At 30.6% G+C, this 57,671-nt stretch carries 50 protein-coding genes and 1 riboswitch (2 of these 51 only partly in view); of the genes, 11 read left to right on the forward strand and 39 right to left on the reverse strand.

Annotated elements, in window-relative coordinates; translation table 11 throughout:
- On the forward strand, nt 1-311 hold the end of the coding sequence (locus tag G9F71_RS15010; protein WP_164949883.1) for a radical SAM protein. 1,030 nt of this gene lie to the left of the window's left edge; the window shows 311 of its 1,341 coding nt (coding positions 1,031-1,341); the start codon falls outside the window, past its left edge; the stop codon is at nt 309-311.
- A 118-nt stretch (nt 312-429) separates the two neighbouring features.
- Here the strand turns inward: G9F71_RS15010 and G9F71_RS15015 are convergent, their stop codons facing one another.
- Together G9F71_RS15015 and G9F71_RS15020 are read right to left on the reverse strand one after the other, a co-directional pair.
- A complete protein-coding gene (locus G9F71_RS15015) occupies nt 430-699 on the reverse strand; it encodes a hypothetical protein (RefSeq protein ID WP_164949884.1) in 270 nt (89 codons plus the stop codon).
- Between the two features lie 494 nt (nt 700-1,193).
- Nucleotides 1,194-1,919 (reverse strand): VCBS repeat-containing protein, encoded by a 726-nt coding sequence (locus G9F71_RS15020; RefSeq protein WP_164949885.1) that lies wholly within the window; start codon nt 1,917-1,919, stop codon nt 1,194-1,196.
- A gap of 170 nt (nt 1,920-2,089) precedes the next feature.
- Between G9F71_RS15020 and G9F71_RS15025 the strand changes: the two genes are divergently transcribed.
- Nucleotides 2,090-2,461 carry a hypothetical protein gene (locus G9F71_RS15025; protein WP_164943834.1) on the forward strand — a complete coding sequence of 124 codons (372 nt, stop codon included), beginning with the start codon at nt 2,090-2,092 and terminating at the stop codon, nt 2,459-2,461.
- Between the two features lie 129 nt (nt 2,462-2,590).
- Here the strand turns inward: G9F71_RS15025 and bcp are convergent, their stop codons facing one another.
- Nucleotides 2,591-3,052: a thioredoxin-dependent thiol peroxidase gene (gene bcp / locus G9F71_RS15030; protein WP_164949886.1), complete on the reverse strand. Its 462-nt coding sequence runs from the start codon at nt 3,050-3,052 to the stop codon at nt 2,591-2,593.
- Between the two features lie 287 nt (nt 3,053-3,339).
- Here bcp and ric point away from each other — a divergent pair, with 287 nt between their 5' ends.
- Together ric and rd are read left to right on the forward strand one after the other, a co-directional pair.
- Nucleotides 3,340-4,035 carry an iron-sulfur cluster repair di-iron protein gene (ric, locus tag G9F71_RS15035; protein ID WP_125004658.1) on the forward strand — a complete coding sequence of 232 codons (696 nt, stop codon included), beginning with the start codon at nt 3,340-3,342 and terminating at the stop codon, nt 4,033-4,035.
- Between the two features lie 15 nt (nt 4,036-4,050).
- Nucleotides 4,051-4,212: a rubredoxin gene (gene rd, locus G9F71_RS15040; protein WP_125004656.1), complete on the forward strand. Its 162-nt coding sequence runs from the start codon at nt 4,051-4,053 to the stop codon at nt 4,210-4,212.
- A 73-nt stretch (nt 4,213-4,285) separates the two neighbouring features.
- Here the strand turns inward: rd and G9F71_RS15045 are convergent, their stop codons facing one another.
- On the reverse strand, nt 4,286-5,575 hold the full coding sequence (locus G9F71_RS15045; RefSeq protein WP_187353476.1) for an Nramp family divalent metal transporter: 1,290 nt from the start codon (nt 5,573-5,575) through the stop codon (nt 4,286-4,288).
- A gap of 11 nt (nt 5,576-5,586) precedes the next feature.
- Nucleotides 5,587-6,555 (reverse strand): CBS domain-containing protein, encoded by a 969-nt coding sequence (locus G9F71_RS15050; RefSeq protein WP_164949887.1) that lies wholly within the window; start codon nt 6,553-6,555, stop codon nt 5,587-5,589.
- Nucleotides 6,556-6,760: 205 nt separating this feature from the next.
- A riboswitch (M-box (ykoK) riboswitch) is annotated at nt 6,761-6,929 on the reverse strand.
- 142 nt (nt 6,930-7,071) lie between these two features.
- Here G9F71_RS15050 and G9F71_RS15055 point away from each other — a divergent pair.
- Nucleotides 7,072-7,716, forward strand: a complete 645-nt coding sequence (locus G9F71_RS15055) for a superoxide dismutase (protein WP_164949888.1) — start codon at nt 7,072-7,074, stop codon at nt 7,714-7,716.
- A 153-nt stretch (nt 7,717-7,869) separates the two neighbouring features.
- Here G9F71_RS15055 and G9F71_RS15060 read toward each other — a convergent pair whose 3' ends face one another.
- From G9F71_RS15060 to sstT, 3 genes are all read right to left on the reverse strand, one after another.
- A complete protein-coding gene (locus G9F71_RS15060) occupies nt 7,870-8,313 on the reverse strand; it encodes a hypothetical protein (protein WP_164949889.1) in 444 nt (147 codons plus the stop codon).
- Nucleotides 8,314-8,526: 213 nt separating this feature from the next.
- Nucleotides 8,527-10,440: a trypsin-like peptidase domain-containing protein gene (locus G9F71_RS15065; protein WP_164949890.1), complete on the reverse strand. Its 1,914-nt coding sequence runs from the start codon at nt 10,438-10,440 to the stop codon at nt 8,527-8,529.
- A gap of 282 nt (nt 10,441-10,722) precedes the next feature.
- Nucleotides 10,723-11,958, reverse strand: coding sequence for a serine/threonine transporter SstT (gene sstT, locus G9F71_RS15070; RefSeq protein WP_164949891.1), 1,236 nt, complete (start codon nt 11,956-11,958; stop codon nt 10,723-10,725).
- Nucleotides 11,959-12,508: 550 nt separating this feature from the next.
- Here sstT and G9F71_RS15075 point away from each other — a divergent pair.
- Nucleotides 12,509-12,712, forward strand: a complete 204-nt coding sequence (locus G9F71_RS15075; RefSeq protein ID WP_164949892.1) for a DUF6440 family protein — start codon at nt 12,509-12,511, stop codon at nt 12,710-12,712.
- A 132-nt stretch (nt 12,713-12,844) separates the two neighbouring features.
- On the opposite strand, the gene G9F71_RS15080 is transcribed toward G9F71_RS15075, so the two are convergent.
- From G9F71_RS15080 to G9F71_RS15095, 4 genes are all read right to left on the reverse strand, one after another.
- Nucleotides 12,845-13,186, reverse strand: a complete 342-nt coding sequence (locus G9F71_RS15080; protein ID WP_164949893.1) for a zinc ribbon domain-containing protein YjdM — start codon at nt 13,184-13,186, stop codon at nt 12,845-12,847.
- Between the two features lie 479 nt (nt 13,187-13,665).
- Nucleotides 13,666-13,944: a hypothetical protein gene (locus G9F71_RS15085; RefSeq protein WP_164949894.1), complete on the reverse strand. Its 279-nt coding sequence runs from the start codon at nt 13,942-13,944 to the stop codon at nt 13,666-13,668.
- 71 nt (nt 13,945-14,015) lie between these two features.
- The gene (locus G9F71_RS15090; protein WP_164949895.1) at nt 14,016-15,101 is read right to left on the reverse strand and encodes a tetratricopeptide repeat protein; all 1,086 of its coding nucleotides are present in this window, start codon (nt 15,099-15,101) and stop codon (nt 14,016-14,018) included.
- 171 nt (nt 15,102-15,272) lie between these two features.
- A complete protein-coding gene (locus G9F71_RS15095; RefSeq protein WP_164949896.1) occupies nt 15,273-16,166 on the reverse strand; it encodes an MYG1 family protein in 894 nt (297 codons plus the stop codon).
- A gap of 326 nt (nt 16,167-16,492) precedes the next feature.
- On the opposite strand from G9F71_RS15095, the gene G9F71_RS15100 reads away from it, so the two are divergent.
- On the forward strand, nt 16,493-17,395 hold the full coding sequence (locus G9F71_RS15100; RefSeq protein ID WP_164949897.1) for a 3'-5' exoribonuclease YhaM family protein: 903 nt from the start codon (nt 16,493-16,495) through the stop codon (nt 17,393-17,395).
- 313 nt (nt 17,396-17,708) lie between these two features.
- On the forward strand, nt 17,709-20,528 hold the full coding sequence (locus G9F71_RS15105; RefSeq protein WP_164949898.1) for an EAL domain-containing protein: 2,820 nt from the start codon (nt 17,709-17,711) through the stop codon (nt 20,526-20,528).
- A gap of 80 nt (nt 20,529-20,608) precedes the next feature.
- Here G9F71_RS15105 and yaaA read toward each other — a convergent pair whose 3' ends face one another.
- The 10 genes from yaaA to hcp form a co-directional block, all read right to left on the reverse strand.
- The gene (yaaA, locus tag G9F71_RS15110; RefSeq protein WP_164949899.1) at nt 20,609-20,920 is read right to left on the reverse strand and encodes a peroxide stress protein YaaA; all 312 of its coding nucleotides are present in this window, start codon (nt 20,918-20,920) and stop codon (nt 20,609-20,611) included.
- Between the two features lie 164 nt (nt 20,921-21,084).
- Complete coding sequence (locus G9F71_RS15115) at nt 21,085-22,545, reverse strand: transposase (RefSeq protein ID WP_224626424.1); 1,461 nt, start codon at nt 22,543-22,545, stop codon at nt 21,085-21,087.
- Between the two features lie 68 nt (nt 22,546-22,613).
- A complete protein-coding gene (locus G9F71_RS15120) occupies nt 22,614-23,459 on the reverse strand; it encodes a MurR/RpiR family transcriptional regulator (protein ID WP_164950275.1) in 846 nt (281 codons plus the stop codon).
- 32 nt (nt 23,460-23,491) lie between these two features.
- Nucleotides 23,492-24,571, reverse strand: a complete 1,080-nt coding sequence (locus G9F71_RS15125) for a DUF871 domain-containing protein (RefSeq protein ID WP_164950274.1) — start codon at nt 24,569-24,571, stop codon at nt 23,492-23,494.
- 98 nt (nt 24,572-24,669) lie between these two features.
- Nucleotides 24,670-26,031, reverse strand: coding sequence for a PTS transporter subunit EIIC (locus tag G9F71_RS15130; protein WP_164950273.1), 1,362 nt, complete (start codon nt 26,029-26,031; stop codon nt 24,670-24,672).
- A 16-nt stretch (nt 26,032-26,047) separates the two neighbouring features.
- Nucleotides 26,048-26,953: an N-acetylmuramic acid 6-phosphate etherase gene (gene murQ, locus G9F71_RS15135; RefSeq protein WP_164950272.1), complete on the reverse strand. Its 906-nt coding sequence runs from the start codon at nt 26,951-26,953 to the stop codon at nt 26,048-26,050.
- Between the two features lie 518 nt (nt 26,954-27,471).
- A complete protein-coding gene (locus tag G9F71_RS15140) occupies nt 27,472-28,674 on the reverse strand; it encodes an anaerobic nitric oxide reductase flavorubredoxin (RefSeq protein WP_164950271.1) in 1,203 nt (400 codons plus the stop codon).
- Between the two features lie 79 nt (nt 28,675-28,753).
- The gene (locus tag G9F71_RS15145) at nt 28,754-28,972 is read right to left on the reverse strand and encodes a DUF1450 domain-containing protein (protein WP_164950270.1); all 219 of its coding nucleotides are present in this window, start codon (nt 28,970-28,972) and stop codon (nt 28,754-28,756) included.
- Nucleotides 28,973-28,988: 16 nt separating this feature from the next.
- The gene (locus G9F71_RS15150; RefSeq protein ID WP_164950269.1) at nt 28,989-30,197 is read right to left on the reverse strand and encodes an NAD(P)/FAD-dependent oxidoreductase; all 1,209 of its coding nucleotides are present in this window, start codon (nt 30,195-30,197) and stop codon (nt 28,989-28,991) included.
- A 211-nt stretch (nt 30,198-30,408) separates the two neighbouring features.
- Nucleotides 30,409-32,055: a hydroxylamine reductase gene (hcp, locus tag G9F71_RS15155; protein ID WP_164950268.1), complete on the reverse strand. Its 1,647-nt coding sequence runs from the start codon at nt 32,053-32,055 to the stop codon at nt 30,409-30,411.
- Between the two features lie 180 nt (nt 32,056-32,235).
- Here hcp and G9F71_RS15160 point away from each other — a divergent pair, with 180 nt between their 5' ends.
- Nucleotides 32,236-32,991, forward strand: a complete 756-nt coding sequence (locus tag G9F71_RS15160; protein WP_164950267.1) for a DUF438 domain-containing protein — start codon at nt 32,236-32,238, stop codon at nt 32,989-32,991.
- Between the two features lie 336 nt (nt 32,992-33,327).
- Here G9F71_RS15160 and G9F71_RS15165 read toward each other — a convergent pair whose 3' ends face one another.
- Entirely contained in the window at nt 33,328-34,518 is a 1,191-nt protein-coding gene (locus tag G9F71_RS15165; RefSeq protein WP_164950266.1) for a metallophosphoesterase family protein, read from the reverse strand.
- A 313-nt stretch (nt 34,519-34,831) separates the two neighbouring features.
- On the opposite strand from G9F71_RS15165, the gene G9F71_RS15170 reads away from it, so the two are divergent.
- Nucleotides 34,832-35,707 (forward strand): hypothetical protein, encoded by an 876-nt coding sequence (locus G9F71_RS15170; protein ID WP_164950265.1) that lies wholly within the window; start codon nt 34,832-34,834, stop codon nt 35,705-35,707.
- A gap of 100 nt (nt 35,708-35,807) precedes the next feature.
- Here the strand turns inward: G9F71_RS15170 and G9F71_RS15175 are convergent, their stop codons facing one another.
- The 4 genes from G9F71_RS15175 to G9F71_RS15190 form a co-directional block, all read right to left on the reverse strand.
- Complete coding sequence (locus G9F71_RS15175) at nt 35,808-36,476, reverse strand: YczE/YyaS/YitT family protein (protein ID WP_164950264.1); 669 nt, start codon at nt 36,474-36,476, stop codon at nt 35,808-35,810.
- A gap of 282 nt (nt 36,477-36,758) precedes the next feature.
- On the reverse strand, nt 36,759-38,336 hold the full coding sequence (locus G9F71_RS15180) for a diguanylate cyclase (RefSeq protein ID WP_164950263.1): 1,578 nt from the start codon (nt 38,334-38,336) through the stop codon (nt 36,759-36,761).
- A 638-nt stretch (nt 38,337-38,974) separates the two neighbouring features.
- Nucleotides 38,975-40,093 (reverse strand): NAD/NADP-dependent octopine/nopaline dehydrogenase family protein, encoded by a 1,119-nt coding sequence (locus G9F71_RS15185; RefSeq protein ID WP_164950262.1) that lies wholly within the window; start codon nt 40,091-40,093, stop codon nt 38,975-38,977.
- 920 nt (nt 40,094-41,013) lie between these two features.
- Complete coding sequence (locus G9F71_RS15190; RefSeq protein WP_164950261.1) at nt 41,014-42,456, reverse strand: serine hydrolase domain-containing protein; 1,443 nt, start codon at nt 42,454-42,456, stop codon at nt 41,014-41,016.
- Between the two features lie 351 nt (nt 42,457-42,807).
- On the opposite strand from G9F71_RS15190, the gene G9F71_RS15195 reads away from it, so the two are divergent.
- The gene (locus tag G9F71_RS15195; RefSeq protein WP_164950260.1) at nt 42,808-43,674 is read left to right on the forward strand and encodes a polysaccharide deacetylase family protein; all 867 of its coding nucleotides are present in this window, start codon (nt 42,808-42,810) and stop codon (nt 43,672-43,674) included.
- A 160-nt stretch (nt 43,675-43,834) separates the two neighbouring features.
- On the opposite strand, the gene ord (G9F71_RS15200) is transcribed toward G9F71_RS15195, so the two are convergent.
- The 12 genes from ord (G9F71_RS15200) to G9F71_RS15255 all read right to left on the reverse strand — a co-directional run.
- A complete protein-coding gene (gene ord, locus G9F71_RS15200; protein ID WP_164950259.1) occupies nt 43,835-44,881 on the reverse strand; it encodes a 2,4-diaminopentanoate dehydrogenase in 1,047 nt (348 codons plus the stop codon).
- 2 nt (nt 44,882-44,883) lie between these two features.
- On the reverse strand, nt 44,884-45,939 hold the full coding sequence (gene ord / locus G9F71_RS15205) for a 2,4-diaminopentanoate dehydrogenase (protein ID WP_164950258.1): 1,056 nt from the start codon (nt 45,937-45,939) through the stop codon (nt 44,884-44,886).
- 53 nt (nt 45,940-45,992) lie between these two features.
- Nucleotides 45,993-47,063: an ornithine racemase Orr gene (gene orr / locus G9F71_RS15210; RefSeq protein WP_164950257.1), complete on the reverse strand. Its 1,071-nt coding sequence runs from the start codon at nt 47,061-47,063 to the stop codon at nt 45,993-45,995.
- Complete coding sequence (locus G9F71_RS15215) at nt 47,060-48,466, reverse strand: GlmL-related ornithine degradation protein (protein WP_202017945.1); 1,407 nt, start codon at nt 48,464-48,466, stop codon at nt 47,060-47,062. Before G9F71_RS15215 ends, orr begins: the two co-directional genes overlap by 4 nt.
- A 16-nt stretch (nt 48,467-48,482) precedes the next feature.
- Nucleotides 48,483-50,699 (reverse strand): D-ornithine 4,5-aminomutase subunit OraE, encoded by a 2,217-nt coding sequence (gene oraE / locus G9F71_RS15220; RefSeq protein WP_164950256.1) that lies wholly within the window; start codon nt 50,697-50,699, stop codon nt 48,483-48,485.
- The gene (locus G9F71_RS15225) at nt 50,699-51,064 is read right to left on the reverse strand and encodes an ornithine aminomutase subunit alpha (protein ID WP_164950255.1); all 366 of its coding nucleotides are present in this window, start codon (nt 51,062-51,064) and stop codon (nt 50,699-50,701) included. Before G9F71_RS15225 ends, oraE begins: the two co-directional genes overlap by 1 nt.
- Before the next feature lie 30 nt (nt 51,065-51,094).
- Complete coding sequence (gene ortB / locus G9F71_RS15230) at nt 51,095-52,507, reverse strand: 2-amino-4-oxopentanoate thiolase subunit OrtB (protein WP_164943869.1); 1,413 nt, start codon at nt 52,505-52,507, stop codon at nt 51,095-51,097.
- Nucleotides 52,508-52,544: 37 nt separating this feature from the next.
- On the reverse strand, nt 52,545-52,835 hold the full coding sequence (gene ortA / locus G9F71_RS15235) for a 2-amino-4-oxopentanoate thiolase subunit OrtA (RefSeq protein ID WP_124999275.1): 291 nt from the start codon (nt 52,833-52,835) through the stop codon (nt 52,545-52,547).
- Nucleotides 52,836-53,074: 239 nt separating this feature from the next.
- A complete protein-coding gene (locus tag G9F71_RS15240; RefSeq protein ID WP_164943870.1) occupies nt 53,075-54,469 on the reverse strand; it encodes a sigma-54 interaction domain-containing protein in 1,395 nt (464 codons plus the stop codon).
- A 139-nt stretch (nt 54,470-54,608) separates the two neighbouring features.
- The gene (locus G9F71_RS15245; protein ID WP_164943871.1) at nt 54,609-56,117 is read right to left on the reverse strand and encodes an alanine/glycine:cation symporter family protein; all 1,509 of its coding nucleotides are present in this window, start codon (nt 56,115-56,117) and stop codon (nt 54,609-54,611) included.
- Nucleotides 56,118-56,325: 208 nt separating this feature from the next.
- Nucleotides 56,326-57,156 (reverse strand): DNA-binding domain-containing protein, encoded by an 831-nt coding sequence (locus tag G9F71_RS15250; RefSeq protein ID WP_124999269.1) that lies wholly within the window; start codon nt 57,154-57,156, stop codon nt 56,326-56,328.
- Nucleotides 57,153-57,671 carry the final stretch of an ATP-binding protein gene (locus G9F71_RS15255; RefSeq protein WP_164950254.1) on the reverse strand. The gene runs 750 nt beyond the window's last position, so 519 of the gene's 1,269 nt are visible here — the last part of the coding sequence; its start codon lies beyond the right edge, outside the window; its stop codon occupies nt 57,153-57,155. Before G9F71_RS15255 ends, G9F71_RS15250 begins: the two co-directional genes overlap by 4 nt.

Below are 57,671 nucleotides of genomic sequence, written 5' to 3' on the forward strand. Positions count from 1 at the left end.
GTGGTGATGTAGAGCCCTGTGCTTTCATTCACTATGCCAACGTTAATATAAATGATACAAGCCTTTTAGAGGCACTAAAATCTCCTATTTTCAAGCAATATAATAAAAATCAACCATTTAATGATAACCACTTAAGGCCATGTCCCCTCCTTGATAATCCTGAAAAATTAAGAGAAATGGTGCATGCTTCAAATGCACATTCAACCCAACCAGAAGATGAAGAGAACGTGGATGATTTAACCGCAAAATGCCAAGAAAAATCAGCTGAATGGACAATCATAGCAGATGAACTTTGGTCAAAATCACACTAACAAGCAGAAAGCCAGCACTTTTATTTTAACTGCTGGCTTTCTAAATTTTAAATATATTATCCAGTAAGTAAGATCTTATTTAAAAAAAACATGATTTTAAAATTTCTTTCAACCTTAGCTAACGATATAGTTTTGGGAATTGAGTTATAGTATACATCCAAACTTTCCATTGACCATTTTCTTTTAAAAGTTCTACAGCTCCTTTTGATACATCTGCTTGTTCGCTCTTCCCATCAGAAGAGATAAACTTCAATTTAACTTCATAATGATATCTTACTTTATCTTCATTCTCTCCATATACGTTTTTACCTAAAGTAAAGTCTGTAATCTGAGCGGTATAATTACCCCTAGCACAGATTTTCGCAGTTAAAATATTATATTTGTTCATAACAATACTTTCATACCCCCCTTTTGTCATTAGTGGTTCTATATTTTCATCAAGGGACTGAGTGATTTTGGTATATTCCTCATTAGGTCCTGTTTTACTTTCTTTTGGAACACCTTCACCAATTATATTTACTCCTGGTGGAATTTGTCCATCAAGTTTTTTAAATTCAGCAACTTTTATTGCATCTACTGTATAGATGTTTCTAACAAATTTTTCAGTAATTTTTTTTGCGTTATTTTTATCAGAGCCACTACAGCCAACTAAAATTACTGTAATTAAAAATAGGATACTATATAATTTTATTATTTTTTTTATGATTATTCCCCCTTTATTTTATATAGTTAATATAATATTACCGCTATGTCCTTATTCAATTATATTACATATTAATAGAATTATTCAAATATTTAACACAGCTATATATACCCCTCTTTTATGAGCTTCTCGTGGCATTATAAAAGTAGTGTTTTCCTTATGAATAATTGGAAGTATACCTATGCCTGTGCTCCAAAAATAGCTACCTGTTGGCTATCCAAAACAAACATACTATCTTTCCACTTTAGAGTATTCAAAACATATCCTAAGGAGTCTGCATTGTATCTTCCTGCTATTTTTTGATATGCCAATAGCTCGTATACTTTATTTGAATCAAAATCCACAGGATATAATCCGCTTAGAGGATTTACAAATCCGGTGATTGCATTCTTTAACTTTCCGTTGTCGTCGTATATTTCATTTAAATAATCAGCATCCTTATTAGATATATCTATAATGTATTTTTCATTGTTTTTCTTACTAACAACTTCCACCTTGTAGCTGTCTTTATAAGTAACATCGTATTGGTATTGCTCATTATACAAATTAAAATCAAACAATAATTGTGCTGTATTGTTAATAAAGGAATAGATGTAGTCGTAGGTTATTCCACCACTACCACCGGTGGTAATGCCTATTAAGATATCCTTCACACCATCTCCTGTAAAATCCCCTAAAAACAATGTAGGGTTGTATCCTGCATTTTCACTGAGTGGCACACTAGTAAGTCCACCTGTCATTATGTCTTGTATTACAAGGGTAATATTTCGAGTAAATTGACTATCTGACGTCTTTATACCAGTTAAATACACATTATCAGGTATTCCATCTCCATTTACATCTCCTCTTGCATAAGATACAATTTCGGGATGCATCATATTAGCTCTAAAATAACAATTATACATAGTATCTCCTTTTCAATATTAGCATTGTATAATAGCTTACTATAGATTCCAATAATATGTTACAGATATAAAAAAACTAAAATTTTACCAAGTATAATTTACAATAAATTAAGCAAAATAATATTTATAGTTAATATAAATTTACTTTCTCTGAATAGGAGGATTTTATTATGCAAAGAGGTGTATCAGGATTTTTAGGCGGTGTGCTAGGAGGGTTTATTATGTTAGTGATAAACTTTGGAGAAACAGGAACAAGCTCTGTTTCAAGTTGGATTATGCATATATTGATTACTGGTTTTGTTGGTTGGATAATATCGAAAATATTATCCAAAAAATCCACAATTAACTTTGTTTATTCAGGAACAATTACAGGTATAGTTTTATGCTTATTAATAAATGTTGTGTATATGCTTTCAGGAAGAATTGCTCCCACATGGTCAATGGGATTAAGTACATTTATAGTAAGCTTTTTTTCATACATTGTACTTGGAATAGTAATAACAGCCACTATTTCTAAATCACAAGTGAAAGTGACTAAATAGCCACTTTATTGAATTTTGCGGGTTTTTACATCATACTTCAAATATATATAGTCTTAAAAGTAGAAAAATCACGCTATTTTTAGCGTGATTCTTTACTATTTAATATTCTATTTTTTATGAGAATTCTACTTATTGATTTTTTAACACTTTCAGAACCTCTTCACCATGCTCCTCTGGTTTAACTTTCTGATAGGTCTTAATTATAGTTCCATTTTCATCAATAATAAATGTGGAACGTACAATTCCCATATATGTTTTACCAAACATTTTTTTCTCCTGCCATGCTCCATAAGATTCAATAACACTATGGTCAGCATCTGTTAACAAATAAAAAGGTAATGTATGTTTATCCTTAAATTTTTGATGTGAAGTAGAGTTATCTGCACTAATTCCTATGACAACCGATCCAGCATCCAGTATGTCATCATATAGGTCTCTAAAACTGCATGCTTCCTTTGTGCAACCAGGAGTATCATCCTTTGGATAAAAATAAATAACCACCTTTTTACCATTAAAATTGCTTAATATTATATCCTGATTTTCCTCGTTCTTTAACGTAAACCCAGGTGCTTTATCTCCCTCTTTTAACATAATTATGACTCCTTTCATGAATTCAATTTTTTATTTCGAAATTTACTAAGTAAATTAAGTTTTATGATATTAAACATTATAATTATATAAGATTATTGTTTTATTTTACAACGAGATACTCTTAAATGCAATAATAATTTTTAGTATCTAATAATAACTTTAAGTATCTAATGATAAAGTATTTAAATATTGATTTAAATCACATATTCATAAAAGTATAGGAGATATAATAATCCCATAGTAAAGATCGTAAACAATTCCCTAGAGGACGATAAGGAGGCCATTTTATGAGTAATAAATTTAAAACAGAAGATGCCATAGGACAAATAGTTGCAGCGTTTCCAGGTGCAAGTGAGATATTTTATAAATATAATATAGATTTTTGTTGTGGAGGAGATAGGCCATTAATTCTAGCAATACGTACACAAGGCCTTGAGGAAAAAACAATAATTGAGGAATTAAATACTAAATACCAGAGTTTTGAAGAAAACAATGAAAAGTTTACAGACTGGGCAAAGGAAAGCCCAAGCAAATTAATAGAATATGTGGTAAATAATCACCATGCATATCTAAACATAGAGTTACCAAAAATATCAAAGTTAATTCTAAAGATATTAGGCGTACATGGTAAAAAACATGAAGAATTATTTAAGGTACACAGACTATTTAATAATTTAAGAACAGAATTAGAGGAACATCTAGTTAAAGAGGAAGAATTTTTATTTCCACTTATAATTCAGTATGAAAAAGGGAAAGATGAAAAAGTAAGAAGTGCTACATTAAAACTTATTGATGAATTGGAACAAGAGCATACGGGGGCAGGAGATATTATAAAAGAACTAAGAGAAATTACAGACCACTATAATACACCTAAAGATGGATGTGGAACCTTTGAACTTACCTATAAAAAATTGCTGGAGCTTGAAGTAGATCTATTCCAGCATATACACTTGGAAAATAATATATTATTCAATAATTTTTAAGGAGGCGTAATAATTATGGATAAATATCTTTGTATAGTATGTCAATATATTTATGACCCAGAGCTTGGTGATCCTGATGGAGGAATTGCACCAGGAACTAAATTTGAGGATATACCTGAAGATTGGGTTTGCCCTTTATGTGGAGTTGGTAAATCAGATTTTGAAAAGGTAGAATAGTAATATTAAATCAGCACAAAGACAATAGTCTTCATGCTGATTTATTTTTTAATAGCTTGTAGTGTCAGTTTACTTAAAAACCTAATATTTTAATTATAGCCTGGAATAATAACACTGTAGTTAATGCTATTAAAATAACTATAGTAACCCAACCAACCCAGTTTTTGAATTTATTGTTTGTATATTCACCCATAAGGTCTTTTTTATTTACCATAAGCATCATACAAATTAAAACTACAGGTAGAAGCATTCCATTAATTACTTGAGAGCCAAGAGAAATCTGAAGTAATGGTGCACCTGGAATGAGAATAATTATGGCACCTATAATTATTATTGCTGTAAATAATCCGTAAAATTCAGGAGCTTCCTTCATTGTTTTACCTATACCAGCTTCAAAACCAAAGGCTTCACAGATGTAAAATGCAGTTGCCAGTGGAAGAATTGTAGCTGAAAATACGGACGCAACCAAGAGCCCAAAGGCAAATATACTTGATGCTAAATCTCCAGCTAAGGGCTTTAATGCCATTGCAGCATCCTTGGCCTCACATATAGCAATACCCTGTTTATTTAAAGTTGCTGCGCAAGCTACAATAATAAAGAAGGCTACTACAACTGTTACGCTGCATCCAAGGATAACATCCATAATCTCATATTTATACTCAGATATTTTAATTCCTTTTTCTATTACAGAGGACTGCATATAAAATTGCATCCACGGAGCAATCGTAGTACCAATTAAACCAATTACCGTACTAATCCAAGCTGCGTCTATACCTTCTCCATGAGCACCATTAAAGGAGGGTATAGGATTGATTAGTGAAGTTCCAATTTGGTGCCAATCGGGACGCGCAAGAAGCGCAGAAAAAACATAGGAAAGTAAAAATACACTAAATACTAAGAATATCTTCTCAACGGATTTATAGGTTCCTTTTACAACCAGTAGCCAGACTAAAATTACTGCAATTGGAACTGATACATATTTTGAAAGATTGAATACCTGCAAACTTCCTGCAATGCCTGCAAACTCAGTAGCAGTATTACCTATATCTGCTACTAATAGACCTAGAAATATAAAGAATGTTACCTTTACACCAAAATTTTCGCGAATTAAATCAGCTAAACCTTTTTGAGTGACAATACCCATTCTTGCATTCATTTCTTGTACTACAAGTAATGCAATGAAACAAGGAATCAATGTCCAAAGTAAAAGATATCCATAGTGAGCTCCGGCTACAGAGTAAGCTGAAATACCACCGGCATCATTATCTACACTTCCAGTTATTAAGCCAGGGCCAAGCACTGATAGAAACACCATAAAGCTTACAAGCCAAGGCTTTTTATTTGAATTCGTTTTTTCGCTCATAATATGCCTCCTTAACTAACCTTCCTCTTGTTTTTAAGCAATTCATAAATAATATCATTTATTATAACATTGCCGAGTAACTTCATTTCATGATTAGTAACAGGAATAGCTACAAGATTGTATTTTGAAACATTTTTTATCAAATCTTTAATACTATCTGTATCAAACATTGATTTGAATTTTTTGTTCATAATAGCACCTATTTTGCTAGTTGGCTCAGAAATAATTAAATCTCGAAGTGAAAGGGTTCCTATTAATTTATCATTTTCATCTACTACATAAAGGCTGAACAATTCATCTTCTTCAGGTTTTAATATCCTTAGATCTTCAATTGCTTCATTTATAGTTTCATTGTTATTAAAAGATACAAAATCCGTGCTCATAAGACTCCCAACTGTTTTAGCATCAAAGTCTTCAATAATATCAGCGAGGTCTGAGGGATGAAGAATGGATAGTGAATCATAGGTTTTTGATAGAACAATATTTTCATTAGAAGTTATAATAGCCTCTACATCATTCCATAGCATTAGCTTAGTCGAAACCTTAAGACCTAACATCTTAAGTGGTTTAGCAATTCCAATTCTTCTTAGAAGACCATCTATGCCTATGTCTACTGCAACTACATAAGCTCCTTTCTCTAAATATGATAGTGAAACATCATTTACACGAACTACTTTTCTCCCATTAACATCTATAATCTGTTGATCTAAAATATGCTTTCTTAAAAACAATGTATTGGGTGGGGTATATTCCTCTATTTTGTTACATATTAAAACATATTGTCCCTTTTGTTTTGTAATGGAAAAATTTTTAAAGTCGTAATCTTTAATTCCACTATTAGTTTTTACTTTTGCAGTGGTGACATGAGGGCTTTTTAATTCATTTACAACACCAAGATCACTTAATCTTCCAATAACTTTCATATCTGGTGTATATATTTTATTCCCTAAAATTCTGCTTAGATAGAAGTTGTTTTTCATATTACATCCTCCTTTTAGGAAGGGATGCAATCCCACCTATAAAATAGTTTAATAGAGTGATATCCCTTCCAATATATTAATTTTTTTTCGTGCTGGGGACCACTGTCCATTAAATAATCACACTCCTAAAATTAGAATAAAAAAAGTCTCTCCACAACGAAGTGAAGAGATTAAAATGCGTAAAAAATCAGAGCATAAAAAAATAGCTCATCTCCACTCGTTGAGTTTTAGCACTGTACAGCTTAGAGATTTGATACTCAGCTACATTAAGTAAAACCTTAATCCGGTAATACCTGCTGACCCATTGGCGTCTCTCGACATTTCTGGGCAGTAGCGTGTGTCTTATACAGTAACCTCACCTAACAAGAATATTAAATTGTAATTTTCAGTTAATATTATTCTTATAATATTATACTATGCGTCAAGCCTAATATTGTCAATGATTTTTATATTTTATTCACCTAAATAGCATGTTGGTACATATAATATAATATAATATTTTTTAGAGGGGATTTAATGTATAATTTGAAACCGGAAATTTTTGATTTTAAAAGTGTCAAAGGAATTTCTATGAAGCAGCTGGATGAGCATTACAAATTGTATTCAGGGTATGTAAGTAAATTAAATGAAATTTGGAACACTCCTTATGTACCTGATAATTATACTGATAGCAATGCCACTTATTCCAAAATGCGAAGTTTAAAACTAGGTGAAACATATTCACTAAACGGTGTAAAACTTCATAATCTTTATTTTGAAAACATAGTTGGAGGAAATAACCTTCCTTATGGACCCATTTTTAATGCTATAAAAAATCAATTTTCATCTTATGATGATTTTATATCTTACCTTACAAATGTAGGTTTATCCATGAGAGGTTGGGTAGTTCTTTCCTTTGATCTGCTTGATAACAGGCTACACATAATAGGAAGCGATTCACACGATACTGGTGCGGTATGGCTTTCTTGTCCAGTATTAATCATGGATGTTTATGAACATGCATATTTCATGGATTTTGGAACAGATAAAAGAAAATATATTTCTACATTTATTGAAAATATAAATTGGAAGGTTTTAAATGCTAGATTTCAAAAATACGTTTCAATGATACAGTTTATGGAGATGAACCAACATAGATATAGTCCATATATATTTTTTTAATGGACTATTTTCTAATTCTAAGTTAAATAAAGAGTGTAGAAAATCTACACTCTTTATCATTTGTATCAGCGCCTATTATATAATTATTATCAATGGCATATCATCAAGTAAAGAAGACCTAGTAAAAAAGAAAATTTCAATACACTTTAATCTTTATTCAATGGGTGAAAGGCTCATATCAATTGAACACTTGAATAACTCTCCACTATTTACATCAACACAGTATGCAACATCTTCTAATGTATATTCCTCTGTGTTTAGGGTATATAGATAGTAGATTTTTTCCTTAATATTCCTTTGTGAATCATAAAGAACTTTTAAATTGGGCTCAATTTTAACCTTCGATGTTACTATTTCCAAGCCCGTTTCTTTAGATACCTTATAATTGGATATTTCACCACTATTACTATTTACTTTATTAACATTGAATGCAGATACAGCCATAGGTATCGATACAACTGTAGCAAGTATAACTACTGATATAACAAATCCAATAGTAGGTATCCTCTTTTGATTTTTAGTAATTAATGCAATAATGACCCAAATCAAAAATATAAAAAATCCGAATAAGCCAAGTAAGGTAAAAAACATAACCATAGACCCATCCCCCTATTATTCCTAGCATTAGTTAAGTCTATGTTAGATAGAGCACAGGTTAGAACATATAACGAAATTTCATTGGATAATATAGTATTATTAAATATTTTAAAGAAAAGCAAAACACTATATACAATTGTACATAGTGTTTTAAAATTTAAGTTTCAAAGCTCATCTTATTCCTAAGATCTTCACAATGGTTATGAAGTTTTCTTAACGAATAGAGCCATATATAACAAAATCATTTTCAATAACTCCAATTGCAATTAATTTTTCTTCTTTTATTAAATATACTAATGGTTCTTTATTACTATCAGTATTCTTTTTATATAATACCCAACCATTATTTTTTAATAATGAATAATAGTCCTTAACGAAATTGTCTGGCAATAGTAATACTGAATAAAAATAAAATACATGTGTGCCATCAGGCGATAATGAAGTTTTGTAATAACTTGCATTTGTTGGCATCGGTATATCAGATAATAAGGGGAAATACTTATATTTATTTTCCGGAATAGATTGGGAAGTCATTTTATTTTTAATTTCCATTAATGTCTTTTCATTTCTACTATTTAATAATGGATTAACTTCATTAATAGGTATTACAAATCCTATATCCCCTGCTAAGTCGTATCCCGCATAAGTTATTCCTATTATATCACCATATACATTAAATAATGCTCCACCACTTGAACCATGAGAAATACTTGCAGTAGTTTGAAAATCATTTCCTCTATCACTTTTTCTATTAATTCCACTTATTATACCCGTACTTAAAGAATTTTCATATCCTTCTGGGCTACCTATTGCAACAACATTGTCTCCTATTTCCATAGTGTTACTGTCACCTAATTTAACTATATTTAGATTAGTTGAATTTGATAATTGTAAAATTGCTATATCTTGCTTTTCATTATAATTTAAAACACTTTTAACTTCATACTTTGTTCCATTTTGTAATGTTACATTTGCATAGGAACAATCTTTAATTACATGAAAATTAGTTACTACAACACCATTGGAATTCACTATAAATCCACTACCATTTGCAATTAATTTATGATTTTCATCACTTACTTCAACGGAGACAACTGCATCCCCATATTTTCCGAAAATTTGTTTAGCAGTTAATTCATTTGTTACCGTTACTTTACATGTTGCTGTTTTGTTTCCATCTGAACTTATAACAGTTATTATTGCAGTTCCTGCACTTATCGCTGTTATCTTTCCAGTATTGTCTACTTTTGCTATTTCAGGACTTGAAGATGTCCATCTTATATCTTTGCTAGGCTCATCCATTGCTATTACATTATCTGTTCCGCCTACTATTAGCGAACTTGCAATTTTGTTTAAATTCAAAGAGGCAACTTTAATTGTTGTATTATTAATAGTAATTATTTTTAATTTAAAGCCATCATATTTATTCTGTGACTCATTATTCTTAGCCCATAAGTCTGCTATATAAGTGCCCTCAGGAATATTTTTTAAATTATAATTTACATTCATATTATAATCAGTTAAATTAGTTAACCATTTGCTGTTTTTAACATCAAATAAGTGTAATTTATAATCCACTTCTAATGGCGTATTTTCTACACCATTTATAGTTAATATATCCTCTTGACTTAATTGTGTCTTGCCAATTTCCATACTGCCATTTAATTCAATTTTTGCATTTTTAACCACCTCAAAATGTAAGGGATAAGCATCATCATAATCACCATACTTATTTTGATTTAGGCCTTTTACACCCACACGTCTAACTCTAATAGAAAATCTATATTTATCTGCTTTTAAATTTAAATTTGTAATATCTACAATCATTGGAGCTTGTGCATCTATAGGGTTTGTCCAACCATTAACCATATCAACATTATTAATTAACTTCCAGTCTTTCATAACACTTTCTTGTATATAAAATAATTGATATTGGACCTGTCCAGTATAATTTTTAGCGGAAATATAGAACTCATTCTTATCCCCATTTATAAATGGGGAATGTTCCAATGATACTATAGATACTTTAGGTGTTATTTGTGCAAAAACCTGGATTTTAAATGTACTTAATAATACTACAGTTAGTAAAATCATAAAAAATCCACTTGTTAAATTTCTTCTCTTCATTTTAATCCCCCTCGAATATATTTGTAACAATACCATTTAATAATACATTTAATGACAAGATATAACAATAGTTTTATAAATATATTATCCTATAGTTTTATTGGAGTTAGTATATTGGGTCTGATTAATGACGAAGAAAACTCTGTAAAATTAATTCTTGATCGAAGTATTTTGGAAAATGATACCAATAATTATTTATTCAAATAAAAGCCCTCTATAGCAGATTATAAACTGCCATAGAGGGCTTTAATAATTGTAAAAAACAAAAACGTAATTTAGTTTCTATTTAGGGATAACGATTTTTTTCCCTTCTTTACGCCACTTAGCAAATTCAGCTGTTGCTGTGAAAAGTACGTCTGTAGAAGAGTTAAGAGCTGTTTCGCAAGAGTCTTGTAGCACACCTACGATAAAGCCTACACCAACTACCTTCATAGCAATGTCATTTGGAATGCCGAATAAGCTACATGCTAGAGGAATCAGTAATAGTGAACCTCCAGCTACGCCTGAAGCACCACAAGCAGCTACAGCAGAAAGTATGCTAAGGATTAATGCTGTAGGCATATCCACTTTAATACCAAGCGTCGCAACTGCTGCAAGGGTCATAACAGAAATGGTAACAGCTGCACCAGCCATATTGATTGTAGATCCTAATGGAATAGATACAGAATAGGTATCCTTATCTAAACCTAGTTTTTCACACAAGGTCATATTTACAGGAATGTTCGCAGCTGAGCTACGTGTAAAGAATGCTGTAATACCACTTTCCCTTAAGCACTTAAATACAAGTGGGTATGGGTTTTGACGAATATTTATAAACACAATGATTGGATTGACAACAAGTGCCACAAAGACCATGCAACCAAGCATAACTGCAAGTAAATGTCCATAGCTCCCTAAGGCTTTAAGTCCCTTTCCTGCAAAAGCCTCAAATACAAGACCCATGATACCTAGTGGTGCAAAGTTTATTACCCATTTAACCATTTGAGTTAATGCATCTGAAAAATTAGTAATCATGACTTTTGTAGTATCAGGTGCATTTTTTAAAGCAAAGCCAAGAACTACCGCCCAAGATAATATGCCTATATAATTGGCATTAAAAAGTGCTTTTACTGGATTATCAACAACATTTAGAAGTAATGCTTTAAGTACCTCTACGATACCACCAGGTGGTGTTACGTTTTGGGCTCCCGCTATTGAAAGTGTTAATACTACTGGGAATATAAAGCTTGCAATAACCGCTACAAGTCCGGCTAAGAATGTTCCTAAAAGATAAAGGCCGATAATAGACTTCATATTTGTTTGATGACCAGTCCTATGTTGAGATATAGCCGACATTACCAAGAAGAATACCAATATTGGTGCAATCGCTTTCAAAGCACCTACAAATAAAGAACCAAATATGATGACTGGTTTTGCTTGTTCTGGAATAAATGCAGCTAATAAAACACCAATAACTAATCCTATAATTATTCGTATTACTAAGCTCATTTTATTCCAATTGCTCATTAGTTTTTTCATAATATTTTCCTCCTATAGTTAAGATTGAAATCAAACTGTGTACAGGCACTTTAAATAAACTTTCATTCGACTTATTATTCTCACAACTCTGTGATAAAAATAAGTCTACCACAAATTTTAACTCATGGGAAGAAAAATTTTAGTGGCTAAATTCTTGCAAATTACCACTCTAAACCTAGTTATACTATAACTTTGGCTATAATGTAAAAATTTATAATTATACTTATAAGAACTTTGATATTAATTCCATATAAATCTAATGCTAAAAATACAAAAATGAAAATTAACAATAAAAATACATTAAATTGTATAATTTTTAATTATTGTATTTTTCTTTGTTCTTAAATAGCTATATTAAACAGCCCTAAATCTTACGGTACCAAACCATATCCTATAAGTGATGTTAGCTTTTATTGACGAATTGTTCTTGGTACATGAAGTATATAACTTTAATTTTGGGCTATATTAAAGAGAGTTGTTAAAGTTTATAGATATAATATTTAATAAAAATCCATATGATATTATCTAAGGAAAATAATAGGAGGAAAAAATGTTTAATAAAGAAGATAAAAGCCAAAATAATAGATTTAAAGCTATAGATGACTATTCTTATGCCTTAGCCGTAACTAGTAAAATAATTCTAGATAACGGAACAATAACAAACTATTTGATTAATATTGAAGATTACGCTGGAGGAATCACTGTATTATTAGATAAAGATGGAAATACTATGTTTTCACAAGTAAAGTTGTAGTATTTTTACATTAAAGTATAAAATAGTTTTCATTGGTAATTTATAAACCCTAAAATGGGTATGAAAAAAGCATCTGCATTGGCAGATACTTCATATTGTTAAATACCCATAATGGGTGAATTAAACCCACATTTATATCTTTTTAACAAATTCAGATTTTAGTTCCATAGCTCCAAAACCGTCAATTTTGCAATCAATATTATGATCTCCATCGACCAACCGTATATTTTTCACTTTTGTACCTATTTTTATAGCTGATGAACTTCCTTTTACTTTAAGATCTTTGATTATTGTTACAGAATCACCATCTTTTAAGACGTTTCCATTTGCATCTTTGATAATCTTTGTATCTTCACTATTTTCACTTTCTAATTCTAAATTCCACTCATGACCACATTCTGGACATACAAAAAGACTTCTATCTTCGTAAGTATATTCTGAATTACATTTTGGACAACTAGGCAAATCTAACATAATTTCATTTCCTCCATTCGTTATTGTTAATTCTATTATATAAGAATTACTTTAAGTTTCTTTTTTAAAGTTTGTGCGAAGAGTCTATTTATTTATATGTGTAATTTTTAGTACTTGTAAAATAACAATTGCTAACTTAAAATTCACAAAAAAAATATAGGGAGATCCTTATATGCTTATATATTATCATAGTCTTCTCATATTGACAAACCTTCCTCTACTCTTTATATTTTAAACTTTATGCCATATTAATTCTCATTATCTTTTTTTTGTAAATAATAATGTTTGCATAGTATACGTCTAAAAGAGATTGTAATCTTCTAATATATATATTACCACCCTGTCCATTAGCTATTAGCGTGTACATTTTATATTAAATATACAATAAACGCCCAATCTAATAATAATGTTATGTTTTTGAACTAAAAAGGCACCAATGACTACTACAGCCACTGATACTCACTCTAAATTCTAACTAATTAATTTACTATTTTTTCATTTTTCTTTCCAATTTTCCAATTATTTATATACAGCATAAAATCAATAGATGCCATGGTCATATTTGTGGCATAAAGATATATAACCTTGTCATAATTATAAAATATTTTATGCAATATTCCAGAAGCATATCCAATTATCACAACAATCAGAAATATTACACTTTTACCTTCTACCGATTTAGATTTATAGGATTTATATATCGAAAAAGGCCACGCTACACCAAAACATAATAACATAATAATCTCAAAAACACTCATCAAAACCCCTCCAACTACCTTTCTTAAATTTAAGTTGTATATCAACACCCATAATTACACTATTATTCATTTTAAGTCAATTCTGATTTCATGCCTATAGCATCATTTCTAAATTCTTCATCAGCCGTAGCCTTTATAATAAAATCTAAGCATTTAATTGCCTGCATGTCATCTTCTAACGCATTATATGCATAAACTTTATAATAATAAATACTACAAATTGATTCTACATCGCTTTTATCTACTAACTGTAACATTCTATCACAAATTTTAACTGCCTTTATAAATTGATCAGTATTCATATACAGACATTGTAAATAATATAATGAATCAGCTTTATCACCTTCCATATTTATAGCACCTTCAAAAGCTATAATAGCTCTACTAAACATATTCAAACCTATTAGTGATTCAGCTACTCCAAATAAAGCATCTGCAGTATCATTAATCTTCCTTGCAGTGTTGTAATAGAGAAGTGCATTATAAAAATCTTCCTTATTAATTAATTCCTCTCCTTTGTCTATAAGAGGTTGATATTCCAATGATATATTTAACGTCTTTTGAAGCACTTCTTCTGAATAGACTAAATTTATAAATCCTCCCTTGTATGACTGCATAAACTCTAAAACTTTTGGAATAAACATTGTTTTAGCATAACCAGATTCTGCATACCATATATTAGGTTTCTCCATACCCATATCTTTTTCAACAATTATAGATCTAGGCATTTCAAATGCTCTTTCTAATTCAGGTAGCAAAAAACACTCTTTACTCCTGGCTTCCATACTGAAATATAAATCTCTGCCTATTCCCCCATAAGGATAAAATTCTTGTGAGTATTTATATAAAGTGGCATTTTTATACCAACCAACAATGACATTTTTTCCTGTTTTCACCTGTTTCGCAACCCATATTACAAGCACATTATCTACACTATCATCGTTTACTGTTGCTTTTTCAAATCTTTCTAAATGCAGAGAGCCACCTCTATTGGATACGTATCCATAACATTTCCCGTTATAATCTTGAAAATTATATGATTCATAAGCCTCATTATTTCCATCTTTCTCCCCTCCAGAAATTTTGCTGAGTTTATTATCCTCACTTACTCCTATATAATTTTTTAACCATGTAACGTTACAAAATATAATTCTCATTTTAATAATCCCCTTACATCTCAGATTTACTTATATTATAAACTAAAATGGATTACATGTTTTTCTCTATTATACATAAATATATCCTATAGAGTAGACTTTTTTAAATTGTCTACTTTATAGGATGCATTTTAGAGTCACATTAACTTTTTTCTATTCTTTATATAAGTTTTAAATTGATAATTTTGCTATTTTTAAAACACTATCCATGCTTTTAGCTGATGCTATAAACCCAGCTTTGTGACAAAATATAGCATCATCTATTTTAATTATAGAATTTATTTCATCACTTGATCTTCCTCTAATAGATTCTAATATATCTCTTCTTGCTTCAAAAGTATCAGCAGATTTCTTCACTGTCTGAATCTTATACTCTGCATCATTATCACCTGGAGAAATAACGAACAATACCTCATTATTTATATCTATTTTAAGTAACTGTTGTAGCCAAGGGCAACCCCTTTTTAAAACCATTATCTCATTAATATCTCTATTTTGAAAGGCCTCATTTACTATAATCCTTGCTTTTATAACAGAAACTTGCCTGCTTATTATCCTTTTTATAACCTCAGTAGCATATAAAGTAGCTTCTTCAAATGCCTCATCTTTGGATGCGATAGAATCCCATGTAGGATTAAAACTTTGGATAATATCACTTATGGAAGTTACTTTAATTTCTGATTTTATATCTATGCCATTATCTGTAGCATCAATACCTTGCATTAAATTTTTATCAACATAATCGAAAATTGATATTATATCATTTTCATCAAACTCTGGATTAAACTTTTTTATTATTCGAGACCCAAACTCTCTCCAAACTAATCCACAAGCGGCATAAGGTATATTATTTTCTCTTATTTCTTTATTTAATTGGTGATGATCGAATTCTCCTAGGGATATATCATAAACAAAGTCTAGTTTCCTAAGTATATCTTCATTCCTTGTTCTTGTTACTTTAATATCCCCTAATAGTAGACTAAGTATGGCAGTAGCCATAACATCGTCTGCATGAAATTTACCGCTATGTGTTCCTAAAGTTTTAATATTCTTTTCATTAATCATCATTTACCTCTTTCATATTCATATTCTAAATATATTCTAAATATATTCAATATCATTAATTTATTATTATATCACAACATTAGTGTATTTTCCTGAATATCACGCTATATAATTTAAATCTACCAACGAGGCAGTGGCAAGTCCATAAAGTTTCCATTATCTTCTGTTGGTTCTTTAGAAATAAATTCCCGCACTCTACAGAACTGCATTACAAAAATTAGAAGCATATATGTATCTGGTAGAAATAAATATGGTATAGTAATAAATATAAATAGTTTTTTTACATATGCTATATTTTAAAAATAAATTTGTTCTGGAGGAAAGATATGAATAAAAAAGAGAATTTTTTATGCGATATAAAAAATGAAAGTAATATAAAAATTTCATTAATGGTAATGAAAATACTAGTCAAAGATTCTTCTAAGGTTGTATGCATATTAGTTGATAAAAGTGGAGAAATAAAAGCTAATATACCCAGTAAAAATGGAGATATTAAAGAAGGAAGCGTCCTAGCGATTCAAGGGGTTAAAGATAGAAATCTAGATGTTAAAAAATATGAACTTATTTCAGATTATAATCTCTCAGATTATCTTCCAACGGTAAAGAGACCTATTGAGGAAATAATGAAGGAAATAGAAGTATATACAAACAAATATATTATTTCAAGTGAAGGTAAGGCATTAAATGACTATTTCTTTAAGAATGAAATAGTTTTAGATAAGTTTAAAAGAGGAATAGGTGGAGTGTCAATGCATCATAATTATATAGGTGGTCTTGCGGAACATACCCTAAATGTTATGTATTTAACTGCTATGCTTTGTGAGAGATATGAATGTAGGAGAACAGAAATAGCGTTACTTGCAGCAAAACTTCATGATATTGGGAAGATTTATGAATTATATTATGATGGTCCTTTTAAATATACCCTTAGAGGAGAAATGGAAGGTCATATTGTTATTGGAGTAGCGTTAATAGATAAAGCTATTAGAGAAAATCCAACATTATATTCAGAAGATTTCATCACTAGGATAAAAGGTTGCATTGTTCAGCATCATGGAAAGCTTGAATTTGGTTCTCCAAGAGCAATGAAAATGGAAGAATCATTTATAGTTAATTACGCTGACTCCATAGATGCTACTATGAATAAGATTTCTCAAGTAAAGGATAAAACAGAATCTGGAAATTGGTCAGAATATGATAGAAGAATTGAAACTAAATTATATTTATAGTAGCTACCAGAAAGAAATATAAAAAGGCCTTTAATAATCCCCCCTTCAAACAGCGTATCCATTTTCGAAAAAAACTAGATATTTCTCAATAAATTGATGAAATAAAACTAGTTTTTTTTTTAGTTGATACCATTCTACATTTTTTGTTATATAGCCCTATTTTTAGCTCTTTTTATTTTTCACTTTAAATTTTTATATTAGTTTTAGCATATATAGAAAGAGGATTTTTATATTTTTTGTCGAATTACAAATATTACTAATAAATGAATCATATTTGATATGTTGAGATAAACAACAAGGGGGGACTCTTCTTATGAAATTCACAAACAAAAAAAATATAATTAAATATCTGAATATTGCAATTATTATTTTTATTTTTATTTTTTTATTTTTAGGTATATTTTTTAATATTAAAATGAGAAAAAATCTAGAGAGTAATGTTACTAAAAGTTTAAAAAAAGATTCACAGATAATCGCTAAAGAAATAACTGGTTATTTTATTCGCTATGGTGAGATAGCTAACCAAATGTTAACTAATGAAGATCTTACATACTATATAAAAGAAAATAAACCTAAGTCCACCAAAATGCAAAACCCTAATTACAAAAAAGTGGTGAATACTTTAAAAAGAATTAAAAGTACAGATAAGGATATATTTTGGTCATGGCTTGCTATATATTCTGGCAATGATTTAGTAAACAATGAATATAACTCAGAAATGCCTAATAATTATACAGTAAAGAATCGTCCGTGGTATACCCAAGTAGTTGAAAACAATGGCAAAATAACCTATACGAACCCTTATAAGGATACTCTTACAGGAGAGTGGGTCATATCTGCCATAGCACCAGTGCTAGACAAAAATAACATTATTGGATTTGCAGGAATCGACGTAAATATTAAACAAATAAAAACCTATTTAGATTCCTATCCTATTGGAAACAGTGGTAATATTGTTTTAATTTCAAATAACGGTACAATTATTTACGAAAAAGGTCAAGAACTATCCCCTACTACTAATCTTACTAAAGAAAAGGGTATACTAGGAGAAATTGGAAATAAAATGCTCATTGAAAAAACTGGTGTACAGCAGTTAACTTATAAAAACGAAGAAAAATATTTTGCTTATTCATCAATAGAAATCAATGGTTGGTCTGTTGGTACTATAATTTCTAAAGAAGATACTAAGTCCCAAGTAAATCTGTTTAATATGATGAGCATAATAATCTTTGGCGCATCCACTGTCATTTTAATTATTCTTGCTAGTATTATAAAACTAAATAATAATTACAACGAATTAGATGAACTCTATGGAAATTTAAGTGAGAAAGAAAAAGAACTAGAATCTTCTAACCAAGAAATATCGGCTACCTATCAACAACTACTCACCTCCGAGGAAGAATTGAGAGCTCAATATGATGAGATACAGAGCTATACAGAAATAATACAAGATTTAAAACAAAAATATGAAATTGCTATCGAGAGCACCAATAGTGCTATATGGGAAATTAACCTAGAAGATGAAATGATGTTTTTTTCTAATGAGATAGAAGGTATCTTAGGCATATCCTTTAATTCAAAAGAAAAAATAGATAAAGTTCTAGATCGGATTTTTTCTATAGAAGATAAAGAAAATTTCATGAGGGAATTTACGCAATATAAAAGAGGCGAAATCGAGGAAATTTATACACAAGCACAGGTCCTAGATAAAGAAGGTAATTTCAAGTGGTTATTATTTCATGGGAGAGGTATCAACACTAGTAGTAAAAAATCAAAGCTTATTAATGGTATTCTCTTGGATATCACAAAATTAAAAGAGCAGGAGAAACATATAAAATACCTTGCATATAATGATATTTTAACAGGCTTACCTAATCGAAGAAGTTTCATGGAACGGATTGCAGTTGAACTTACTAAACATAAATTTGGTGCTGTTATGATGCTTGATATTGATAATTTTAAGGGGATTAATGATACCTTAGGCCACACCGCCGGTGATATCTTATTGAAAAAAGTTACGAAAGAACTTATAAAGTTGAAAGATGAAAATTTATTTATATCCCGATTTGGTGGGGATGAATTCATTATTTTAGTATCAGGAGAAAATGATATTTTAAAAATTGAAAAGTATGCTAAAAAAATAGTGGATATATTTAAACACAATTTTGTAATTGATAACGATAAAGTATATGTAAGTTGCAGTATTGGAATTACGCTATACCCTACCCACAGCAATACTGTTAATCAACTTATAATGAATGCAGATATGGCTATGTATAAAGTAAAGGAATCTGGAAAAAACAATTATACATTCTTTAACGAAGAAATGACTAATAAATTAAAAGAAAAGACAAGAATACAAAATATTTTAAGAGACAGCTTAAAAAAGGATGGCTTCAAACTGGTTTATCAACCCCAAGTGGACACTTATACTGGCAAAATAGTAGGCTTCGAAGCTCTTTTAAGACTAAAAAAACACTCTTTATCACCAGCTATTTTCATACCACTAGCAGAGGAAATGGGTATCATTCCAGAAATAGGAAGATGGGTAACAAAGCAAGCAATACAACAAATAGCAATATGGAAAAAAAAGGGCTTAGATGTAAAACCCGTGGCTATTAATTTTTCTGCAATACAATTGAACGATAAAAATTACTTATTGTTTTTACAAAATGTATTAAAGGAAAACATGGTAGAACCTAGATATATTGATATAGAAATTACAGAAAGTATATTTTTAGAAAAAAAAGAAGAAACCATAGAATTTCTTAATCAGCTAAGGGCTCTAGGTATAAAAATTTCCTTAGATGATTTTGGTACTGGATATTCATCTCTAAGCTATTTAACATTTTTACCAGTTGATAAGATAAAATTAGATAAATCTTTAAGTGATAAATTTTTACAGAGAGATAATATTGCGGTTATGGATAGCATTGTTTCTCTCGCTCACAGTTTGAATTTAGAAGTAGTAGCAGAAGGAGTTGAGTATATAGAGCAATATAAACCACTCAAGGCAGCAGGATGTAACTATATTCAAGGATTTTTATTTAGTAAGCCCTTAGAAGTAGATGAGGCTGAGAAGATGTATTATCATAATTTTTTAGAAAAATATGCTGAATCTGAAGAACTATAAAATTTGAATGTTGGTAATTCAATCTTTCATGGGGTTTAGTTATAAGGTATTTTCCAATGAGGAGGGACTTAGTTTACTTTTTATCTGGTAAATACAAATTCTGTATCAGAAGATAGATATTCATTATAACTATATCTCTCTTCATTGAATTCTTTCAGGTCACTTGGCAAAATAATACTATTCTCAATTATAAATCGGCTCATAAGTCCTCTTGCCTTCTTTGTGTAAATAGTTATGACCTTGTGAGTTCCATTTTTATAATCCTTAAATACTGGTGTTATAACCTTTATATTTATTTTACTAAGATCTATTACACTGGAATATTCCTTTGATGCTAAATCTATTAGTATGTTATCGTTTTGCCCTTCTGATACTCCCACGCCTAAAGGCATGGGGTTCTTAAATACATTATCTTCTCCTATACTCTCATTTATATAAAAACTATAAATTACAACATATAAGAACTAAATGACTTCTCTAAGACTTTTACTACCAATTATCCCAATGGATAAATTAACGATAGTTTAAAGGCTCATATCAAAACCTTATTATTTTTTTATATTCCCATACTTGATATTTTCTTATTGTCACTACTTAATAATCTATTTATTTCTTTATCATGAAGCATTTTAAAATTACCGTATTCGCTGAAACACTTTTCTCTATCTATTTCTTCTAAATTTTCTTTTACATTCATTATTAAAAAACTAGAATATAAATCTCTTTGAATTCTAATTTCTTCATTATCTATATTAAATATGTTGAAACGTTCACTTAATTTTTTTTTATTATACTTCTCATCAAAATGGTTATACTGTGATGCTTTTATTTTATAAGTATTAACTTTATATAATTCAGTATTATTCCACTTTAATTTATTGTCTAATATAGTTAAAAGAATACTTGGTGCTTTATTTGCTAAAGACTTTCCAAATCTTTTTTTCTTATTAAATTTCCCTGTTTTTTCATTTACGGTAGTATTTTGGGAACGTTTTTGCAATCCTTTATAGTTCATTGTTTCTACTAATATCCTATCACCTAAACCCACTATTTTATTAGCTAAAATATTATGACTTTGCTTTCTTATATCAGCTTGTTTCCTTTGAATATCTCTTAATTCATTTTGAGTTTTAATATACTTATTGGATTTAACCCATATTAATTTTATACCATGTTTTATTGTACCATTTTCATTAAAATTATTAGGATTGTTAATTCTTCTTTGTCTATCTAGTTTTCTTAATAATCTTCTTTTAATTGTTTCAATATTATTAATTTCGGGTGCTAATTCTAATAATTTAACATCATATTTTGAAGCAATTCCTATAGTTTGAGTTCCAATATCTATTCCAACATTGCCCTTCCCTATACTATTTTTAACTTCCCCAGTTTCTTTATTATATTTAACAGGAGGAATACCATCTAAAACTAATTGAATATAATATTTATATTTTCCACGAATAAATTTTCTAACTATTCTACAATATTTAACTTTGTTTAATAGCGAAATTTCTGCATATTCATCATTTTTATTTATAATCACATCTGTTTCTAATCCATTCCAAATTAATTTATTATCCCTAAATCTAATTCCTGTTTTATTGGATTTTCCTTCTACACTGTTCATTTCTCCATATTTCTTAAAACAAACCCTATTTGCAGTATGAAACATTAATCCTTGAAATGCACTAAAGCACCGTGAAGCTATTTTTTGAGCGGTGAAGCTATCTATATTGCCTTTAAAATGTTTTTGAATAGGTTTTATAAAATCATGAAGTGAATACTCTGTCAAACCATATTTTTTATTTAATTCATTGAATTGTTTGTTACGGTATTTTCCTATAGTCATTTTAACAACTTTCCTATATTCTTTGGATTGTCTCATGCTATTATATCTTTTATATAATTCCCCTAAACAACTATTATATATATTCCTACCTATTTCTAATCTTTTATCTAAAACATTTTCTTGATATTTTTCCGTATCTAGCTTTACTGTTAAAATATAATTTGGCACAGTATTCACCTCGCTTTTTAAATTCTTATTTTAGTTAAGGGAGAAACTATTAAGATTATTTGCTACTCCTATTTATAAAGTTCTTTAACTGCTTTTCTTGTTTCAATTAATTTTCCTTCTACTTCTTTTATATTATTTCTAGCCATTCCTATAAATAACATGTCTATTATTGCTAGCTGCGATATTCTCGAGCTAATTGCACCTTCCCTTAAAGATTTTTCTACTGCTGGCACACGCAATACCACATCTGAGAGATCAGCTAGCTTATTATTTACACTAGCCTTTGTTATTGCTATTACTGGAATTTTCCTTTTTTTTGCGTTTTCTACACATTTAATAACTTCCCTTGTTTCACCTGAATAGGATATTGCTATTGCTACATCACCTGGTTCCATTAAAATAGATGAGGTTATTTGCAAATGGGTATCTGTATGTGATATACATCTCTTATTTATTCTGCTTAATTTATAATAAAAATCTTGGCCTACTAAAGCTGATACTCCTACACTAAAAATATATATGTTTTTAGCATTTATAAGTAACTCTATTGCATTACCTAGTTCTTCTTCCTTTAATATGCTAACAGTCTGTTCCATAATAGAATCTATTGAATTTTTTATTGCATGAATTATATTTTTTGTTCCTAAATCTTTATCTAAATATTGAAACTCTATAGCTTGATCCATTTTATCTAAACTAATAGATAAGGTAAGCTTCATTTCATTTAAGCTATTAAAACCTATTTTTTTAGCAAACCTAACAACTGTTGGAGCCGATGTTTTAGTAGCATCAGCTATATCCTTAGCTGACATTGATATAATACTTTCCTTAGTTTCTAATAAGTAATCTGCTATTAATTTTTCACTATCTGTAAAACTATCATAATTTTGCTTTATATATTGTAATACATTCATAATTCCACATCCTATTACATTTAATTTTAGCTCTAGTTATTGACTATCTTAAAGTAAAATTTTTTACCACCAGTTATATATTTCAATAGATAAATATGCTTTTGTAAGACTGAAGCTACAACATTTGTCCTATAATCACTCTTTTGACTCCCTTTTAATATTTGTAATTCTCCCATGTATCTCATATATTTCTCATTATCTATTATAATGTCTCCATAATTTTTATCAACTGTATTTAATGCCTTTATTTTCTCACCATTAAGAAGTAATCTACTTTCACTAGCTCTTATGGCATCTCTAGCCTCATCTTCTCTTTGGGTGTAAGTTTCAGTAAGTAATCGTAAGGTTACATTATCAAATTCTTTTAATTCTATAAAAAGCTCTACCGCATCTGGATTTAATCTAGATAAATCCTCTAGTTCTTTTTTACCAGGAAGTGAATCTCCTATAAATATAGATTTATTTCCCAGGGCAAACAAATGATTTGCAGCTTCGCGTACCTCTATACCTCTATGAGCTTCTAAGCTAGGCAATCCATCATATAATGGACCTCTTTTTCTATTATTTGATCCTACAAAAGCAGAAGCTTTAATTCCTCTTTTGCTTAAAATAGTATTCTTCTCTTTCATACATTCTTCTGAAATACCTGTACCCACTCTAGGATAAAAATTATGCAGCGCATCCATATTTTTATAGTTAGGCGAATATCTATCTAGATTTTCAAAAAACTCTTTAGTTATTGTTGATGCATTTAATTGAACTTTAATTCCATAAGGATTTTTACTCATTTTAGATATTTTTTCTTCTGTATATCCAAAATCTATTCTTATAGTCTTAACCCCTATATCACATAATCCCTTCAAATCCATATCATTTAAGTCTAAAAACTTAAACGTGTTAGGAGAAATATCACTTATTATATCCATATTATATTTTTTAGCTAAACTAAAAAATTCACGTGCTTCAGTCTTTAATATGCTATAATTTGCCTCTGGTATATGAAGTGAGGTGAATATTCTGGTAAAGCCTAGTTCATGAGCATCCTTTAGTAACTTTATATTTTCTTCCTTTGTATTGTCTAATCCAAAATAAATTGAAATACCATAACTCATAAAAATCTCCCCTTTAATCATCTCTTGCAGAGCTGCATTAATTAGTTTTGCTTATTAAAAAGACCCTTGCGGGTCTTTTTTTTAACTCTCTCAACTTGTTAATCCACTGGATCTTCGAATCCTAATATGCTAGTAAAGAAATATCCACCTATATATGACACCAATACTCCTATTAAGAACACTCCCATTTTCCCATTTGCAATTAATAATGCGAGTGGTAATCCTGATACGCCAATTGCAACGGCTCCTACCTTAAATAATGCCATCACCGCTCCACCTAATGCTGCTCCAAGACAAGCTCCAACAAATGGCTTTCCAAGTGGTAATGTTACTCCATATATTAATGGTTCTCCTATTCCTAAAAATCCTGGTACTAATCCATTTTTAGCTACTTTCTTTAATCTTTCATTTTTTGTTTTTCGGAGTACTGCTATAGTAGCTCCTACTTGTGCCATTCCAGCTGTTGCGAGTATCGGAAGTAATACTGTAAATCCAACATTAGCTATTAAATCTGCATGTATTGGAGTTAACGCTTGGTGCATCCCAGTCATAACAAGTGGTAAAAATAACCCTCCCGATATTGCTCCTGATATAACTGATATTATTATATGATCTGATGCTATTGTTTGTCCTACTACAAGTCCTATACTATCTGAAATAAATCCACCTATTGGTTGAAGTATAAATAATGCTACTAAAACTGAAATTGTAAGTGTAACGAGTGGTGTAACGAATAAATCTAATACATCTGGTACAAATTTTCTACAAGCCTTTTCAATAAAACAAGCTAAAAGTACTACGAGTATTACTGAAATAATCCCCCCACGTCCTGGGGTTAATGCTTTTCCAAAAAGAGTTATCTTTGCAAGTGCTGCTGATGAAAGAATTCCACCTAATACTCCACCCATCATTGGCATTTGTGAACCAAATTCTTTAGCTGCATTTACACCAACTAAAATTGATAGAATAGAGAATACACCATTACCTATAAGTCCTATTATTTGAGCTGCTGTTGTGGTTTTATATGCATCTCCAAAGTATACTCCTGCTATATTATTTACTGCCAGGACTAATCCACAAGCTACAAATAATGGTATTAATGGGATAAATATATTTCCTAATTTTTTAAGTATATTTTTAAACTTAGTATTATTTTTTTGTTTTAATTTAGTTTTAGTTTCTGCTACTGCATCTTCCCCTATAACTATATTTTTTCCAAGTATTTTACTTACTTCTTCAGTTATCTTATTTACCTTTCCTGGTCCATAAATAACTTGTAGCTGTCCCTCGTCTTCAACTACCCCAAGAGCTCCTTCAGATTTTTTTATTTCTTCTGTTTTTGCCTTTGAAAAATCTTTAAGCTCAAGTCTGCAACGCGTCATACAATTTGCTACAGACTTTATATTATCTTTCCCTCCAAGGAGCTCCACTAAATTTTTAGCAATATCTCTATTTATCATAATATTTTCCCCCTCTTTAAATATTTTCTAGTGCCTTTGCTATATACCCATTATTTCGATCCAATATAATCCTTGCTTCATCTTTATTAAGCTTTGATAATATTATGAATATTGCTAGCTTAACATCAAAATCTGTTTTATTTAATACTTCAGTTGCATCTTCAATACCTATACCTGTTGCGGCGCAAACTATTAACTTAGCTCTCTCAATTAATTTTTCATTTGTTGATTTTACATCTACCATGAGATTGCCATATACTTTACCTAGCTTTATCATAGCTCCTGTTGATAACATATTTAATACTAGTTTTTGAGCTGTTCCTGATTTGAGTCTTGTGGATCCTGTTACAACTTCTGCTCCAACTACTGGTGCTATTGATATTTTTGCGGTCTTTGAAACTTGTGAATTAGCATTACAAGTAATTGAAATGGTTAATGCGCCTACTTCATTTGCATACTCGAGTCCTCCTATAACATATGGCGTTCTACCTGATGCTGCAATTCCCACTATTGTATCATCTTCTGTTATATTTTTATTTTTTAAATCTTTTACTGCGAGTTCCATAGAATCCTCAGCGCCTTCCTTCGCTCTAAATATAGCTTCTTTACCTCCTGCCATAATCCCTTGTACCATTTCTTCTGAAATTCCAAATGTAGGTGGACATTCTGAGGCATCTAAAATTCCAAGTCTTCCTGAAGTACCTGCACCTAGATAAATTAATCGCCCTCCTTTATACATTCTTTCAACTATACAATCTATGGCTTCTGCTATTTTAGGAAGTTCCTTTTCCACAGCTTCTGCTACCTTTTTATCTTCATTATTAATTTTTTTTACCATCTCTAATGTTGAAATCCTATCTATGTCCATGGTATTTTCATTTCTACCTTCTGTTGTTAATTTTTTCAAATTTAATCTATCCATATTTTCTCCTTTATTGTTAAGTATTTTTCTTTTGAGTACGTTTTCATTTTATGACCTTATATTAACATATTTGAAATTACGTTTCAAGTATTTTAAAAAATAATTTTATTTTATTTCATTTATATTAATTAACTTGAATTTATAAAAGGAATAAACAAAATAGAAGATTTAATATAATGCTTTTTTTCTTTTTATTAGATTGATGATAATCTCCTTTTCAATAGATATGTTTATCCTCCTCTATCTTAAAAACATTCAGACAAATTCCCTCACTTTTTAAATGAAGAAAGTCAAGAATATCTAATCACTTTATGATTAAAAATCCTTGACTTTCAATATGATTTTCTTTTTGACAACACAAGTTTGCAGTTTATTATATCTTTAATCTATACTATTCTCCAAAAATTGCATTAACAGGGTATTCTTCTTATGCATGTATAAAGTTAATAGAAAATTTTTACTAACCAAACATATCTATCCATAAAAACTTTTCCTTTAGCTTTACTTAATATTATAAGCTACTTTATACTCTCTCCCACAATTTTTCCTATACTCTTACCAAAATCTTTACACCTGTCTAACGCTAATTCATCAGGGTTCCACATTTCTTTTATACCGCCATTTATTATCTCAAATCCTGCTTTTTTTAATTCTTCTGTTATTATCTCAACTGACTCTCCGCTCCATCCATAACTCCCAAATGCCGCTGCTTTTTTGCCCTTAAAACTAAGCCCTTCTATCATTTCTAGTATAGCTGCTGTAGACGACAAAACTCCCTTATTAATTGTTGAAGAACCAACAAGTACCATATTTGATTTAAATACCTCTGTTACAATATCGTTTTTATCATTTTTCGAAGAATTAAATATTTTAATTGTAATATCCTTATTAACTTCTTTTATTCCATAAGATATTGCCTCTGCCATTATTCTGGTAGCATTCCACATAGTATCATAGATAATTGTAATTTGATTTTCTTTATAATCTTTTGCCCATTCCATATATTTATTTGCAATTTGAAGAGGATTTTCTTTCCAAATGATACCATGACTTGGGCATATCATATCTAATGGTAGATTTAAGCTAAGGATTTCTTCAATTTTCTTCACAACCAATGGATTAAAAGGTGTCAAAATGTTTGCGTAATACTTTATTGCTTCTTGAAACAATTCTGCATTATCAACCTTGTTATTATACATTAGTTCCGATGCATAATGTTGCCCAAAAGCATCATTACTAAACAATATATTTTCTCCTGTTAAGTAGGTAAACATACTATCTGGCCAATGGAGCATTCTTGCTTCCACGAATATTAATTTGTTTTTCCCTAAATCCAATGTATCCCCAGTTTTAACTTCAATGAAATTCCAATCTTTGTGATAATGAGCTTTTAAAAATTTTGCTCCATTCTTAGTGCAATAAATAGGGATATTCGGTATCTCCATCATGAGATTTGGTAATGCTCCACTGTGATCTACTTCTGAATGATTTGCAATAATATAATCAATCTTATTTAAATCTATTTCCTTTTTTAGATTAGCTACAAACTCTTTGCCGAATGGTTGCCATACTGTGTCTATAAGCACCGTTTTCTCATCTCTAATTAAATATGAATTATAAGAAGTACCTTTATGTGTAGAGTACTCTTTACCATGATAATCTCTTATCTCCCAATCTATTTTTCCAACCCAATCAACCTTATCACTAATTTTAAATGACATAAATACCATCCCTTCTCATATGTTTTTTAATAAGCTATTGTTCCTAAAATAAACATTGAAATGTAGTTTTATTTGTTACTTACATCATGCTTTTTATCTTCTCATATAATTCATCTGTAGTATCTGCCTGTATCAGTTCGTCATCTACTAAAGCATAAGGCCCTACTGCGCAATCTCCACAATAACCTAGGCAGTCCTCAGCTAATATATCCACACTTGGATAGTTCTCCTTTAATTTTTTCATAGTTTCATCTGTTCCAAAAGTAAAATTATTCTCACAAAATTTAATTTCTGTCATATTTATACCTCCCTCATTATTTATTATTCTTTAATTTATCCAATAACTCATCAACAGATAAATTAACATCACCTATCCTTATTCCTTTTTCTATAGCCGATTTAAGAAGTGGCGATCGCTTCATATCGCCTATAACAATTGCACCTATTACCTTATTATTTTTTATAAATATTTTTCTATAAATTTTAAAATTAACATCTTCATCCAATAGTACCTTTGTAGACTCTGATTCATCAACGCACCCCATGGAAAATAATGAAATGCCAAAAGCATTTAATGTTGTTACTGGAGTTACGTTTTCATACACAGTCTCCTTACCGGCAATGTTGTACCCTGCAACCTTCCCTTGTGCTATAGCAATATTCCATAGTCCAATAACTTTATTATCGAACTGCGCAATGTCACCAGCTGCATAAATGTTTTTTATATTGGTTTCCATTTTATTGTTTACTACTATTCCTCTTGCGGTTTCAACTTTAGTGTTCGAAATTAGTTCCTTATTAGCCTTGATTCCTGTGGAGTAAATAACCATATCACACTTTAATTTCACTTCTTTGTCTATAAGAATGCTTGCTACTTTAGTATCTCCTGTTATTTTAACTACACCAGTATTCGTTAATATTTCTATCCCATAACCCTGTATTATATCCCTTAATATTTCTGATGCTTTATTATCTAATTGATAAGGCATAAGCCTTGATTGTAATTCAATAATCGTAGCCTTTTTGCCATGTTGATGCACTATCCAAGCCATTTCTAATCCCTGTATTCCTCCCCCAATAATTATCACTTGTGCACTCTCATTGAGGCTGTTTTTAATATTTAAAGCATCGTTAAGGCTTCTTAATGTGTAGACACCATCCTTACCTATTCCATCAATTGGGGGTATATTATTACTGGATCCAGTTGCTATTAGTAATTTATCATACTTCACTTTACTACCATCACATAATATTAATTCAAATCTATCTGTATTTATATTTACTACCTTTGTATTAATAAATATTTTTACTTTATTTTGTTCATACCATTCTTTTTTTTGGAGAAGTATGCTATTTTCCTCGAGATTATCAAATAGCCCCTTAGACAATTTTACTCGGTTATATGGATAAAATTTTTCCTGTCCCATCAAATATATCTCTGAATCTAAATCTATTTCTCTAATTGCCTTAATTGCTGTTACTGATGTAATCCCAGTCCCTAGGATTACAATTCTTTTAGTCATTTACATCACCCATTTCATTCTAATATTTGATTTTATTGTTCCCTTTTTTATCACTAACACCATATTATTTTCATTATACATATTTATTTGTCATTAGAATATTATCATAGTCAAAAAAAATCGAAAACATAAAATAGGCTGCTGCTAAATGTATTCAAATTGCATTTAGCAGCAACCCTCGTTTAAACTATAATTATAAAATTGATATTTTTTATCCTAATATTTGTTTTAAATCATCTTCTGGTGTACTTATTGGTTTAATGTCAAAAGTATCAACTAAAAATTGTAATACATTAGGACTTAAGAAAGCTGGAAGAGTTGGTCCTAGATAAATTCCTTTTACTCCAAGTGACAATAATGCCAATAAATCAGCAACCGCTTTTTGCTCATACCAACTTATAATCATCGCTAGTGGTAAGTCATTAATTCCACATTTAAATGCATCAGCTAGTGCTAGAGCTATTCTAACAGCAGAATATGCATCGTTACATTGACCTATATCGAGTAATCTTGGAAGTCCTGCTACGGTACCAAACTCCAACTTATTAAAACGATATTTTCCACAAGCCAAAGTAAGAATAATACAATCTTTAGGCACCAACTGTGCAAATTCAGTATAATAATTTCTTCCTGGTCTTGCGCCGTCACATCCTCCAATTAAGAAGAAGTGTCTAATCTTTCCTTCTTTAACTGCATTAACTATTGCTTCAGCATGACTTAAAGTTGCTTTATGACCAAATCCTACTAAAATCTCTTTAACTTCTTCATCTTTTTCAAAGCCACCCAGTTCTAGAGCTTTATTAATTATTTCAGAGAAGTCCTTATGACCATTCTCATCATTAGATATATGTTTTATGCCATCCCACCCAACTACACTTGTAGAGAAAATTCTATCTTTATAAGAATCTCTCGGTTTCATTAAGCAGTTTGTTGTCATTAAAATACAACCAGGTATGCCATCAAATTCTTTTTGTTGATCTTGCCACGCCCCACCAAAATTACCTACTAAATGAGGGTATTTATTTAACTTAGGATATCCATGACAAGGCAACATTTCACCATGAGTATAAATATTTATTCCCTTTCCTTCTGTTTGCTCAAGTAACATTTCAAGATCCCTTAAATCATGGCCAGAAACTACGATGAATGGACCTTTTTTAATGTTCACATTAACCTTTGTAGGTGTTGGAGAATCATATTTCTCATTATTGGCTTTATCTAATACCTCCATGACCTTAACACTCATATCTCCAGTTTTAACTAAATACTTGATAAGATCTTGAAGATTTAAACTATCATCAGTCATTACGGCTAAAGCTATAAAATAAAAATCATCTACTTCATCGCTATTATATCTAATAAATCTAGCTTGATGTGCATAAGCTGCAATTCCTTTTAATCCATATTTTATAGTTTCTCGAACTGATCGAATATCTGCATCTAAATCTTCATCAAACATAACGCCTGCTTTTTTAGCATCTTCAAGTATATGTTCTTTAGTATCACTTAAATTATATAAAGCTTCCTGAGCAGTTACTTCTTCCCCTGTTACTTTTTTCCTGGCATCTTCTTTTATTACTTGAGATCTTTTAAGCATATCCATATGAGCTTCAGGATCAAAATTTACATTAGTTAATGTCATAAAGAGTGAATTTTCAATAAATGAAACCCATGACTTATCAATTTTTTCACCTTTGGCTAAAAGTTTAGTAGCATAACAGCTTATTCCTTTTAGTTGATAAATGAGCAAATCCTGCATTGCTGCAATTTCTGGCGTCTTTCCACAGACTCCTACTTTAGTACAACCTTTCCCACCGAAAGTTTGTTCACATTGAAAACAAAACATTTTTCCTTGCATATGTAATCCTCCTAATTTTTTAAAATAATCTATATATTAGTCTTTACTTTCTTGGCGTAAGTATACGTTACATTTTTTTTATATTTTGATTTAAATCATATTTTTATTAATCAAAGTTAAGTAGAATTATGACATGGGAATAAGAAATCTAAAAAATAGAGTTGTAGAGGAGAATTTAAAATGGATAATAAAAAGATAGAAAAACTAACTCAAGTTTTGCAAAAATTAAATGAAGAGGGTATTACCGAAGCTCTAAGAAAAGAAGCTTTAGACATTGTTTCAAATATAAGTCCTATTGAACTTTCAATTGCAGAACAAAATTTAATAGAAAAAGGAATGAAACCTCAAGATTTAAGACATCTTTGTGATATACATATGGAAGTTTTAAAAGACGAACTTGATAAAATCAAAACGAAAATTGAACCAGGTCATGTTGTTTATACACTTATTGCTGAGCATGATAAAATTCTCGAATTTTTGACACAACTTGAAGAAATTAATACTGAAATTCAAAAGATTGAAAGCTATGATAACAGTTTAGAAGAAATAGCGAAATTAAAGACTGTTATATTTAATATATTAGATGCAGAAAATCACCACCAAAGAGAAGAAAAAGTGCTCTTTACTGAGATGGAAAACAGAGAGATTACTGGTCCAACTAGAATTATGATAATGGAACATGAGGATTTAAAAGCAAAAAAAGAATTTTTAAAAATGACAACAGAAGGGGCCTGTCAATTAAACTTCAATGAATTCAAATCAAAAGTGGATGAGACAGCAAAATATATTATATTTAATATGAGAGATCACATATTTAAAGAAAACTATATTCTATACCCTACAGCAATAGAATCTATACAAGGAAAAAAAGTATGGAATGATATGAAAAGAAAGTGCGATGAGATAGGCTATTGTGGATTTACACCTGAAGTATAATTCAATATATCTATTCTTTAATACTACAAAAAAATAACACCGTTATCAATCCGGTGTTATTTGCAAATATCTAAATTATAGGAGGAGCCTATTATTTAATAGTAATACTTTTATGTGGCAGTCGCATGACAAATATGATAATAATTTATGAACACTCCCTAGAAGTTTATTTGTAATAATTAACTTGCATTGCTATCTTTAAGAACCATGTTTATAATATGTCAGTTTTTAAGGTAAGTCGGGATTGATCCCTTAATACACCTTTTACGAATATTGGTACTTAGGACATATGGAGAACAATCATTGAGCAACCACAAACTATAATCCCAACAAGTGTTATATATTCACAGGTACACTTAGTAAATCTCTTTTATTGTGTAATTTCAAAATTTTAGGTAATACATTGCAATAAGCAGTATGTATATTAATATTTTCATTGTTTTCATTTAAAATTTTACCACTAGAAAAAACAGTGTATAATCTTCCATTAAAAAATTGAGTAACTCCATTTTCTACAGCTTCGTGTCCACGGACTAATAAATCCACGTCAAGAATATTTATAAATTCATTAAAATGTTCTTGGTTAAAGCTAAATCTTGCTTTTAGCAAAGATTTTTCATTAATTATATCTTTGGGGTCACTCCATAACATATTATGAAATATAGTTTTATTTAGTTCATCAACAATTGTTTCATCAGCAAGCTGAGAAAGTGATTTAATATAGGAAAAATAAGTAGATTCATTATTAGTGATTTTAGGCCTTGGAATTCCTCCGTGAACAGCAAGTATATTAATATCTTTAAAACCCAATAGAGCTATATTGCATAAACTATTAAAGAATTTCACATAATTATGTACAGTTTCAATACTAAAGCTTGGATTATATTTTGTTAAATTAAAAACATGATATAAAAAATAACCTGCTTCACCCACACTTTCCTGTTTCTTAACACATAAGACCACTTTATTATCAATATAACCGCCATCATGATTCCCTTTTAGAAGGTAGCAATTATTCGGAAATAAATATTTCAAGAGCAATACAAGTTCTATAGTTTCAAGATGTGATTTACCTCTATCCACATAATCGCCTAAAAATATTAAACGGATATTTTTAAATTTAGTCATTGTATTAAAAAAATTACAGGAATTAAGTATGGCTCTAAGGCTTGTTACATCTGAATGAATATCACCAATAAAATAGTATTCATATGTTTCATCATTAAAAGAATAAATATTAAAAGCTCGTTTGCCATCTACTAATTGATTTTTTATGCACTTAAAGCTTAAACTATTTTTATAAATTTCTGCGTTATGTAAATCCTCTTCTTGCTTATGTATACTGCAAACTTCTTTTATAAGAAAGTTATGGAGAAGACTTATATTATTTAAATTATCTTCATTGATATTTAAAATGCCTTTCCATAAACTATTGCTAATTTTATACAATCTTTTTTCTAAATTAACATATGATGATATTGTATTATTTTTAATGTCATTTTTAAGTTTTTTAACTTCATTTATCATTGCTTATCATCTCCATATTCGATATATGTTAAAGTGACTACACCAGCTTTCCCAAACTCATTAATAACTTATTTTTACATAATTCGATATTGGTCTATTATTATCCTTCAATATTTGTAGATTACTGTAAATACCTTGAGATATTCTAATTGTTACTTTCTGTGTTGTTGTTTTTTTAAAATTCAGTAGCCGAATTTCATACCTCTCACTGGTAAAAATATGGTATAATTTCAATAAAGTTAGTGTATTATCATAAAACATAATGCGGAATAATTGAACTTTAAATTATTTTATATTGAAAGTGGTGATTCATATGTCCATTAATATTAGAAGAGATTTTTATAATTTAGTAAAAAAATCAGAATATAGAAGTTATAAAAAAATAGTAGATCAAATAAATCGTCTTAAATTTGATTCATTGGATAACATAGAATTTCTAAATAAATCACATGAGCTCAAGGGTAAGATTTTAGATGATACATCCATAGATGCCATAATTATAGAAGCATTTGCGCTTGCAAAAGAGGCGGTTAAAAGAGTATTAGGCCTCACTCCTTACGACGAGCAACTGATTGCTGGCATAGCTATGCATAAGGGGAAATTAATAGAGATGCAGACCGGTGAAGGGAAAACTTTAGCCGCTGTGTTCCCTGCATTCTTAAATGCACTTGCAGGTCGTGGATGCCACATACTGACTTTTAATGATTATTTAGCGCGCAGGGATGCAACTTGGATGGGCCCTGTATATGAAATGCTTGGATTAACTGTGGGTTTCGTACAGGAAACTATGGAGAGGCATGAAAAGCAAAGGGCTTATGCCTGTGATATTACATATGTAACCGCCAAAGTAGCTGGATTTGATTATGGAGTAAAATTAAGTATTCTCCAGCGTAAAAATCCATTGCAAGAATTCCAACTGGAAACAGCTAGCGTATTTCAAAACCTACAGCAAGAGATACAAAAGAGAATATTACAAGATTTTGAAGCATTAGATTTATCAAATCAGGGACTAATTAGCTTAAAGGGGCGGATAAAACCACCTTCTTCAACTTGGACCTATCTTGTTAATGACAATTCCCTAATAGATCCACTTTCTTCATTATTTATTCGTAACGCAATTGCATCCATAGGAATATTGACTGCCTTACCAATTCGATTCGGAACTTGGATTTTCAAGAAAATTTTCTAGCAAAATAAATTGGAAGGTAGCAAATATTTTTTGTTGATATACTCTAAAAGCTAACGTTGTTCCAAAAGTTCAGCTTTTGGTACACCGTTAGCTTTTAAATTTAAGCTCCTAGGGATATATTTTCTTCAGTTTCATCCTCAGCTTGATTTTTAACAATAGCATTTACGAACTTTTCTCCATATGGAAGGCAAAATTGTATGAATGGACCTGTCAATAATGCAGATATTATTGTACCTATACCAAATATTCCGCCTAGCGCAAAACCTATTATTAAAAAGCTAACATCTAATGCCATACGAATCCAACGATATTCTATATTAGTTTTATCTTTTATTATAAATGAAATAATATCATTTGGTGCAACACCTAGATTACTTGCTGAAAGTATAGAAAAACCGATTGCAATTAGAACACAACCGAATACAACTAAAAGTATTTTTATACCAATATTTAAAGATTCAATTGGAAAAAATGAAACGGCCTTTACTCCAAGGTCAATAATTGGTCCTACTCCAACCACGCATATAATTGTTCCTATCTTTATACGAGTTCTTTCAACTAAAAGTATTATGCAAAACAATACAAATAAAATAATCATATTAGCATTTCCAGGTGTTTTCTTTAATAAAAATGCTAATCCTTGAGTAAATAAAGTAAACGGATCGGAACCAATATTAGTTTTTAAAAACAAAGCTACTCCAATCTGTATTATACTCATTCCTACAAAAAATAGAATTAGTCTTTTTATTAGATTTAGGTTTTTAGTCATATTTTCCATCCTTTTCTTTATATTTTATAGTTATTCTCTATAATATTTTCAAGATTTTTATTATAAACTAGCAAAAACAGCAATTTTAATTATACAATGATAAAATTTTTTATACAAGGAGATATTAGAACAAATCACCTTTCATATAGAATTACCATTTATTACATCCACCTTGTAGATATACAGATGAAAGGTCAAACTTTACCTTTCTAATACAAAATACCAACAAAGTGTATAATATACTTTGCTGGTATTTTTAATTCATTCCTTAGTTCACCATTATCAAACATTTATGTTACATTGACTTTCAACTGACTGAAAAGCAACTTTATTTCTACCACTAGTTTTTACTGAATATAGTGCCAGATCAACTGCCTTTATAAGTATTTCAACAGATGACTCGGCTGAATAATTTTCGAAGCCTGTTACACCGAAGCTTGCAGTCACATTTATTTTACTATTATTATAATCACAGTAACCCATCTCTAACCGACTGCGAATACGTTCTGCTATATCTATTGCATCATCAATTTTTGTTTTGGGCAGTAGTATCATAAATTCTTCTCCACCATATCTAGCAACAACATCTGTAGCTCTTACAGAATCCTTACTCATAGTTGCAACATATTTTAGTACTTCGTCACCGGCTTGATGACCATAATTATCATTAACTTTTTTAAAGAAATCAATATCAAACATAATCAAACAAATAGGTGTATTCCTTTGCTTTACACTTTCAAATTCTCGATAAAACAACTCAAAGAAAAATCTCCGATTGAATAGGCTTGTTAAATCGTCAACTGTAGCATGAACTTCAAGTTGTTTTTGATTATTAATCAGCTTTGTTATATCACTTACAGTAAAAAGCCATCCTAAAGTACTATTGGTCTTTGTCTTTAGTCGTATATTTTCTAAAGAATAATGTCGTTCAGCTCCTGATTTTGTCAAAGAAAATTCAAAAGATTCATTTTCCTCAGATAAATCGCCTATTTCCAACCACTTAGGAAATAAGTGATAGAATTTATGATTTAGATGTTTATCAGTTAACCCTTCAAATATAGATATAGCTGCCTGATTAAAGTCAATTATATTTTCATTGTAATCAAGAATAATTATTCCATCCTTTGAATGATGAAAAACTGTATTTCTAGCTATAGGTATGGTTTTCAAGATTCTAAACCTAAAAATCCCTAGCATATAAAGAATGGAAGAAGGGCACAGTAATATAGCACTATAATCTATTCCATATGGAGCAGTATTTGTAATATTCATATAAAAGGTGAGCCATGGAAATAGAGATGCCAAAACCATTAGCGAAATAGGTACATGGGTAACAGTAGATGAATTAAGAGCAGTTTTCAGATAAATTACAGTGGAACAAATCATGCATATAGTTAAAAATAATATGTAATAATAATAAAGTGGACCTTTACTCTTTACTAAAATATTAAAAAATCCATTTGATTCTAAAGCTACGGAAGTATAATACAAATGATGAATATCATTAGTAAATCTAATAACTATAATTGAAGTTGGTACTAAAACTAAAGCAATTAGTCTAGCTTTAGACTCAAATATTTTAGTATTTCCTGTATACTCAAATGCCATAAGAACAGCAAAAAGGCATAAAAAAGGACCTGCAAGATATCGAAATTCATTCCAAAACAAGGAAATTTCTATTGATTTACTTTGTAATTCCATACAATACCCAAAACAAAATATTGCAACTGAAGAACATAAAAGAGTGAAATATTTCGCTCCAGGCACAATAGTACTCTTTACTGAGTATATTGCTAATGCAACTGCAATAATTGTAGAAGAAAATAATATTGTGGAAAAAATAACGGCTATATAATTCAAATTTTCACCTGCCTTTATTAAAATAAGTTTGTAAACATACAATTCTTGATTAAAGCTTCTGAATGTCAGTCGCCACAATGTAACACATTATTTACATGTGGTTATTATTCTACATAAATATGTGAAAATCCTCTAATATAAAACAGAAATTGTAGTATATTCAAATAAAGTCTGCCTAAAAATGTAAAAACCATGCAATATTAAGCATAAGATGCGTATTTTTACAAATACCTGTTTCTTGCACTTCTCCCTAGGTGATTCAAAAAATTGGAACGTAGTGAAGATTTTTTGTTGCTAATTATCCTTAAACCTTAGACAAAAAAAGTGAAAGTCCCCGGAACATAACTTCCAAGGACTCCTTAACTACTTTTAATTATATAAAATACCATCGCTAATTCTATACTAACTAAATTTAACACTATGTTCTTTCTTCTTAAACATTTTTTACCCTGGCTAATTTTTATGTAATGTATGAATGCGTTAGTATCATAACTGGATAATCCTACTTTTTTTTACTACCCTTTAACAATGTATTATTGAATTCAGCAATTAAAAATTCATCATCTTTGTACATTATACTAACTTTAATTTCTACTTAAAAGCCCCCACATGCCACTCGCCACGTGGGTGGCACTAATTTATCTATAATATGCAATAATATCTTCTGGTGAATTTATTCCAAAGTTTTGTGGTAGTGGAAGATTTTTCAAATCTTTTCCTTCGAATTTACCATCCACATAATATTCAACCCCAGTAACCTTCTCAAACCACATAAGAATCTTATCAATTAATGGAATTTCAACTCCAACTATTTCAGAAAAGCTCTTAATAATACATAGTCCAAATGGGAAATCCTCCATAAAGTATCTTGACTTAAAATCTGGAATATACCCCTCCTCAGTTACTATCATTGGTGATTGGATGTTTTTAAGAGAAATCATATTGCTGATCTTAGCAGTCATCTGATGGGGTGTTTCTGCTCCAAAATACTCTTTTACAAAACCAACTCTTTTCAAATCAACTGTAGCTAATCTACGGCACAGTGTTTGTACCTCTTCATCACAAGCAAGTAGAATTGTTGAAGTCTCGTCTGTCCATTCAGTATAGAAACTAATCATCTTTTCCCAATAAACCCCTTCACTATAATTGTGAAACATTTCATAAAGTCTTGCAGTATGAAGGATTGGATTAGCTGGTGTAAGTGCAACATGAAGATAATTTGCTAGTGGATTACACTTTACATTAAATAAATCCTCTATTACCTTACATACGTCTGTTGTATTGCAAGATGGAATAGCTCCTATAAAAAGTTCTTTTTTCTTACCCAAATCATACACAGATTTTCCGTACTCTTTTATTCTAGCTATACCATAAACCCTTTGAAATCCAAACAGTGTGCAGCCACTTTCAATAAGTTCCTTGCAATAGCATTCGCTACCACCATTACCTGGCATCATGCCAATCCACACTCCTGCTTTAAGAAAAGGCTTTATTTTCTGTATTGTTCTATTAAACATATAAGATGGAAGCGTGGATATAATGATGTCCGCATCGCTGATTACCTCCTCTGGATTACTTGATATTATATCCACCCTTCCTGAATATTTAAATATGCCATCATTATCACAAACCTCAATTATATGGTTCCAATCATCTGGTCTTGAAGTCAATAATCGGACAGAAATATCTTCTCTTCGTCCGATATCTCCCATTACAAGTGTACCTAAATTTCCACCACCTAATATACATATATTCATATTTTCTCCCCCTAAATTCTATTTATTATTTTGTGTTTTCATCTAATCTATTAGATTGCACCTAATTGATACAAAAAATCTTAAAATACTTTTCATAGTTATTATTGATACTATTCCACTATTATATCATATAAGCTCATATAACCCCAGAATAAATAATTATATTAAATCAGCTTAGTTTTTCTCTGTTTTACTTAATATTACAACCCATACGGACATTTTTTAAAAATAATTGTAGCACTTATCTATGAAACTACTGCAGAATATAATATGTAAAGCAAATATACAATATTAACCATTTTATTCTTATTAGATGTGAGCAACTTGATCCTCTTACTAAGACTGCATGAGCTTTTTTAAGCATGTCTACTTTAAAAGGTTCACTTTATAAGATGCTTAAACTTTTTATGCTATTAAATATTCTACACAAACTGAATTTTTAATCCATCATTTCATCTACTACTATTGAAATTGAAAATACGGACAATGCTCTTTGAAAATTGAATAATACGGTATTTAAAAATGAAAATATTTACTAGTATAGGAATATAATAATGTAGAAATATGTATAATATGCTATAATTTCTATAGAGTCAGGTCCAAATTGTAAAAATTAATTACTACTATAAAATTTATACTATCAATAAAAAGGGGGCACAATATATAATGAAAAGTAAAGTGGACAATATGACTCACGTTGTTGTTTTAATTCCTAAGTAATTGCGCTTTTTTATTTCTAAAATTCTATGTATTATTACAAATGGTATTGATATGAAAAAAACCCTTTGACCATAGCCAAAGAGTTTATCTCACTAATTTTTTTCCATTGAAACATGAAGAAGTTAAGAACCGTTCGGTTAATTGTCCATATAAAAAACATTGGTATTTTTCTTACTTAACCTTTTTAATATATGATATAATCACTTCACTTTATTACCGCTATAACTTTCCCCTCCAAGTATAATGTCGATTTTAATAGCTTTACCATTAGAATCTTTATAGAATATAAGTTTATAAGGAAGAAATTTACATAAATATATTGACTTATCATTAGCTTCATATGTTTGGTATATTTCACATTTATAAGTTCCTCCAAAATCAGCGAAAATACTATTATTCTCTTTAACAATACTTATACTTTCACCAATAGATTCAATTTTATATTCTCCAGTATAGTTATTATAAATTTTCGGATCTACTATCATCGCTTTAGGCACATCTAATTTTTGATTAAAAATAATTTTTGTTAAATCATTATTTAAATCCATTGGACTTGCAAATTCTAGATTACTTAATATAATAATCTGAACATCATCACTTGTATACATACAATTGTATGCTGCAAACCCATTTACATTACCCCCATGAGAAATAGTATTTTTCTTTATATCTCCAATTTGCGTATCTCCAACAAAAAGTCCATATCCATAGCTTGTATTAGTACCCATATCTCCAACATTCACATAGGAATGAATCATTTTATCCCATGAATTTTTACTTATGATTTTTGTATTTAAAAGTATCTTATCCCATTTATATAAATCTTCAACTGTAGAATACAATGAACCTGCAGCATATGGAAAAGATGTATCTATAAAATCACAATTAACAATTGCGGATGAAGCAACGCCATATCCCATGGCTCTATTTGGCATAACCTTTTCCGAATGATCATAACCTGAATTACTTAAGCCAGCTTTTTTGAATATGTTTTCATTTATATAATCTTCATAAGATTTTCCGGAAATTTTTTCAATTATATGTCCTAATAATATATATCCTGAATTATTATATAAAAATTTTTTACCCGGTTCAAAATTTGAAGACTTATCTTTAAAAGTTGCAACTAATTCCTCAGGAGAATAATGCAATCTACATTTAATCTTAAAATCAAGTATTTGTGTATAATTAAATATTCCTGATGTATGTGTAAGTAACTGGTGAATAGTTATTTTATCACCTTGTGGATAATCAGGTATGTATTTATTTATAGTATCCTCAACTTTTATTTTCCCTTGTTCTTGAAGCTGAAGTATTGCAAGTGCAGTAAACTGCTTTGTAATCGAACCTATTCGAAATATGGTTTTTGGTGTATTAGGAACATTAAGTTCATAATTTGCAGTTCCATAACCTTTACTTATTAAAATTTTCCCCTTCTGAGCTACTAAAACTGAACCGCTAAACCTTCCTTGTTTTACTTGCTCATTCATGTATTCATCAATCTTAATACTTATATTTTTCTGTGGATCTTTATTTACAGAATCAAATGCAAAAACCCTATTGCTAAATACAAAAAAACAAATAGTAAAAATCAACGTTATAAATTTAAATCCTTTTAACCTGTAATTTTTCACCTTTAACATATCTAATCCCCCCATCATTTTTTTAAAAGCTTTAAAATTGCTTTTTTCGTATAAAATATCATATAAAGTATTGAATTTACTTGATTTGTTGATCAATGAATGTAAACAAACTCATTTATAACTATATGTCTATTTTGTAATAATATTGAATATTTTCATTATATAACAATTTTATTTTTGTTTCAACTATTTTTTCTTAATGTATGTGCATTTTAAAATTTGATAATTATAAAATGGAATATATTATGTATCTCTTTAGAATATATTTAATTTGAAAAATCGTAAACTTATCCACAAATCAAGAATTTTATAAATTACTATAGGGTAAAATAAGCCAAGGAGGAGATTATTATGCTTACTAAAAAAACTAATTTTTTAATTTTCATATTATTATTGATGATTTTAATAAATTCTTTAATACTCGCTAATTTCTTCAAATCAAATAATGCTTTAGCTACGGGTAGAACAAATACATATACTAAGTCCTATAATAAAGACAGCCCAATATTATATCCATTAGGCATATCAGATAAATTTACTGAAAAGCAACTTGCAAGTAATATAAAGTGGAAAAATGATATAGTTAAATTCGCAAAGGATAACCCTGACGTAATATTTTTAAATGGACCAACAAAAGAGAAAATTGTATCCTTATCCTTTGATGATGGTCCTGATTCAAAGATAACTCCCAAAGTACTTGATATATTAAAAAAGTATAATGTAAAAGCTAACTTCTTCTTCATAGGTGAAGGTGCTAAAGCTAATCCTAATGTTGTAAAAAGAGCTTTCAATGAAGGACATTTGATTTTAAATCATTCTTATACCCATGCCGATTTAACTAAGCTTAGTGAACAGGGAGTTACTAAAGAACTTAACTCTACTGATAATATATTGTATACGCTTATAGGTAAAAAACCATTGATAGTTAGGCCACCTTATGGTGCTATAGATAATAAAGTTATCAATGTTTTTAGAACAAATAATTATAAAATGGCTATATGGTCGCTAGATACATTTGATTGGTCTCAAATGGAAGAAAATCATATTGTTGATACTGTAATTAATAATGTTCGTCCTGGTGAAATAATACTTATGCATAGTAATTATAATAAAATTGCAACTACTGAAGCATTGCCGCAAATTATTGAAAAACTTCAAGCTAAAGGATATAAAATCAAAACTATTTCTGATATGCTAAATATTAAAGCTTACAGATAGATTAAAGTTGTGGATCAGGACCATCCTCAAAAGTAACAGGATATTCTGCATATACCTCCCAAATCTAAAGGAATGGGCTTTCCACAGGAAATTACAATTAAAAAGACACAGAAACTGAAAATAATATCAGTTCCTGTATCTTTTTTCTTATCCTATTAAATTATTGTTTGTAATAATTAACTTGCTCTGCAAAACTATTTTCTATATTATGAGGAATTGGCAAATCCATCATTGTTTTAAGTCCTGCCCTGCTAGCAATAACTTGTGGAATCATGTTTACAGCTATAGCTATAGTTCCTATTCCACCAGGTGTTTCAGGTTTTATTGATAAATGAAGATCTGCATCTCCTTTTATATATATATAATCGCCAGTTTCCACTGCTTCACATTCTGGATGAATTTGTAGTAGATGTTCTAGTGTTATAATTTGTTTCCCGTTTTTTGTAGCTATAGCTCTATGCTCACACCCAGCTACCATACCTGGCTTAACTTTAACACAGGGAGTTTCTCTATGGGTATTTGATACTATTGGTTCGAGAGTTTGAGTTATCTCATCATACTCAAGGCCTAAAGCTTTTGAAATCATTGGAATAGATTGTGCAAAGCCTATGTGACCAACTATGGAGCCATTTTCAATGCCAGCTTCAAATTCTTCTATAGTTAAGCCCACACCTTGAGTTCTCATTATAGTTGGCCCATATGGAGATAAATCGTTTATCCTTTCTGCTCTTATAGATGCTACATTTCTACAGCTAGAAGATAATGTAATAATTAATGTATCTAAAACAAATCCTGGATTAACACCTGTCCCTAAAATTGTTACATTATTTTCTTTTGCAATTTTATCCATTTCCTTAGATAATTCTTTTTCCACGGCAAAAGGATAAGTCATTTCTTCAGCAATTGTAATACAGTTTTTCCCATTTTCTACTATGGTTTTTATTGCTGGATATACGCTTTTCACAAAAGAATTAGTTGTAAGAATAACTATGTCTGCCTTTGTTTCTTTAATTAGTGTCTCTGCATCATCGCTAACAATTATTCCTATATTTTTAGTGTTTAAAATTTGTCCTAACTCTTTCCCTAATTTTGAAGGCTCCTTATCTAATGCACCTACAATTTCAATACCCACTTTAGTAAGTATCATTTTACCAATACCGGTTCCCATTTCACCAAGTCCCCATATGATAACTTTTATGTTTTCCATTATTATTTTCTTACCTTTATTAAATCCCTAACATCTCCTATAATAGCTCTTGGAACTGGTAAATCCAGCATTGTTTTAAGGCCTGGCTCTGAATTCATTACAAGTGGAATCATATTAACACATATAGCTATTGTAGCAATTCCTCCTGGTATTTCTGGTTTTATTTGAAGGTTTAAGTTTGGAACTCCCTTAATTGTAATATAGTCTCCAGTATCAATATTCTCCATTTCTGGTTTGATCTGTTGAGGATGTTCCATGGTTATAAACAATTTATCTCCTAAATTTGCATATCCCATTTGTTTACAGCCAGCAACATCTCCAGCATCTACGGAAACAATATCTGTGCTTCGTGGAATAGTTGTAAGAATTGGTGATTTTTCTTGTCTAATATTATTTAGCTTAATATTAAATGCTTCTTCAAACATTCCAAAGGATTGTAAAAATCCAACATGTCCATCTATTGTATTGTCTTTAACTCCTTGCATAAATGCCTCTTTTTTGAGTCCAATACCTTGCTCAACCATAACAGCTTTTCCAAAGCAAGCTAGGTCATTAACTCTAGTAGCATTTATGCTATCAACGGTATCAGAAACTCCTGTAAGCATTATTGCAACTAAATCCATAATAAATCCAGGATTTACTCCAGTTCCTAATATGGAAATCTTATTTTCTTTAGCAATTCTATCCATTTCATTTGACAATTCTGGGTCTAGTGCTCTTGGGTAGGACATTTCTTCAGCTGTTGTTACAATATCCATGCCAGCTTCTGCTGCCATTTTTATTAATGGAAATACCACTTTTGTAAAGGAAGCTGTAGCCATAAGGCAAACATCTGCATAACCTTTTTTTATTACATCTTCAGCATTTTTTGTAATTATACAGGAATTATCTTCATTGGCGTCTACTCCTAAGACTTCATAAAGCTTTTTAGAAACTTTACTAGGATCCATATCAATAGCACCTACGATAGTAAATCCTGCTTTACCCAGAACCATTTTAGCGATACCGCTACCCATAACGCCTAGTCCCCAAACTACTACTCTTATCTTGTTTTTCATAATATTTTCCTCCTCAAAATTTAATATTCTAGTTATACATTTTAAATTTAGTTTTAATTATTGTAATATTTTTCAACATAAGGAGATGTCATTGCCGCCATCAAACAGCCATAATCTACGTTAAAATCTATTACATCTCCAACTAAAAGCTCTTTTTTGCAATTGGTTATGTCTAAAATAAGATGATCACTACTTGCACCAAAAATACTTATATCAGAGTCCACTGGAACTAACCCTTCAAGCCTTATATCTTGTCTTCCTACTGCTATAATAGCTCTTTTTCTTATTCCTTGATCTTCAAAATGAGGAATATTGCCAAAAGCGTCCATTCCAATATTCCCTGTTGGGATTGTTGGTTTATTCTTTATTTCAACTATTTCACCCTTTAAGATAAAAGCATCTTCATAGCAATTAGCTACGGGCTTTCCATAAGCAGTTTCTCTGCCTAGAAGTATTGATTCTCCAATTCTTAACTGATTAATTTCTTTTGGCATAGAATTATTAATAACCATATAAAGACTGCTAGAATTCCCTCCTGAAATTACTGGTAAACTTATACCGAAGAGTTTTTCTATATCTCCTTTTAAGGCTATAAGCTTTCCTAAATTTTCATTATCAGGAATTACTCCACCATAACAAGTAACATTGGTGCCCAGTCCAATTAAATTAATCTTATCTAATTTTAATATTTCGCGCGCAGTGGAAGCTGCATCCTGGATTAGGACACCTTCCCTTAAATCGCCTATATCTACCATTAGAATAATATTGTGAGTTTTATTTAAATCTTTTGCAGCTACTGATAAGGCCCTAATTGTAGCAAGCTCTGAATTTAAACTTGTATCGCTATACCTAACAATTTCATAAGCTTCGCTAATCATTGGAATTCTAATCATCAATTTGGTGCAGTCTAAAACTTTAGATTTTTTCAAATTTGAGATTCTAGAATCCGCAACCCCTTTAATTCCAGCCTTTAGTATGGCTTCTGTAATTGGACTTTGAGCACAAAACACTTTAGTCACCGCGGCAACCTCTATATTCACTTTATTACACATATCTGTGATTGTTTTTGCATTGTGTGTTAATTTCCCTAAATCTACGTCCACACAAGGGTAAATTTTTTTCATATATCTACTCTCCTTTTTCTAACTAGATCGCTATTTTCAATAATTTCCATGTCCACCGTTATGCCTAAGCTTTGAATTAGTAGTGCTTTGGCAACTTCTTTATTTTCTCTACTTAAAACTCCAGCGCAGGCCATAATATAGTTTTTGTCCAGTAGCACTTTAGCACTTTTTTTAGGTAGCATTGTAACTTCATCCTTTAAATATCTTATTTCTAGGAGCATTGCTTCCCCTTTAGGAAGTCTTGTAAGTGCCCCTCCGGTGCCTATTATATATTTAACCTCAGATAAATCCTTACCATAAGCTACAAATCCGCTTTCACCATCATATTTTCTTTTTATAAATCCGACATGCCTGCTTATAGCAAGATCTAGAGCTTTTTTAGTTAGCAGGCTACTCGCATTTATATCCTCAGCTTCTGTAGGAATAGGTTTTATGTGCTGAGTTATATGCTGCTTAGTAAATTCACCTAAATCACGTGTATCTAGTAAATCTATTAGATTTTTACTGTTAATAAAAACTCCAAGATCCCCTTCTACAGTTCTTTTAGCCTTTGGTTCAGGATTTACTAGCATATCTAAAACTACAGTACTTCCATCAGTAACGGAATGTACATCCGTGGTAGCTCCTCCTACATCAAAAACTACTAAATCGCCTATAATATCATATAAAACTTTTGAGCTTTCCATAACTGCTCCTGGAGTTGGCATTATGCTTCCATTTACCATTTCTTTTATTTTATTCATTCCAGGTGCTTTAACGATATTCTTTTCAAAAGCCTCCTGTATTATTTTTCTTGCCGGCTCCACATTTAAGCTATCCACCATTGGATAAACATTATCAATCAAATAAATCTCTTGACCTTCAAATATATCTTTAATTTCTTCTTGATTTTCAATATTTCCACAGTACACAATAGGTTTATTAAATTTTTCTGCACTTATAAGTTCTGCATTATAAAGAGCTGTTTCTCTTTCACCATAATCCGTACCACCAGCAATCATTATCATGTTGGGGTTTATATCATGGATTCTCTTTAAATCACTTTTTCTCATCTTGCCAGCAGTAACCATTTTTATGATACCACCTGCACCTAAAGCAGCTTCTCTAGCAGCTTTAACAGTCATCTGTTCCATTAGTCCATGAACAGTTATTCGAAGACCACCTGCAGCACTTGAAGTTGCTAGCATCCTGTCCCAGGTAAGTGATTCTCCAATTTGATTTTCTATATCTTTTACTGCAGTTTTGAGTCCCATAGTTACATCACCGTCTAAAACTGTAGTACAGCTTTTACCTTGAAAAGGTATATCTACAACAACGTGGCCTTTATCATCATAGATGGCATTAAAAGCTGTAACCAAAGTGGTTGTACTACCTATTTCAGCGACTAGATAATCTACTTTCAAATGAATTTCCTCCCTTTTATGCTTCTTCTTCCTCTTCTTCATTATCAGCAATACCCATTAACCTTTTAATTATGAAGGATGCAACAGCTGTACCATTTGATCCACGGCCAAATCCAACATCCATACCATTTTCTTTAGCTATATCATCTGTTACTTGTGTACCACCAGAAACAAGTATAATTTTATCTCTTACTCCTTTTTCGATGCATAAATCATTAAGCTTTCTCATGTTCTTTATATGCACATCATTATGAGAGATGATTGTACTACATAGTATTGCTTGAGCTTTTGATTCTATAGCGGCATCTACTAATTTTTCTATTGGGCAGGAGGTTCCAAGGTAAACTGCTTGTATACCAAATCTTTCAACTCCACCATGTTTTATATCAATAACTTCTCTGAGTCCTACTGAATGTTCATCTTCACCTACAGTAGCTGCGGCAACTTTTATTGGGTGCTCTTTTACATAATCTTTCATAACTTGATTTGATAACACTTTTCTTCTCTTAGGAAGTACTAATTCATCACGTTTTACAGGAGTAAAATCGCAAACACCCTTAATTTCTACAAGACAACCTTCAGATTTTTGCAGAACTTGTTTATGAAGAACTTCAACATTTTTAAGATTCATTCGCTTGCCCATTTCAAGGGCTGCAGCCTCACTAATCTGCTCATTTTCTGGTATAAATAGAGTAACTTTAACGTACCCGTCTTTTGCCCATTGAACTTCTGGAATAATAGTACCATCTTCTTTAACTTTTTCCATTCTCTTAAATACATTATCATTTTCATCTAATTCATCAATATATTGAATTTTTGAATGGTTGCATAAGGTACATTCATGGATTGCATCACAAGCTTTTTTATATTCACTCGGAACATTATTAAAGCCAAAATGACCACAAACTGGTGCAAAATAATCACTGTCTCTTAAAACTATTGTGGAAGCAGCATCTCCGCCATCCATCTTTCTTGCAATACCATCATCATTTCTTTCAGGATACTCGCCTGAATCTATAAAGAATCCAGCATCAACTGATTTAAAATAACCCCCTACTTCTATCATTTCTTCAAGGAACATTATGGCTCTTTCTTCAAGTTCTCTAGCTTTTTCAGGTAAATATCCAGTCTTCTTAAGTTCTATCATGTCCATTAGACCATCCATACCTAAAAAGGATTGTTTTGTAGTATTTATAGCATGAATATTATTATAATGCCATGGAACATTACGTCCTTCATCAGGAGTTATAGTACTTTGAATGTCCACGGAAGTTAATTCTGATATTAACAAATTCAATGTATGACCAACTGTAGCCTCTCTTTCACAAGATTCCACATATTTTGTATTCATCTGAGCTCTCATTTTGTACTTTTTAAAGAAATGTCTAAGCGCCACTGCATAAGGCAAATCATATCTCATACAAGGTGCTGGTGCTGAAGTTGGTGGTACAGTAGATAATGCAATATTTTCTGGTTTCATTCCTACCATTTCTGAAAAACAAGAATTTATAGCATGTTGAACCATTAGCTCTGGCATTACCTTATAGCCCTTCATAGCTGTTGCATTGGCATTATGTGCACCGTCTATTTGAAGGATATTTGCCCAGCACATTACACCTTTTGCTACTGCTGCATCTACAAAGGATCTATACATATTTATATTTCTATAAAGCACATTGTATTGTGGATCTTGATGAGCTCCATTAACACCTTCTTCTGCGAACATAACTGCTACATCTGGACCTGCCACACCTGATACATAGGAATGGAAATTAATTCTTCTTCCTACTTCTTCTTCTATTAAATCTATAGCTTTTCTTGTTGCTCTAACCTCTTTTCTAGTTATTGGAACTCCACCTATACCTTCTGGGCTTCCTTCAAGTAATCCATCAAAATGACTTTGCCCCATTGTCCTTATAACCATTAAATGATCCGCACCATGCCATGCAGCCATTCTCATTCTTCTTATATCATCTTCAAATCTTCCTGAAGCTATTTCTGTAGTAATAACAGGTCTTGGTTGTGGGTCTATACCCTCAAAGCTTCTTGCTGCTGGAAGACCATGGCTTTTCTTTAGTGGAGCTGATATTTCATGGTATGTAAACTCTCCTACTTTTCCTTCTTTATTTTCTTCTCTCCAGTGCCAGCCTCTCCATTTTGGTTCATATTTATCTAAGTCTTTTAATATTTCTTCCACATTAAGTTTTATATTTTCTTCTAACTTTTCAACCATTACTTGTCACTTCCCTTCATTTTTTCTGATACTATATCCCAGCCTATTCCTCTGCACAATTCCTCTCCTGCTTTAAGGTAATCCATGTTCTTAAGTTTTGCATAAGTTAAAATAACATTTCCAATACCTTTCCCGAGTAAATTATACTTTGTACCATAATCAATTAATGGTTTTGCCTGCAAACTTGAAAATCCCATTCTGAGTACTACAGATCTCTCTATAGATGGTGATGTATGAGTATAGGCTAAATCCACAATAGGTTTTACAATTTTCTCAGTTAAGTTCCAAAATCTATCATATAATTGCTCCTCTGTAAGACCTTTTAAATGTTCCCTTCTTATTTCAAAATCATCTTCTCTTTTCATAAATTAAATTCCTCCTAAAAATTTTAGTACTTAATCTATTTCAATATTATGTTGTTTTAATATTTCAACTGTTTTTTCCATACTTAGTTTTGTTTCTAAGGATAAAAACCTGATATCAACTTTTTCCACCTTATTATCTATCAATTTGTTAAGGCAATTTTTTATGTAGGAATTTTTTAGCCCTTCCATATCAACATCTGTGACTGTTACTACTTCTGGATGAGATGGAATTACTATATTAACGCCTGGTATTTGCTCTTTAGGATCACCTACATAAACCTTAATGCCGTTATCTTTAGCAAAATTAAGCTGAGGTATTAAATGTTTTCCAGCTCCAGTATATTCAGTCTCTTGCACAACTATTATGGCATCATCATCGTATTCCTGAGCAATTGCAAAAGCTGCTACTAAAGATGTATTGCCTGCTGGTCCTCTTTCTAGCCCTTCAAGCCCCGCGAGTATTTCAGTCATCCAAAATACTTCACCTTGAGAGGTAGTTACATATCTATCCAAATATCTTAGTGGCCGTGCTGCACTTCTAGGTACATCCGACCTGTCAGGATTTGTCATGAACGGAATACCAAAGCCTGTATGACCTGTTGTAAACGATTTCTTATTAAAGTCTATATCTGAGGCCATATGAAGTCCGGAAAGATCAACCGATGCTCCTATTATTTTCGTTTTCACAGCACCTGCCTTAATAAGCCCTCTTGCAGTACCAGTAACATTTCCACCACCTGCATGAGTTATAATAACTGCATCAGGATCTTTACCAAATTTTTCTCTACACTGCTCAGCTATTTCATATCCTAGTGTTTCAATTCCAGCTACACCGTAAGAAGAATATAAAGACGCATTATAATATTTTGTATCTTCAAGTATTTTTAGGTAAGTATAAAACAATTCAGGTCCTACGGAAAGCCTAATAACTTCTGCTCCAAGTCCCTCACACTTTCTTCCCTTTTCTAATATTTCTGGCTGCCCTATTTTTTTTGAATCATAACATTCGTTTGCTATTATACATTTAAGACCCCTAATGTTGGCTTGTGATGCAACCGCTGCTCCATAATTACCTGAAGTAGCTGCTCCTACGCCAATGTATCCTCTCTTCATTGCATCATATACAGATATAGATGCTCGTCTATCTTTAAAACTACCAGAAGGATTACAACTTTCATCCTTTGCAAATATTCTAGCTGCATGTCCAGTTTTTGAAGTCTTCCTTGCAAGTTTTGTAATGTTTTTCAGCTCTATTAACGGAGTATTTCCTACCCCTACCTCATTTTGAATTTCTTTAACTTCCTCTAAGCAATATCCAACATCTTTCATTAATCCTTCATAATCAAAGGAAAGTTTGCCAGTTTCATATTTACTATAATCTATTCCTATAGATTTAAGAATTATTTCATTCTTACGTTCCATAAGCTCTTCATATTTATTCACCCTTTATTACCTCCTCTTAAATTATCATTAAACCTTACTATTTTGCTATTATTTCTCTAGCTTGTTTTCCTATATTACTTATTTCTTCAACATATTTGCCATAGGTATGGTAGTATCCTGGCTCTATGTCTACAACTTCCCCGCTAGAAATTCTGCCTATATTAGTTTCAATTTGTACCTTATCTCCAAGTTCACAATCGCTAAGGCACTTTCCGCGTGTCCAGCTCTTAAGTGGAGTTTTTTTTGTCTCATCTGGTATATTTGTAGCTCTATCTTCTGGTAGCAAAACGATTTCTTCTACTTCAACCCAGGTGCCTTTTTTTATCATAATTTTTACCTCCCATATTTGAAAGTATTTTATTTATATAGAGCAATTTCTGTGCCAAATAGAAAACACATGTATCTAAGCCAGTGCTTAAATACATGTGTTTATTATTCGCAAAATATTCTGCATATTTTTTATATAACTCAAAATTAAAATTGGTTATTTATGGTTGTCCATCTGTTTACTTGGGTTTCTATGTATGCATAATATTTTGCATACATAGCAAGAATTCTTGCTTTTTTTTAATATTCTACTAATATTTTATGTATTTTTATTTTATATTGAAGATTTTGTCTCGAAATGCCAAGTTGCCTAGCCGCTTTACTAACATTAAATTTATTCTTTTTTAATGATTTTTCTATTATGGTCTTTTCGATTTCACTCATATAATTTTCTAAATGGAAGTTCCCATCATCATTTGTGATAATGTCTTGAGCATTGTTACTATTATCACAGGCTATTCTAAAATCAAAATAGTTTTCTGTTAAAATGGAATTGTAGTCTGCCATATTTATTGCAGCTTCAATAACATTTGTCAGCTCACGCACATTTCCTGGCCAATTATATTCTTGAAGTTTTTTCATCATAACTTCATCAATACCTATTATATTTTTACATAGAATTTTGTTATATCTTTCAATTAACTTATTCACAAATATAGGGATATCATCTTTTCTCTCTTTTAGTGGAGGTATATTTATTCTGAGTACACATAACCTATAATAAAAATCTTTTCTTAATTTACCACTTTCAATAAGTTTCTCTGGTTCCTCATTTAAAGTAGCTATTATTCTTACATCAATATCTATACTTTTAGTACCTCCAATGGGCCTTATATACCCCTCTTGCAGTACTCTTAAAAGTTTAGATTGAAGATAAGGTTCTAGTGAATTAACTTCATCTAATAAAATGGTCCCATGATTTGCCTCCTCAAATAATCCTTTTTTATTTTCTGCCCCTGTAAAAGCACCCTTTTCTGTACCGAAAAGCATTCCCTCTAGAAGTAGTGCAGGAATGGCTGCACAATTTATAGGTATGAAAGGCTTATTTTTTCTTAACCCATCATAATGAATACTTTGAGAAAACACTTCTTTACCTGATCCAGTTTCTGCATATATTAATACAGAGGAACTTGACATACTAGCTTTTTTAGCTTTTTCAATAGCAGTTTTCATAATAGGATTATCACCATATATATCACTAAAAGTATAATGACTATTAATTTTTTTATCTAGATTTTGCAATTTACAAATACTTTCAGTTAGCTCTTTTAACTGAGTCATATCTTTTGCTATTTCAATCACCGCTATAACCTTATTATCTAGGGTTACTGGCACTGTAGTATTTATAGTAGTGACTTTTTTCTTATATCCATTGCCATAATGTTGTATTAAGCCCACAATTTTTTCACCAGTCTTTAATACATTCATAAGGGTAGAATCATCTTCTTTTACATCCTCTAAATACTCACTAACTTTTTTACCTAAGACTTCACTAGGCTTTATACCTTCTACTTTTCCCATGACAGTATTATAATATATAGTCTTGCCATCCTTATCTACTACTTGAATTCCTTCCTCCAAATTTTCTAATAGACATTCTAGTATTTTTTCTGCATTTAGAATTTCACTATCCATATTACCCCTCCCTAATGGAGTATTTACACTTTAAATTAATTATACCACATGGAATTTTATTGTAAATTTATTTTTAATCTAAAAAAAAACGAAATATATAGATTTTACTATACATTTCGCTAGTTGGTGGTACAATAATTTAAACCATTGGTTTATTAATATCTCCTACCTTTTCTTTCAATGCTGACAACTGTTCTCCATAGTTCTTTTCAACGATGTCATCCCATATTTCTGCACCCTTAATCCCGCATCTCTTAGGAACAAAAACAGGGTCTAAGCCCATCTTTTTTTGCTGCTCATAGTCTTTAAGAGTTGCAAAAACAGGTTTTGATAATAGTATAATAGCAATAATATTCAGCCATGCCATCATACCAACACCAATGTCTGCAAGATTCCAGGCCACACTCGATGTACGGATTGTTCCGTAAAATGTAGATATTATTAAAATGATTTTTGTGAGAAATGTAATTGTTTTAAATTTCTTATTTTTATTAAATAGATATGCTACATTACTCTCTGTATAATATCCAAATGCTAGCAATGTAGTGAAGGCAAAGAAGAATATTGCTATAGCAATAAATGGACTACCAAGACCGGGAATCATTGTGTTTATAGATTCTTGAGCGAAGGCAGTACCCACTCCAACTCCTGGAAGATGCTCCACTATAAACCCGCCAGCAGGATTTACAACATTATATTTCCCTGTAGAGAGTATCATAAGTGCAGTTGCAGTACAAACGAATAATGTATCCACATATACTGAGAAAGCTTGAACAAGACCCTGTTTTGCTGGGTGAGATACTTCAGCAGCTGCGGAAGCCTGTGCACCACTCCCCATTCCTGCTTCGTTAGAGTAAAGTCCCCTTTTTACTCCCCACATAACTGCATTTCCAAATATAGCACCGAATGCTGCATTAAGGTTAAATGCAGAACTGAAGATTAAACCAAGCATTGCTGGTACATTTTTAAAATTTATAACCAAAATAACTAAAGCAATTAGGATATAAGCACCTGCCATAAATGGAACAACTGCTCCAGCAAAATTACCTATTCTTTTAATTCCACCGAAAATTACAAATCCGAATAAAACAGCAACAAATACTCCTGTAATAATTGGAGAAATACCAAAAGCGTTTTTTGATGACTCTGCAATGTTAAATGCTTGGATACCTGGACCGGTAAAACCATTTCCTATAATGGTTACTATAGCGAACAGTATAGCAAAAGGTTTATTTTTCAGACCTTTTTCTATATAGTACGCCGGACCTCCACGGTAATCACCTGAAATGTCTTCTTTCCACACCTGGGCTAGTGCAGATTCTGCGTATGCCGAGCCTGCCCCTAAGAAAGCAATAATCCACATCCAAAAGATTGCTCCTGGACCACCATAGAATATTGCAGTAGCAACTCCAGCAATATTTCCAACACCTACTCGTCCACCTAATGCCATAGCAAAGCTTTGAAAAGACGAAACACCTTTTGTAGAGCTCTTTCCTCCAAACAATTGCCCCACCATGTCTTTAATTAGGCGTAGTTGTGGGAATTTCATTCGTAATGAAAAATAAATTCCAGATCCCAAACAAAGATAAATCAAACCCGTACTCCAAAGCAGACCCGCGATTTTACCTGTTAAAGTAGCAAAATCCATTTATTAAACCTCCCCTATAATATTTTTTTAATTTTAGCTATTCTGTAGATACATCCTTAAATTTTTTTAATCACTTTCCAAATCAAATAAATAATCGTTTTCTATTTATTTTTCCTCCATTATAATATGATCATTTCAAAAATACTCAATTTAAATCAAAAAAATATTCAGAATTCTGAATATATCTTATTGTTAATACTACTATTTTTCAGCCTATTTCACAATATAGTAGAAGTCCTTCAAAAAATTTATTTATAGAAATTTTGCCTCCAGTATTTTTTTTTCCTTTTATATAATCCATCTCAGCTTTCACGCTGGAAAAATCGAAAAGTACATTTGCATAAGTATTAAAAGTTTCATTCATATAGTCTTCAATTCCTAAGTTTGCCATATTCTCTAGTCCATTCTTAATGGACCTTCGAATCCTTTGTTTTACAATTTCTGGAGTGTCTCCAAAGCAAGTAAACAGTTCCTCTAAATTAGATTCGGAAAAGGATTTTTTTGTTTCAATTATGAGTGTACATATTTTGATTATATCTGTTGTTCCTTTTTCACCGAGCATTCCAAGAATACTTAAAATGTGTTTTACTTCCTTTAGGCTATCCTTTATATCCACATTGGGCTGTTCCGAGCTCTTTAACATTTTCTTTATATTAGACAACATCATTTTCATTTCAATTTTTTCTGCAACTTTTGAAATCACTTTTTCTACTTCAATTTTATTAATGGGTTTATTTATAAAAAATTCTATTCCTGATTTATATGAATCTGCGATAAGCTCACTATCTAAAACCTGAGATATCATAATAAAACAAATATCAGGTTTCAATATTTTAAGCTGCTGTACAAGAGTATTTCCATCCATTTTAGGCATGAGAAAATCTACAAGTACAATATCAGGGCTTAATAAAAGTATTTCGTTATAAGCAGTTTCGCCATTATTTGAGCACCCTATAACTTCAAATGAATTGTCTTCTTCTATTATATTAGTGAGTATTCTTACCATGCTTATGTCATCATCAGCAATATAGTATCTCATATAGCTTCTCCTTCCATTATATCTTCCTTTATTTTTATGGTAAATTCCGTTCCTTTACCCACTTTTGAATGAACTTCTATAGTACCTGAAAAAATATCATTAACAATGCTTTTTACATGGGCAAGTCCTATACCACGGCAAATGTCACCAGTCTCCGCATTAAATTTTGTTGAAAATCCAGGATTGAAAATATATTCAATATCTTTATCTTTTATACCTTTGCCACTATCGGATATAAGAAAAATATAGTACCCTTGGCTCTTTCTAATATAAATATTTATATTCCCATTTTTCATTTCTTCCATAGCTTCTATGCTATTGTAAATAAGGTTTCTCAATACGGAAACCAAATAAAAATGTTCCTTCACATTAAAATTATCTATTATTTCGAAGTTTAAACTTGCATTAGATTTATTTCTTTTTATATGCTCCTTTACATCCATCTCAATAATATTTGCCATATCTCTAATATTCATTTTCACCTTATCCGTTTTTTCTCCAACCATTTCTTCTAA

Origin of the sequence: Clostridium sp. FP2 (assembly GCF_011065955.2) — a bacterium.
Classification (GTDB): Bacteria; Bacillota; Clostridia; order Clostridiales; family Clostridiaceae; genus Clostridium_AD; species Clostridium_AD tagluense.

Coding starts and splice junctions, on each gene's coding strand:
- rd (WP_125004656.1), top strand. CDS start 4,051: ATGGATAAATATCTTTGTATAGTATGTCAATATATTTATGACCCAGAG.
- G9F71_RS15175 (WP_164950264.1), bottom strand. CDS start 36,476: ATGACTAAAAACCTAAATCTAATAAAAAGACTAATTCTATTTTTTGTA.
- G9F71_RS15120 (WP_164950275.1), bottom strand. CDS start 23,459: ATGAATGTATTACAATATATAAAGCAAAATTATGATAGTTTTACAGAT.
- G9F71_RS15140 (WP_164950271.1), bottom strand. CDS start 28,674: ATGTCATTTAAAATTAGTGATAAGGTTGATTGGGTTGGAAAAATAGAT.
- orr (WP_164950257.1), bottom strand. CDS start 47,063: ATGAAAAAAATTTACCCTTGTGTGGACGTAGATTTAGGGAAATTAACA.
- bcp (WP_164949886.1), bottom strand. CDS start 3,052: ATGTTAAAAGAGGGAGATAAAGCACCTGGGTTTACGTTAAAGAACGAG.
- G9F71_RS15020 (WP_164949885.1), bottom strand. CDS start 1,919: ATGTATAATTGTTATTTTAGAGCTAATATGATGCATCCCGAAATTGTA.
- G9F71_RS15125 (WP_164950274.1), bottom strand. CDS start 24,571: ATGAGTTATGGTATTTCAATTTATTTTGGATTAGACAATACAAAGGAA.
- G9F71_RS15225 (WP_164950255.1), bottom strand. CDS start 51,064: ATGAAAAGAGAAGATGATTTTGAAATAAGAAGGGAACATTTAAAAGGT.
- G9F71_RS15105 (WP_164949898.1), top strand. CDS start 17,709: ATGAAATTCACAAACAAAAAAAATATAATTAAATATCTGAATATTGCA.
- G9F71_RS15045 (WP_187353476.1), bottom strand. CDS start 5,575: ATGAGCGAAAAAACGAATTCAAATAAAAAGCCTTGGCTTGTAAGCTTT.
- G9F71_RS15100 (WP_164949897.1), top strand. CDS start 16,493: ATGAATAAAAAAGAGAATTTTTTATGCGATATAAAAAATGAAAGTAAT.
- G9F71_RS15130 (WP_164950273.1), bottom strand. CDS start 26,031: ATGATAAATAGAGATATTGCTAAAAATTTAGTGGAGCTCCTTGGAGGG.
- yaaA (WP_164949899.1), bottom strand. CDS start 20,920: ATGCCTTTAGGCGTGGGAGTATCAGAAGGGCAAAACGATAACATACTA.
- ord (WP_164950259.1), bottom strand. CDS start 44,881: ATGGAAAACATAAAAGTTATCATATGGGGACTTGGTGAAATGGGAACC.
- G9F71_RS15170 (WP_164950265.1), top strand. CDS start 34,832: ATGTCCATTAATATTAGAAGAGATTTTTATAATTTAGTAAAAAAATCA.
- G9F71_RS15150 (WP_164950269.1), bottom strand. CDS start 30,197: ATGACTAAAAGAATTGTAATCCTAGGGACTGGGATTACATCAGTAACA.
- G9F71_RS15025 (WP_164943834.1), top strand. CDS start 2,090: ATGCAAAGAGGTGTATCAGGATTTTTAGGCGGTGTGCTAGGAGGGTTT.
- G9F71_RS15080 (WP_164949893.1), bottom strand. CDS start 13,186: ATGTTAGATTTGCCTAGTTGTCCAAAATGTAATTCAGAATATACTTAC.
- G9F71_RS15085 (WP_164949894.1), bottom strand. CDS start 13,944: ATGAGTGTTTTTGAGATTATTATGTTATTATGTTTTGGTGTAGCGTGG.
- G9F71_RS15240 (WP_164943870.1), bottom strand. CDS start 54,469: ATGGATAGTGAAATTCTAAATGCAGAAAAAATACTAGAATGTCTATTA.
- G9F71_RS15055 (WP_164949888.1), top strand. CDS start 7,072: ATGTATAATTTGAAACCGGAAATTTTTGATTTTAAAAGTGTCAAAGGA.
- G9F71_RS15090 (WP_164949895.1), bottom strand. CDS start 15,101: ATGAGAATTATATTTTGTAACGTTACATGGTTAAAAAATTATATAGGA.
- G9F71_RS15195 (WP_164950260.1), top strand. CDS start 42,808: ATGCTTACTAAAAAAACTAATTTTTTAATTTTCATATTATTATTGATG.
- G9F71_RS15060 (WP_164949889.1), bottom strand. CDS start 8,313: ATGGTTATGTTTTTTACCTTACTTGGCTTATTCGGATTTTTTATATTT.
- G9F71_RS15145 (WP_164950270.1), bottom strand. CDS start 28,972: ATGACAGAAATTAAATTTTGTGAGAATAATTTTACTTTTGGAACAGAT.
- G9F71_RS15015 (WP_164949884.1), bottom strand. CDS start 699: ATGAACAAATATAATATTTTAACTGCGAAAATCTGTGCTAGGGGTAAT.
- G9F71_RS15095 (WP_164949896.1), bottom strand. CDS start 16,166: ATGATTAATGAAAAGAATATTAAAACTTTAGGAACACATAGCGGTAAA.
- ortA (WP_124999275.1), bottom strand. CDS start 52,835: ATGATAAAAAAAGGCACCTGGGTTGAAGTAGAAGAAATCGTTTTGCTA.
- sstT (WP_164949891.1), bottom strand. CDS start 11,958: ATGAAAAAACTAATGAGCAATTGGAATAAAATGAGCTTAGTAATACGA.
- G9F71_RS15190 (WP_164950261.1), bottom strand. CDS start 42,456: ATGTTAAAGGTGAAAAATTACAGGTTAAAAGGATTTAAATTTATAACG.
- murQ (WP_164950272.1), bottom strand. CDS start 26,953: ATGGATAGATTAAATTTGAAAAAATTAACAACAGAAGGTAGAAATGAA.
- G9F71_RS15245 (WP_164943871.1), bottom strand. CDS start 56,117: ATGGATTTTGCTACTTTAACAGGTAAAATCGCGGGTCTGCTTTGGAGT.
- hcp (WP_164950268.1), bottom strand. CDS start 32,055: ATGCAAGGAAAAATGTTTTGTTTTCAATGTGAACAAACTTTCGGTGGG.
- ord (WP_164950258.1), bottom strand. CDS start 45,939: ATGAAAAACAAGATAAGAGTAGTAGTTTGGGGACTAGGCGTTATGGGT.
- G9F71_RS15185 (WP_164950262.1), bottom strand. CDS start 40,093: ATGAATATATGTATATTAGGTGGTGGAAATTTAGGTACACTTGTAATG.
- oraE (WP_164950256.1), bottom strand. CDS start 50,699: ATGGTTGAAAAGTTAGAAGAAAATATAAAACTTAATGTGGAAGAAATA.
- G9F71_RS15050 (WP_164949887.1), bottom strand. CDS start 6,555: ATGAAAAACAACTTCTATCTAAGCAGAATTTTAGGGAATAAAATATAT.
- G9F71_RS15250 (WP_124999269.1), bottom strand. CDS start 57,156: ATGAGATACTATATTGCTGATGATGACATAAGCATGGTAAGAATACTC.
- ric (WP_125004658.1), top strand. CDS start 3,340: ATGAGTAATAAATTTAAAACAGAAGATGCCATAGGACAAATAGTTGCA.
- G9F71_RS15160 (WP_164950267.1), top strand. CDS start 32,236: ATGGATAATAAAAAGATAGAAAAACTAACTCAAGTTTTGCAAAAATTA.
- G9F71_RS15165 (WP_164950266.1), bottom strand. CDS start 34,518: ATGATAAATGAAGTTAAAAAACTTAAAAATGACATTAAAAATAATACA.
- G9F71_RS15075 (WP_164949892.1), top strand. CDS start 12,509: ATGTTTAATAAAGAAGATAAAAGCCAAAATAATAGATTTAAAGCTATA.
- G9F71_RS15065 (WP_164949890.1), bottom strand. CDS start 10,440: ATGAAGAGAAGAAATTTAACAAGTGGATTTTTTATGATTTTACTAACT.